A 57,554-nucleotide genomic window follows, 5' to 3' on the forward strand; every position below is an offset into this window, starting at 1 on the left:
GGCGGCACTGAAGTTCCTCAAGAAAGCAATGTGCAAGCACGGTCGCCCGGAGCTTATTGTCACGGATCGGTTGCGTTCATACGGCGCCGCGCTGAAGGAGCTTGGCAATGCAGATCGTCAAGAAGCTGGCCGCTGGCTAAATAATCGCGCTGAGAATTCGCACTTGCCGTTCCGAAGGCGGGAACGGGCGATGCTGCGCTTTCGACGGCTACGAAGTTTGCAGAAATTCGTAGCCATACATGCCTCAGTCTATAACCTATTCAACGTGGAACGCAGCCTTTCCTCCAGATCAAATTACAAGCTCAACCGCACCGCCGCTCTTGCTGAGTGGCGAGGACTTTTTGCGGGGTAAGCCTGTCGCTATTTGTGCAAACGGAGACTAGTTCGCATTGGTCTGACACCACCCGATGTAGTAGTGGCTCAGCGGTCCCTTGAAGGGGGGGAAGTTGCGGGTTTCGTCCCCGGTGCCGATCGGTTCGACCTTGACCACTTCTGCGCCGAGATCGGCAAGGACCATGCTCGCATAGGGGCCGGACAGGATTCGTGAGAAATCGAGCACTTTGATCCCGGCGAGCGGGCCGGTTCTGGTGGGGGTGGTGTTGGTCGTCATGTCTTTTCCTTCTTCGCAACAATTTTCATGACCGCGGTCGCGGTGGCGACGAGGCGGTCATCAGCGTGTATCTCGGCATCCATGAACAGCATGGAGCGTGTCCCGTGGCGCAGGGTCGTGCGCGCTTTGAGCAGATCGCCTGCGCGCGCGGGGGTCACGAAACGCGTATCCATTTGCAGGGTCACGGTCGGTTGGCGGTCGGCGGCGTTCCAGGCCTCGATGGCAATGGCTTGGTCGAGAAGGCTTGCCAAGACGCCACCATGCACCGTCCCGATCGCGTTGCAGTGGGAGGCGTCTGTCTGCAAACTGTAGAGCGTATGTCCATCGACGGCGTTGGTCCTTAGCACCGGGCCGATGCCATCCATGAAAGGGCCGGCCTTGAGGCGTTTCCAGTCGGGGAATGCGTTGCGGTCGGACACGCTTTAGCCTCCTATTTCTATTTGCATGGCTTCGATCTTGTCGCGCAGCTTCAACAAGGACTTGGCCAAGGCGCCCACCTGTTTGTCATCCATGCGCTCGGAAATGCCGATGGCAACGAGAGAGCGGATCATCTGGCCAGCGGCATTGAAGACGGGCACGGCGACGACCGTCACACCGGAGATATAGCTTCCCCTGTCGACCGCGTAGCCGCGCGCGCGGGTGGCCTCTACTTCTTCCAGCCATTCTTCGAAACTTGGCGGGTGGTCCCAGACGAGCTTGTCGAAACCGCTTTGCAACGCGTCGGCATCAGAAACGTTGAAGGCGGCAAAGAGACGCCCTGTGGCGCTGATGAGGATGGGGAAGCGGCTTCCGAGATCGACCTGAAGGCGGAAGGGCAGGGTCGATTGCGAAAGTGCGATGACCACCATCTGCGAGGGTTCGGCCAATTGCGTGGCAATGGATGTGACGCCGAATTTCTCGGACAGCGCAGAAAGCAGCGGCTGCACGAGGGTCGAGAAAGTGTTCTTCTGAAGCGCCGAGCGGGCGAGGGGAAGGATGCCGATTCCAATCGAATAGCGCTTGGTGTTCGAATCAAAATCGACGAGCCCTTCGTCTTGCAAGACGCGCAAGATGTGTAGGCAGGTGCTCGGGACGAGATCCAGCTCGCGTGCGATCGGATTGACGCCGACGGGTTCGTCGGAACGCGCCAAAAACCTAAGAATTGCAATGGCTCGCGTGACGGCTGGCACCTGTCGCTTGTTCGTGGAGTCTGAAGATTTCGTCGCCATTTTCTACCTCTGTAACGCTTGATTTCATTGTCTATATACAATAATATTATCGTATTGACAATAACATATCCTGATCCCTACCGTTGTCAACGAACACGGGCAGGCCGCAATGGCGTGCTTGCCGGACGACGAAAAGGGAGAGGATTGGCGATGCAACGCCTGACGGATTTCACATCCTACGCTGACGCTCAGACGCACTATTCGAAGGAGGCGCTTTGGGCGCTCTTCGACGGGGACCGCGAGACTTTCAACATTGCGCATGAGTGCGTGGACCGGCACGCGATGGGCGACCACACGGCGCTTCGGATCGCGCATGCGTCGGGACGTGATGAGGTTATTTCCTTTGCCGAGCTGGCGAGCCGCTCTTCGCAGGTTGCGCACTACCTCGTGTCGCAAGGCGTTCAGAAGGGCGACCGCGTCGCGGTCATGATCGAGCCATCGCTGCCGTTCTATTGCGTGATGTTCGGGGCGATGAAGGCCGGAGCCGTGGCCGTGCCGATGTTCACCTTGTTCGGCCCGGATGGCATTCGTCTGCGGGTCGAGGACTGTAAACCCAAGATCCTGTTCACCAATGCCGAGAAGGCGCCCGAGGCCAAAGCCGGTGGCGCCGAGAACGTTGTCGTGGCGGATGCGGAGTTCCTTGACGGGCTTGACGGGTTTCCCGGCAAATTCGACTGGTCCACATCTGCGAATGACCTTGCGGTGCTGCAATACACCTCTGGCACAACGCGTCTGCTACCGGCGGCTGTGAAGCACAATCATCGCTCAATCGTGACGCTGATGGTTGCGGCGCTATATGCGACGGGCATTCGCCCCGGAGACCGGTTCTTCTGTCCGTCCTCGCCGGCGTGGGGGCATGGGTTCTGGCATGGCACTTTGGCGCCGCTGGCGCTTGGGGTGTCGACCGGCACCTTCTCGGGCAAGTTCGATCCTGCGCGTCTTTTGCAGGCGCTCAGTGATTTCAAGATCAGCAACCTGACGGCGGCGGCAACACACTACCGGATGATGCGCAATTCCGGCCGCGCTGAGGAGTTCACCTATCATTTCGACAAACTGTCCTTCACCGGCGAGCCCATCGACAGCGAGACCGCCGCCTATGTCGAGCGCGTGTTCGGTACCAAGGTGCGGTCGATGTATGGCACGACCGAGATCGGCGTCATCATCGCCAACTATCCGGGGGCGGATGATCTTGAGGTGCGTGACGGGGCGATGGGCAAGGCCGTGCCCGGCGTCGAAGTCGAGGTGCAGCGCGAGGATGGCACAGCCTGTGCGCCCGACGAGACCGGAGAGCTTATGGTCAAGAAGGGGGGCGAATGGTTCCCGACCAAAGACCTCGGACGGGTCGATGAAGACGGCTATTTTTATCACGGTGGCCGCGCGGACGATGTCATCATCTCAGCAGGCTGGACCATTGGCGCGGTCGAGGTCGAAGATGCGCTCTTGAGCCATCCGGCCGTTGCCGAGTGTGGTGTGATCGGGGCGCCGGACGAGCTGCGCGGGCAGGTCGTCAAGGCCTACATCATCCTGAAATCGGAAGAGGTCGAGGGGCTCAAGGAGAGCATTCAGGACCATGTCCGCTCCAAGCTCGCGCGCCACGAATATCCCCGCCAGATCGCATTCGTCACCGAACTGCCAAAGACACCGGCAGGCAAGGTGAACCGAAAAATCCTGAGAGATCAGCAAGCCAAACACCTGGAGCTCGCGGGCTAAGGCCGCGCTCCGAACTTATTCTAGGAGGAAAGACAAGATGAATGAAATGACACGGAAATTCCCGAAGATTACCGAGGAAGGCCTCGACGATCTTCGCAAGCGCATTGGCGTGAAAGTCGAGAAGACGGTCGAGCCGTGGTGCTATGAGGCGACACGCGACAATATCCGCCACTACGCACACGGTATCGGCGACGACAATCCGCTCTGGTGTGATCCCGAGTATGCCAAGACCACGAAATACGGCGACGTGATCGCGCTGCCGAGTTTCCTCTTTGCGACGAACCGCATCATTTCGGGCTATGTCGGCGGTCTGCCCGGCGTGCACGCCATGTGGTCGGGTGCGAATTGGAACTGGCACAAGACCATCACGCGCAACATGGAATTCCGCACCGAAGCCGTTCTGAAAGATCTGGTTGAGCATGAGACACGGTTCGCAGGCAAAGCGGTTCAGCAGATTTACCACGTCGATTTCTATGACGCGGCGACGGGCGATCTTGTCGCCGATGCCGATAGCTGGTGCTTCCGCACCGACCGTGACGCGGCGCGCGAGAACGGCACCAAATACACCGAGGCCAAGGAAAAGGGCCGCCGTGTCTGGACCGAAGAGGAACTGCAGGAATACTACAAGTATTACGAGCAGGAAGAGGTTCGTGGCGCCGAGACCCGCTATTGGGATGACGTGGCCGAGGGCACAGAGCTTCCGACCATGGTCAAAGGACCGATGACGGCAACGGGCTTTATCGCCTATGCGCAAGGCTGGGGCGGTCTCTATATCCGCGCCAACAAGCTCGCATGGCAGCTTCAGCAGAAACACCCAAGCGCTGGCCCGAAGAACCGCTACGGTATCCCGGATTGCCCGGAACGTGTTCACTGGGAAGAAGAGTTCGCTCTCGAAGTCGGCGCGCCCGGCGCGTATGACTACGGTCCCGAGCGGACGTCCTGGCTCACGCATCAGGTCACCAACTGGATGGGCGATGATGGGTTCCTGCGTCAGGCGAAATGCCAAGTGCGCCGGCACAACCCGGAAGGGGACATCATCCTGATCCACGGCACCGTCACGCGGAAGTTCGAAGAGAACGGTCGCTATCTGCTTGAGATTCAGCAGCGTGCTGAACAGCAGGACGGTGAGATGTCGGCAATCGGTTCTGCAATCGTCGAGTTGCCCAAGCGTTGAGCCTCGGGCGCTCGCGTCGACCAGAAGGGAGGCTGGTTTGACTATGTTCGAACGCATACTGAAAAAAACAGAGGACACCCTGCATCTTACCGGGTGCCTCGGACTGGTCACCGTTGCGGCCCTGATCAACGCGGATATCTTGCTGCGCCTGATTGCGAACCGCCCGGTCCAGATTCAGTTCGAGCTGACCGAACTGTACCTGATGCCTGCCTTGGCGACCCTGTCGTTGTCGCGGGTGTTCAGGGATGGCGGTCATCTCGCGCTGGACTTCGGCCCCGAGACCCTGCCGGGTTTCTGGGGAACGCTTCTGGTCAAGACGCGGCTCATTCTGCCGGCCGCGTTCTTTGCCGGGATCACCTTCATGTCTGCGAAATTTGCCTGGGGTGCCTTTGCGCATCACGAGGTTGAGTATGGCGTGATCGACTGGCCGCTCGGGTGGGCCTATGCCGTCGTGCCTCTTGGGTGCGGTGTGCTTGTCCTGCGGCTGATCCACGATGTGTTCCGGACTCCGGAACCGGATCTGACCCGCTAATCCATAAATGGGAGGAAACGAAATGAAGACTTTGAAGAAGATCAGTGCTGTCTCTGCGATCATCGCTCTGGGCATGACCGCATCGGCAAGTTTCGCCGAGACCCTGCGTCTCGGGGATTTCCAATCCACAAGCCACATCGTGTCGATCGAAGGCACGTCGCGTTGGATGGCCGCGGTCGAAGAGGCGACGAATGGGGCGTTATCGTTCCAGCATTTTCCGTCGCAGCAAGCCGCGAAATCGAAAGCCCAGCTTGACGCCGTGAACAACGGTATTCTCGATGCGGCGCTTCTCGGCACGCTTTACCACGCGGAGTCCCTGCCGCTGAATTCGGTCGTCGGCCTGCCGGGGTTCTATAGCTCGGCGCAACAAGGCACAGAAGCGCTTCAGGCGATGCTTCAGGAGGGGCCGTTGCGTGAAGAACTCCTGGCCGCCGGCGTGACACCAATTTTCGGTTTCGTTCTGCCGCCTTATCAGGTGCTTGCCAAGAAACGTCTCGGCATGCCCGGAGATTGGGAAGCGCTCGATATTCGCACGTCCGGGTCCACCCAGGCGATGACCGCGCGCTCGATGGGCGCGGTGGGGATCTCGATCCCGGGACCGGAAGTCTATACCGCCGTGGAGCGTGGCCGCCTTGACGCCGTGCTTTTCCCGCTCGCCTCGGTGCCGGGCTACAAACTCAACGAGGTGGTGAGCCATATCTCGACCAACGGTTCGTTCGGAGGCTACAGCTTCGTGATGGTCGTGCGCAGCGATTTGTTCAATGGTCTTGCTGCGGACGTGCAGGCCAAGATGCTCGAGATTGGTGCCGAAACGGCCCTGCATGTCGCCAAAGCCCAGGATGACTCGGTTCAAGGGCTTGTGACGCAATGGCAGGGCGAAGGTATCGACACCTACCAGTTCACCGATGATGAACTGGCGGCGCTGACCGACAGCATGAAACTTGTTGGTCAGGACTGGCTCGAACGGATCGATGCCGAAGGCGCGGGAGCGGTGCTCGAAAGCTATCGCAACCTGACCTCGAAGTAATCCGCCAACGACCGAAGCAAACCGGGTGGCGCCTTCTGGGGTCGCCCGGTTCCTCAAGACAGAGCCACGACAATGCTGACTTTTCTCGCCCTTCTTTGCCTGCTTGCCCTCTTCATGGTCTTCCGGATGCCGATTGCGTTTGCCATGGGGCTTGTGGGGTTCTTCGGACTAGCCCTGCAACTTGGCTTGCAGCCCGCGTTCGCTGTTCTGGAGCGTGTCTTCTTTGACAGTGCGTCTTCGTTCATTCTCGTGGCTATTCCGCTCTTTATCCTGATGGCAGAGCTTCTGACCTCGGGGGATGTAACACGGCGGGCGATCTATGCGTGCCAATGCTGGATCGGGCATGTCAAAGGCGGGTTGGCGATGGCGACGGTCGCGGCCTCGGTGATCCTTGCCGCGCTTGTCGGGAGCTCGACGGCATCGACGGCGGCCATGTCGGCCTCGGCCTTTCCGGAAATGCGCAATCACAACTATGCAGATCGCCTTGCCGCGGCTGTTGTCAGCGTCGGCGGTACGCTCGCTGTTGTCGTGCCGCCCTCTATCGTGCTCGTCGTCTATGGTGTGCTCACGGAAACCTCGATTGGCCAGCTCTTCATCGCCGGTATCGTGCCGGGCCTTCTGACCGCGGCAGGCTTGGCCTTTGTGATCAAGGTTATCGCGATCCGCACGGATCAGGCCCCGAAGGGCGATCCGTTTGAGCTTGGCAAGGCTGCGAAGGCGAGCCGTCACGTGATCCCGATGGGTCTTCTGCTGATCGGGGTGATCGGAGCCATCTACGGCGGGCTTGCCTCACCGTCAGAGGCGGCGGCGCTCGGGGTGATGGGGTCGCTCATCATCGTGCTGCTTCAGCGCACGATCACATTCACCAGTTTCAACAAGTCCGTCTCGGGCGCGATCCGGGCCACCGTCATGATCGTGACCATTGTGACCTGTTCGGCGATCTTCGCCAACTACCTCGCCTTCACCCGGATCACCCACGCGCTTCTTGAATTCGCATCGACCACGGACATGCCTCGCGAGGTGATCCTTGCTCTGATGGTTCTCATTCTGCTGGTGATGGGGATGTTCATGGACCAGCTTGCGATCCTATCCTTGGCGATGCCGCTCGCCTTCCCGACAGCGATGGCGCTTGGATATGATCCGGTTTGGTTCGGTATTGTGGTCACCAAGACCGTAGAAATCGGCCTTTTGACGCCGCCACTTGGTCTGAACGCCTATGTCGCCTCAGCACAGACCGGTGTGCCTCTGGGGACGATCTTCAGAGGCGTCATCCCGTTCCTCCTGATGGAGATCGTGGTGTTGATCGTCCTGCTCTGTTTTCCCGACATCACGCTTTGGTTGCCGTCACTGATGCTCAAGTGATCCCGGAGGGCGCGGACCTGTTCGCGTCCTTCCTCCGAGCTTTGCAAGGCGTCTAGAACGCGCCGCGATTTTGTCATCGAGCTTTCTTTTTCGACACAAGGTCTCTGGCGTGACCCTTGCGCGACGGGGAGTTTGTGTGCCTGCCGGGCCGGTATTGTGGCCATATCGCCGCATGTGGCGGCGCGATGCGCTCTAGTGATTGGGGTCGTCGATCAGTTGGCTTGGTTTTGCCAGGCGGCGCAGATCTGTGTCGTTCTTGATCGTGACGTGCTGGCCGTCGATCTTCACGCCGTATTGCTGCAACGATTTGATGGCGCGGCTCAGGTTCTCGGGGGTCATGCCGAGATATGAGGCGAGGCGGCGTTTTTCGATCGGCAGATCGAACTCGTTCGAAACACCAGATTTGCTTTGCTGATGAATGAGATAGTTGGCGAAACGTTCCAAAGAGGTTCGGAGCTTCAGGTTCTTGGAGTGCTTGACCACGTGCCGGTAGCACTGGGCCAGTTCCGTCACCACATTGCGCGCGAATACCGGGTCGGCATCGAACACCTCGCGCACATCCGAAGACGGCAGTAGGATAAGGCGCGATTTTTCTAGTGTGCGGGCCGACATCAGATAGGGTGCATCCTTGATCGTCGCGGCGAGGATGAAGGTTGAGACGGGGCGCACGGTCGCCATCGTCGTCTCGCGCCCGTTCCACCCGGCAAAGAGCTCGACACTGCCTTCCAGGACGACGTGCAGAAAGTCGCTCGGTTCGCCTTCTGTAATCAACTCGATCGTGGGGGGGAAATTCTGCACATAGGCTCCACGCATGAGCGCATCGAACTGCGCTTCCTGCATATCTGCGAACAGGTCGAGCTTTCGCAGTTCGTCCGATTCGTTCTGACTTGTTCTTAGTGGCATGAAGTACTCCTAAGCTCTCGCCGTCGCGATTCACTTGATAAAAGTCAATTGGAAGGATGGTGTTTTGCAACCCGGCGCTTGAGGGTTTTCTGCGTGCACCTTGCCCGTTTTCGACGGTGGACTTGTTTCGCCAAGGCTACCCTAAAAACTTGATCTGTATCAACAGCCCGCGTTCCCGCGCATGTTTTTCCAGTCCGTGAACCGCGGGCCAAACCCCGTTGGCCATCGGTGAGACCGGAGGGACAAATGGAACTGCAGAATAAAGCCACAGCGTTGTGGCAGAACTTTTTCAACGTGAAAATGGTTCAAATCCGGACATTCCACATGACGTGGTTTGCCTTTTTTTCATGCTTCTTTGCATGGTTCGGGATCGCGCCGCTTATGGCAGTGGTGCGCGATGAACTGCAACTGACCAAGGACCAGATCGGTTGGGCGATCATCGGGTCCGTGTCGATTACGATTTTTGCGCGGTTGTTCATCGGCTGGCTTTGTGACCGGATCGGTCCGCGCAAGACCTATACTTGGCTTCTTGTGCTTGGGGCGTTCCCGGTCATGGGAATCGGCCTGAGCTGGAACTTCGAGTCATTCCTGCTTTTCCGCGTGGCGATCGGTGCGATTGGCGCTTCGTTCGTGATCACGCAGTACCATACCACAGTGATGTTCGCGCCCAACGTTGTTGGCCAGGCCAACGCGACCTCGGCAGGTTGGGGCAACCTTGGCGGGGGTGTGACGCAGTTTGTCATGCCGCTTCTGTTCTCGGTGCTGGTGGTCGGCTTTGGTTTCTCCGAAGCGATTGGCTGGCGTCTTGCGATGGTCATCGTCGGTGTCATCATCTTCCTGATCGGCATCGCCTACTACTTCCTCACGCAGGATGCGCCGGACGGCAATTTTGACGACCTGCGTGCCAAGGGTCTGATGGAAGAGAAGAAGCATGTGACCGGGAACTATACCCGGGCGCTTCGTGACCCGCGTGTTTGGATCCTGTTCGTGATCTACGGCTGCTGCTTCGGTATCGAACTGACGGTCAACAACGTGGCGGCGCTCTACTTCGCAGATTATTTCGACCTCAGCCTCGTCGCGGCAGGGTTTGTTGCGGCGTCGTTCGGGCTCATGAACATTTTCGCCCGCACCATGGGCGGTCTCTTCGGCGACAACTTTGGCGCGCTCTGGGGCCTCAAGGGACGGAGCTTCTGGCTCTTCATCTGTCTGTTGTTCGAAGGCATCGCACTGATGATCTTCAGCCAGATGCACGTTCTCTTCCTGGCGCTGCCGTCGCTCATCGTGTTCTCGCTCTTCACCCAGATGGCCGAAGGCGCCACCTATTCCGTCGTGCCTTTCATCAACAAGAAGGCGCTCGGCGCTGTGGCTGGTGTCGTGGGCGCAGGCGGTAACGCCGGTGCGGTCCTTGCAGGCTTCCTGTTCAAGAACACCATCGACTGGTCCGAAGCCTTCCTGATCCTCGGCATCGTCGTCTCCTGTGCATCATTCCTTGCCTTCTTCGTCCGCTTCTCGACGCGGCAAGAGGATGAACAACGCGCAGCCTTTGCAGCGGCCAACATCGAGACGCTCCGTGCACGCGCAGAGAAAGCGAATGCGGCGCTCGAGGAAGGACTCGATGCGATTGCGCGCAATGGACAGGACTTCGACGCGGCCAAGGCCTGAGACACGTCAAAGCACACCCAGGCGGGCCGCAACATGGCCCGCTGACCAACACTCCCAAATTTACGGAGGGAACCGTGGGACAAGACCTAAGAAACTACACGCCCGATGATGAGGCCTTTTGGGCCTCGACGGGCAAGAGCATTGCCAACCGCAACCTTTGGATTTCGATCCCGTCGCTTCTCTGCGGCTTTGCGGTCTGGCTCTACTGGGGCATCATCACTGTTCAGATGGTGAACCTCGATTTCGGCTTTGCCAAATCCGACCTGTTCACGCTCGGCGCAATTGCCGGTCTGACGGGGGCGACCCTGCGCATCCCGTCGACCTTCTTCATCCGCATTGCGGGGGGACGAAATACAATTGTCTTTACAACAGCGTTGCTGATGATCCCCGCAGTGGGGGCCGGCTTTGCGCTGCAAGATCCGGACACGCCTCTGTGGTACTTCCAGCTTCTCGCCTTCCTGTCGGGTATTGGCGGCGGCAACTTCAGCTCGTCGATGTCCAATATCAGCTTCTTCTTCCCGAAGAAGATTCAGGGCTATGCGCTCGGGATGAATGCGGGCCTTGGCAACTTCGGTGTGACCACGATGCAGATCCTTGTGCCGCTGGCCATGACAATGGGCATCTTTGGTGGTGAGAGCCGCACTCTTGTGAATACCTCGGGCACCCTGATCGGCAAGATCCCCGCCGGCACCGAGACCTATATTCAGAACGCGGGCCTGATCTGGCTTGTCTTCCTGATCCCGCTGGCGGTGATCGGCTGGATGGGTATGAACAACATCCGTGACGAACATGTCAGCCCCGACATTCCGGGTCCGTTTGGCGCCTTTGCGACGATCACCGGCATGCTGGCGATCGGGTTCGTGACAGCGGCCTTTGGTGCGTGGTTGATGCTGCCGGGCGTTGCGGGTGGTCTGCCGACCTCTGGCCTCGGTATCTCGAAATGGATCGTGCTTCCGATCGTGATCGCTCTTACGGTTCTTGGCCTCAAGATGATCCCCGGCGCCGTGGGGCAGAACCTGTCGCGCCAGTACAAGATCTTTGGCAACAAGCACACCTGGGCGATGACGGTCATCTACACCATGACCTTTGGTAGCTTCATCGGGTACTCGGCGGCGCTCGCGCTGACCATCAAGGTGGTCTTCGGCTTCAGCCACATCGAGGTGGATGGCCTGTTGACCCATGACACGGTCAACCCGAATGGCCCGTCGGCGCTTATGTTCGCCTGGATGGGGCCGTTCATCGGCGCGCTGATCCGTCCGATCGGTGGGATGTGGGCAGACCGTGCAGGCGGTGCAAAGGTGACGCAGATCATCTCGATCGTGATGGTCGCGAGCGCGCTTGGTGTCGCCTACTTCATCCAGCAGGCCTATGCGTCGGCCACCCCGGAACAGTACTTCTACCCGTTCCTTGGCCTCTTCCTGATCCTGTTCGCCGCCACCGGCATCGGCAATGGCTCGACCTTCCGCACTATCGCGGTTGCGTTCAACAAGGAGCAGGCGGGACCGACCCTTGGCTGGACGGCAGCAGTCGCGGCCTATGGCGCCTTCATCATCCCCAAAGTGTTCGGGGAACAGCTGAAGGCCGGGCACCCGGAATATGCGCTCTATGGCTTTGCGATCTTCTATGCGGTCTGCATCGCCATCAACTGGTGGTTCTACCTGCGCCCCGGCGCCTACATCAAGAACCCCTGATCACCACAAAATCCAGCAGAGCCCCGGCCGCGTGACGGCCGGGGACGCAAGACAACCCCAAGGAGACATCAGATGAGCCACCTGCTCGACAGACTGAACTTCCTGCAGTCCAAGGAGTTGGAGACCTTCTCCAACGGTCATGGGCAAGTGACCCGCGAGAACCGTGACTGGGAAGATACTTATCGCAATCGTTGGCGCCACGACAAAGTGGTACGGTCCACACACGGCGTGAACTGCACCGGGTCCTGTTCCTGGAAGATCTATGTCAAATCCGGCATCGTGACCTGGGAAACCCAGCAGACAGACTATCCGCGGACGCGGGCCGGCCTGCCGAACCACGAACCGCGCGGCTGTGCACGCGGTGCGAGCTATTCCTGGTATCTCTATTCCGCGAACCGGGTGAAGAACCCGTTGATCCGCGGCCGCCTGATGAAAATCTGGCGCAAGATGCGTGAGAGCTATGGCCCGATCGAGGCCTGGACCAAGATTCAGCAAGACCCGATCCTACGTGCCTCTTACACCGAGAATCGTGGCAAGGGCGGCTTTGTGCGCGCCACTTGGGATGAAGCGACCGAGATTGTCGCCGCCGCCAACGCCTATACCGCCAAGACTTATGGCCCCGACCGGGTCTTCGGGTTCTCGCCGATCCCTGCGATGTCGATGGTGTCTTATGCGGCGGGCAGCCGCTATCTGAGCCTGCTTGGCGGGGTCTGCCTGTCCTTCTACGACTGGTATTGTGACTTGCCGCCAGCCAGCCCGATGACCTGGGGCGAACAGACTGACGTGCCGGAATCGGCCGACTGGTACAATGCAGGCTACCTGCTGCTCTGGGGCTCGAACGTGCCGCAGACACGGACACCGGATGCGCATTTCTACACCGAGGCGCGCTACCGTGGCACCAAGTCCGCCGTCATCAGCCCGGACTATTCGGAAGCGGCGAAATTCGGCGATGTCTGGCTCAACGTGAAACAGGGGACGGATGCCGCCCTCGCGATGGCCTTTGGGCACGTGATCCTGCGTGAATTCCACCTTGATCACCAGACCGAGTATTTCGAGGAGTACTGCCGCAAGTATTCGGACTTCCCGATGCTGGTGAAGCTCGAGAAGAAAGACGGTCGGCTTGTGCCGGGCCGCTTCCTGCGCGCCGATGATCTCGACGGCAAGCTTGGCGAAGAGAACAACCCCGAATGGAAGACCGTTGCGATTGACGAGGCGTCGAGCGGGCTTGTCTCGCCCAATGGGTCCATTGGTTACCGCTGGGGTGAAGAGGGCGAATGGAACCTCGAAGAGAAAGCCAACGGTGCCGAGACGCGGCTCAAGATGTCGCTTATCATGGAAGAAGACCATGATGACGTGCGCGGTGTCGATTTCCCCTATTTCGGCGGCGCGGCGACTGAACCGTTTGCAACGGGTGCCGATCACCCGGATGTCATGACCCGCAACATCCCGGTGAAGACCGTTGCCACGGCCGAAGGCGAAACCCTTGTGGCGACCGTGTTCGACCTGTTCTGTGCCAACTATGGTCTTGATCGAGGCCTTGGTGGCGAGTGGGTGACCAACGACTATGACAACGACATGCCGGGCACACCGGCGTGGGCCGAGAAGATCACCGGCGTCAGCCGCGACAAGATCATCCATGTGGCACGGGAATTCGCGCAGACCGCCGAGAAGACCAACGGCAAGTCGATGATCATTATCGGCGCGGCGATGAACCACTGGTACCACATGGACATGAACTACCGCGGCGTCATCAACATGCTGGTGATGTGCGGCTGTGTGGGGCAGTCCGGCGGTGGCTGGGCGCACTATGTGGGGCAGGAGAAGCTGCGCCCGCAGACAGGCTGGCTGCCGCTGGCGTTTGGTCTCGACTGGGGCCGTCCGCCGCGCCACATGAATGGCACCTCGGCGTGGTATGCGCATACCGACCAATGGCGCTATGAGACGCTGACGGCCAATGAGATCATCAGCCCGACCGCACCGGAAGGCGACTGGAACGTGTCGATGATTGACTACAACATTCGCGCCGAGCGGATGGGGTGGTTGCCGTCTGCACCGCAACTGCGCACCAACCCGCTCGAGGTTGCCAAGGCCGCCAAGGCCGCTGGTCAGGAGATCCCGCAATATGTTGCGGAGCAGCTGAAATCCGGCGCGTTGGAGATGTCTTGCGAAGACCCGGATGCGCCGGAGAACTGGCCGCGCAACCTCTTTGTGTGGCGTTCGAACCTGCTTGGCTCTTCGGGCAAGGGGCATGAGTATTTCCTCAAGCACCTCCTAGGTACCGACCACGGCGTCATGGGCAAGGACCTTGGCCAGGAAGGCGCGCAACTGCCGACCGAAGCCAAATGGCACGAGGACGGCCCGCAAGGGAAGCTCGACCTGCTTGTCACCATCGACTTCCGCATGTCGACCACCGCGGTCTATGCCGACGTGGTTCTTCCGACGGCGTCCTGGTACGAGAAAAACGACCTGAACACCTCGGACATGCACCCGTTCATCCACCCGCTTCAGGCAGCCGTGGACCCAGCCTACGAGTCCAAGTCGGATTGGGAAATCTTCAAGGCGATCGCCAAGAAGTTCCAGGAAATCACGCCCGGCTATCTCGAGCAGGAGACGGATATCGTTGCCTTGCCGATCCTGCACGACACGCCTGCGGAAATCGCGCAGGATCAGGTGCGGGATTGGAAGAAGGGCGAGTGCGATCTTATCCCTGGCAAGACGGCGCCAAACTATATCCCTGTGGAACGAGACTATACGGCGATCCACGACCGCTTTACCGCGCTTGGTCCGCTCATGGACAAGATCGGCAACGGCGGTAAGGGGATCTCGTGGAACACCGAGCATGAGGTGCAGCACCTGCGCGACCTCAATGGTGTGCACGATGAGGGCTCTGCCAAGGGCTGTGCCAAGATCGTGACCGATATCGACGCGACCGAGGTCATCCTGATGCTTGCGCCCGAAACCAACGGCGAAGTTGCGGTCAAGGCTTGGGATGCTCTGTCCAAGTTCACCGGCCTTGATCACAAACACCTTGCCCTGCCCAAGGAAGACGAGAAGATCCGTTTCCGGGATATCGCGGCGCAACCGCGCAAGATCATTTCGTCGCCGACATGGTCCGGTCTCGAGAGTGAGAACGTCTGCTACAACGCAGGCTATACCAACGTGCACGAGCTGATCCCGTGGCGTACCCTGACAGGCCGTCAGCAGCTCTATCAGGATCACCTCTGGATGCGTGCCTTTGGTGAAGGGTTCGTGGGGTATCGCCCGCCGGTCGATCTCAAGACGATCACCAAGGACGTGCATGATGATGGGGATTGCCTTGTGCTGAACTTCATCACGCCGCACCAGAAGTGGGGCATCCACTCGACCTACTCTGACAACCTCTTGATGCTCACGCTCAACCGTGGTGGGCCGGTTGTCTGGCTCTCTGAGAACGACGCAAAGCGCGCCGGGATCGAAGACAACGATTGGGTCGAAGCGTATAACGTGAACGGTGCACTGACCGCCCGTGCGGTTGTCAGTCAGCGTATGAAAGACGGCACCGTCTTCATGTATCACGCACAGGAGAAGATCGTGAACACGCCCGGTTCCGAGAAGACCGGTCTGCGTGGCGGTATCCACAACTCGGTGACCCGCGCCACGCTCAAACCCACCCACATGATCGGCGGCTATGCCCATCAAGCCTATGGTTTCAACTACTACGGAACCGTGGGGGCGAACCGGGATGAATTCGTCGTCGTCAGGAAAATGAAGAAGGTCGACTGGCTCGATCGTGAAGCCACTCCGAAGGAGGCAGCGGAATGAGAGTACGTGCACAAATCGGCATGGTGCTGAACCTCGATAAATGCATCGGGTGCCACACCTGTTCTGTGACCTGCAAGAACGTTTGGACCACACGTGACGGTGTTGAATATGCATGGTTCAACAACGTCGAGTCCAAACCGGGCACGGGCTATCCCACAGATTGGGAGAACCAGGCGCGCTGGAAGGGCGGATGGACCCGCACTAAGTCTGGCAAGCTTCAGCCCAAGCAGGGCAGCAAATGGCGGATCGCGGCGAATATCTTCGCCAACCCCGACCTGCCCGAGATCGACGACTACTATGAGCCGTTCGATTTCGACCACGATCACCTGAAGAGCGCACCGGAAATGGAGGCGTTCCCAACGGCGCGCCCCTATTCCAAGATCACCGGTGAGCGGATCGAGAAGATCGAGAAGGGGCCAAACTGGGAAGAGATCCTCGGCGGCGAGTTCTCGAAGCGCGGTCAGGACTATAACTTCGAAGGCATCCAGAAGGAGATATACGGGGAATACGAGAACACCTTCATGATGTATCTCCCCCGCCTTTGCGAGCACTGCCTGAACCCGGCCTGCGCCGCATCCTGCCCTTCGGGCGCGATCTACAAGCGCGAGGAAGACGGGATCGTCCTGATCGACCAGGAGAAGTGTCGTGGCTGGCGAATGTGCGTCTCAGGCTGTCCCTACAAGAAGGTCTACTACAACTGGTCGACCGGGAAGTCGGAGAAATGCACGCTCTGCTATCCGCGGATCGAAAGCGGCAACCCGACCGTCTGTTCGGAGACCTGTGTTGGGCGTATCCGCTACCTTGGCGTGATGCTCTATGATGCCGACAAGATTGAGGAGGCTGCCAACGCGCCGCAAGAGCAAGAGCTCTATGATGCGCAGCTTGGGGTGTTCCTTGATCCGAGCGATCCAGAGGTGATTGCCGCAGCCCGTGCTGACGGTATTCCCGAGGATTGGATCAAGTCGGCGCAGGAAAGCCCGATCTGGAAAATGGCGATGGATTGGAAGGTCGCCTTCCCGCTGCACCCGGAATACCGGACGCTGCCGATGGTGTGGTATATCCCGCCGCTCTCGCCGATCCAGAACGCGGCCGAGGCAGGGAAAATCGGCTCGGACGGCGACATGCCGAACGTGCATGATCTGCGCATACCTGTGCGTTACCTCGCCAACATGCTCACGGCGGGGGACGAGGCACCTGTTGTCACGGCGCTCGAGCGGATGTTGGCGATGCGTTCGTATATGCGGTCGAAGACCGTTGAAGGCGTAATCGACGAGGCGATTGCCGAGCGCGTTGGTCTTTCAGGCAAGATGATTGAGGACATGTACAAAATCATGGCCCTTGCCGACTACGAGGACCGGTTTGTCATCCCGACAACGCATCGCGAACAAGTCGAGGAAGCTTATGACATCAAAGGCGGTTGCGGCTTTACCGATGGTAACGGCTGCTCGACCGGGATTTCGAAAGGATCGCTGTTTGGTGGTTCCAAACGACCGCTGAAAATGCCCGAGGAGGTACGTTGATATGGACCGAACTCTCAAAGCCCTTTCGCTCTTGTTGAGTTATCCGACGCGGGAATTGCAGGCCGCGATGCCGGAAATCGGAGGCGTTCTCGCCTCTGATACCCGCCTTACGGCGGCGGCGCGGCGTGCGTTGCGTCCGCTGGTCGAGGATCTTGCGACGACCGACATCTATGCGCTTGAAGAGCAGTTTGTAGCGCTCTTTGATCGGTCGCGCACGCTCTCGCTCAACCTGTTCGAACATGTCCACGGTGAAAGTCGGGATCGCGGAGGCGCCATGGTGTCCCTCGTCGAGACCTATCGTGCTGGCGGGTTCGATCCCGCGACAACCGAATTGCCGGATCACCTTCCGGTCTTGTTGGAATTCCTGGCGACGCGTCCCTTTGTCGAAACACAGGAAACCTTGGCAGACGCAGCCCATATCTTTGCGGCTCTGAGCGCCCGGCTTGCCCGGCGTGAGAGCCCGTATGGTGCTGTGTTTGCCGCTCTTTTGCAGTTGTCCGGTGCGGAGGCAGACAGCGAGGCGGTTGCCGAACTTCTCGACCAACCGGAAGTCGATCCGGACGATCTCGAAGAACTCGACAAGGTTTGGGAAGAAAGCGAGGTCACTTTTGGTCCCGATCCCAACGCGGGCTGTCCGCAGGTGCGCGATATGCTCGCGCAGATGGATACGCCGATCAATCCCGCCCCGGCCGGCACGCCGGCTGAATGATGGAGGCAATGATGAACCAGTTTTTCTTTGGCACTTTCCCCTATATCGCGCTGGCGATCGGGATCATCGGGTCCATCGCGCGCTATGAGCGCGATCCTTTCACATGGAAGACCTCGTCGTCCCAGCTTTTGCGGCGCAAGCAACTCGTGATGGGATCGATCCTGTTTCACGTCGGTGTGCTTGTGATTTTCGCGGGCCATTTCGTCGGCTTGCTGACCCCGATCTGGGTCTTTGATGCGATCGGCATCAGCCACGGCGCGAAGCAGACGCTGGCGGTTGTGGCTGGTGGTATTGCCGGGATCATGGCTCTGGTGGGGGGCGGTATGCTCTTCCATCGCCGCTGGACCGATCCGCGTATTCGCAAGACATCAAGCTTTGCCGATATCGCCATCCTTGCGATGTTGTTGATGCAGCTGGTGCTTGGGCTGTTCACGATCCTTGTTTCGCTCGAGCACCTTGATGGGCATGAGATGGTCAAGTTCATGTCGTGGGCGCAAGGTATCTTCACCCTGGATGGTGCGGCAGCCAGCTATATCGCGGATGTGGCGCTGGTGTTCAAACTGCACATCATCCTTGGCCTCACGATCATCCTTGTCTTCCCGTTCACCCGGCTTGTGCACATGCTCTCGGTTCCAGTGCGGTATTTCTATCGCCCCGGCTACCAGATCGTGCGCTCGCGCCGTCAGACGCCGCTTCCCGAGCGTCGGGGGACCAAGGCTGCGTCGTCGCACACCACACCGGCCGAATGATCGGCTGCCGGACCTTGGAGTGAAAGCCATGCAAATGAAGGCTCTATTCCCCGATGTCGTGGTCAACGGCACAAACATTGCCTCGGCGGATATCGCCGCCGAGGCCCAGAACCATGAGGCGCCGCGCGGCAAGCCGGGGATCGCGTGGCGCAAGGCGGCACATGCCTTGGTGGTGCGCCAGCTTCTCTTGCAGGAGGCGGCACGCCGCGGTATCGACGCCGATCCGCAGGAACTCGAGCCCGGACGGTTTGAAACCGAGGGCGAGGCCCTTGTGCGTGGTGTTCTTGAGGATGCGATCCAAACCGCGCCTCCGTCAGATGAGGAGACCCGCACCCTCTGGCAAGCCGATCCAGACAAATACCGGGCGCCACCGCTTTGGAGCGTGTCGCATATCCTCGTCGCCTGCGATCACGCGGATGACGCCGAGCTGGAGCGGGCGAAGACCCGTGCGCAGTCGTTGGCAGAACGGGTCTCTGCCAAACCGGAGAGCTTTGGACGGATTGCGCGCGCCGAAAGCGATTGCCCCTCCAAGAGCCGTGACGGCCTGTTGGGGCAAATCGGGCCGGGCGACACCGTGCCAGAGTTCGAGGCCGTGTTGCGCCACCTGGGCGAGGGGGAGGTGACCCCTCAACCGATTCAGACCCGCCATGGATGGCATGTCATACGGCTAGATGCGAAGGCGGAGGGCGCTGTTCTTCCCTTTGAGATTGTCGCGCCGAAACTGCGTGCGGCAATGGAGAAACGTGCTTGGGGGCAGGCTGTGCGCGACTTCGTGCAGGGCCTTGCAGCAAGCGCAGAGATTGTTGGCGTCGACCTGAGTCAGCCTCTGTAGGTGCGAGCCATGGCACGCGTGCAAAAGGATAAGCCGATGACGATACATACTCTTCATGCAGAAAGCTGTGGCTGCGAGCGTGCGGATGTGGCACCGGGGCTATTGGCTCTGGACGATGCGCTTGGTCTTTGCCTCGGGCAGGTCAGAGCGCTCGCGGAGACAGAGACTGTCCCGCTTGCCGAGGCCGTCGGTCGCGGTCTGGCGGAACCGGTGCGCTCGCGCTCCAACACGCCGCCCTTTACCAATAGCGCCGTCGACGGCTTTGCGATTGCCTCAGCCGATCTGCAAGGCTCTGGTCCTTGGATTATGCCTATCTCGGCGCGTATTGCGGCGGGCGATGGTTTGGTGTCGCTCGAAACCGGGACGGCGGCCCGGATCTTTACGGGGGCGCCGGTACCAACCGGGGCGGATGCCGTGATCATGCAGGAAGACACGGAGATCGCAGACGGCCGTGTTGTCCTGCGCCGATCCGCAGGCAAGGGCGATAATATTCGTCTGCGCGGCGAGGATATGGCGCAGGGGGATCTTGTCCTACCTGCCGGCAAGCGCATCAGCCGCCGTGATGTCGGGTTGCTGGCGGCGGCCGGTGCGCACGAGGTTGTGGTGCATCGTCCGGTGCGCGTTGCGCTAGTGGTGACGGGGTCCGAGGTCGTGGACCCAGGGCAGCGGCTTGCACCGGGGCAGATCAACGATGTGAACGGGCCAATGCTGCAAGCGGTGATGGCGGATCCGATGGTTGAAGTCGTCGTCCGCGTCAGCCTGCCGGATACGCTTCAGGATCTTGGCGCTGCAATGGCCGCGCTGGCGCAGAGTGCGGATCTCGTCGTCACGACTGGGGGGGTCTCGGTCGGCGAGGAGGACTATCTACATCGCGCCTTTGAGATCGCAGATGGGACGCCTTGGTTTGCCGGGGTGGCGATGAAGCCGGGCAAACCGATTTCCTTCGGTCAGTTTGAAGCAGGGGCGTATTGGCTCGGCTTGCCGGGCAATCCGACGGCTGCCTATGTCGGCTGGCATGTCTTTGGCCGAACGGTGATCTCTGCGTTGCAGGACCGGGCCTGTGGTCCGCGCAAGACGATCGTCTCCTCGACCGTCGATCTGCACCACAAACCGGGCCGCTGCGAATTCAGGCCTGCGCAGCTAGACGGGGTGGACGCAGAAGGGCGCATCCTCGCGACGCCGGTGCAGACAACCCAATCGGGGCGCGTCCTGCCGCTGGCACAGGCAGATGGGGTCATGCTCATCCCCGCCGATGCAGACCACATGCCGAAAGGCGCCCTTTTCGAATTCCTCCCCTTCGACGATCAATGAAAGCCAGAGAGACCATGAAACCGATTTCAACTGTGATGATGGCCGGTCGCGGCGATGTGGATTTCCTGCTGGAGACCTTCGCCACCCAAATGATTGCCCGCGGCTATCGCGTGCGAGGAATTGTGCAGGTCAATACCGAGCGTCGACCGGATCACGCCTGCGACATGGATGTCAAAGTCCTGCCGGACGGCGCGGTCTATCGGATCTCCCAGAGCCTTGGGGCCGGAGCGCGCGGCTGCAGGCTCGACCCAGAAGCGCTTGAGATGTCCGTTGTCGAGGTGGAGGCATCCCTGCGCGACGGGGCCGACCTCGTAATCCTCAACAAGTTCGGCAAGCAAGAGGCCGAAGGCCGAGGGTTCCGCGACGTGCTTGCGAGCGCTGTGGCCGAGGGAATTCCGGTTCTGGTCGGATTGAATGCCTTGAACAAAGACGCCTTCGACGATTTCGCCGCGGGACTGGCGGCAGAGTGCGCCCCGACCCTTGAGGCACTCACGCATTGGGCCGAGAATGCGATCAGAGACCGTTTGCGCGACGCCGCCTGACGCGTCCATCTTTGGTTTCGCTTCGCAAGCCGCACGCGCGTCGGTGTTGCTCTTGTCGATTCCTCCGAGACATCTGCCAAATCCTCCGTGTCTGCATATCCTTGGGTGATTTGCGGGGTTGATGCTGTTAGCGTCAATCAGGAGGAGACGTGAATGTCGCTTGAGGAACTTGAAGCACTGGCCGCACGCTATGTGTCCAAGAACGCGGGGCAAAGGCAGGCGCTTTTGCCTAATCTACATGTATTTCAGAGAGACGAGACCAGCGCGTTCGAGGCCAGCATCTATGACCCGGTGATCTGCCTGATCTTACGCGGGAGCAAAGAAACGCATATCGGGGCGCAATCCGTGGTCTTGCAGCGTGGCGATGCGCTATTGGTGAGCCACGATCTTCCGGTGATGTCGCGCATCACCCAGACGCCCTATTGTGCGCTGATCCTATCGATTGATATTGGGATCGTCCGGAGCTTTTATGTGCAGGTTGGAGAGGTCGCGCATGAGACGCAAGCAGCGCGGTCGCTCTCGGCCTCTGTGGCGCAGGGCGCTTTGCTTGAGGCGCTGGGCCGGTATTTGCGATTGATGGAGGATCCGCTCGAGGCGCAGGTGCTTGGTCCTTTGATCCTGCGCGAGCTTCACTATCGGCTGTTGATCTCTCCCATTGGGGGAATGCTACGCAATCTCCTTGCGGTGGATAGCCATGCCAGCCGGGTCGCCAAGGCGATCACGCGGATCCGGCGCGATTTTCGCGAGCCTTTGGTCGTGGCCGACTTGGCGCAGGTCGCCGGCATGAGCCAATCTTCGTTCCATGAACATTTCAAGGCGGTGACAGGCACGACGCCGCTGCAATATCAGAAGGATCTTCGTCTGATCGAAGCGCAATCGCTTTTGCGGGAAGGGCAAAGATCCGTCGCCACGACGAGCTTTGAGGTCGGCTATGAGAGCCCGACGCACTTTAGCCGCGACTATTCCCGCAAGTTCGGCTGTTCTCCGAAACACCACCTCGCGCAGGTCTCCCTGTCGCCCGGTGGTCTTATCTGAAAAAGGGCGCGCAATGACTGCCGAGTTTATGTTCATCACTTTTACGATTTTCTTTGCGGGGATGATCGCCGTGCCCCTCGCGTCACGTTTCGGCCTTGGCTCTGTGCTTGGCTACCTGATCGCGGGTATCGCCATTGGCCCGGTGCTGCAATGGGCCGGGGTCGATGTCATCGCCCTGCAGCACTTTACCGAATTCGGTGTCGTCATGATGCTGTTCCTGATCGGTTTGGAGATGCAGCCCAAGGTGCTTTGGGCGATGCGGGCACGGATCTTCGTTATGGGCGGTTTGCAGGTCACGATCACCACGCTTGCGGTCATGGGGGTTGCGATGTTGTTCGGGCTGGGTTGGACCATCGCGCTTGCCATCGGTCTTATCTTTGCCCTGTCCTCGACGGCGATTGTCACGCAAACCCTCAATGAGAAAGGCCTCATGCGCAGTGATGGCGGGCAAGCGAGCTTTTCCGTGCTCCTGTTTCAGGATATCGCTGTCATCCCGATGCTGGCGCTGATCCCGCTTTTGGCGCTGCCGGAACTGAGCGCGGCTTTGCATCATGGTGATGATCATGGCGCGGGTCACGGGGAAAGCGCGCTCAACCTCAACATGGTCGAGGGGTTGCCGGGGTGGCAGACCGCGCTTGTCACTTTGGCCGCGGTTGGCCTTGTCATCTTTGCCGGGCGCTACCTCACCGGACCAATCTTCCGCTATGTGGGCCGCGCACGCCTGCGCGAGCTGTTCGTTAGCACGGCGTTGATGATGGTGATCGCCATTGCCCTGCTGATGACGATGGTTGGGCTTTCTCCGGCGCTTGGCACTTTCCTTGCGGGCGTCGTCATGGCCAATAGCGAATACCGGCACGAGTTGGAGAGCGATATCGCGCCCTTCAAGGGGATCTTCCTTGGCGTGTTCTTCATCACGGTGGGGGCCAGCATCGACTTTGCGCTCCTTGGCGAGAACCTCGCACTGATCGTCGGGCTGACCGTTGGTCTGATCCTGCTGAAATGCGCGGTCATGCTGGCCCTGGGACGGACGTTCCGGCTTGCCGGCGGTGACAAGTGGCTCTTTGCGCTTGGTCTCGCGCAGGCGGGGGAGTTCGGGTTTGTCCTTGTCTCGTTCACTGTGGCCAATGCGGTCGTGCCGCCCGCTGTGGCGGACCTTCTTCTGCTTGTGGTGGCCTTGTCGATGCTGCTCACCCCGGCGCTCTTTATTCTCTATGACCGGATCATTGCGCCGCGCTATTCGCGCCAGCAAGAGCGCGCGGCGGACGAGATCGCGCCGAACTCCAAGATCATCATCGCCGGGCATGGTCGGTTCGGCGGCATCGTGAACCGCGCGCTTCAGGCCGCCGACTACCAAACCACGGTGGTCGACTATAGCAGCGAGCAACTGGCCATGCTGCGCCGCTTTGGCCTCAGCGCTTATTTCGGAGATGCGACGCGCCCGGACCTGCTGCACGCGGCGGGGATCGAGGAGGCGGATGTCTTCGTGATCGCCATCGACAACAAGGAGGCGGCGACGGAGCTTGCCCGTTACATGGCTGAGCATCACCCTTCCGTGCATGTGGTGGCGCGGGCGATCGACAGGTGGCATGTCTATGATCTCTGGCGCGCCGGATGCCGCGATATCATCCGCGAGACCTATGACAGTTCAATCCGCGCCGCCCGCTCCGTGTTCGAGGTGATCGGTCATTCGCGCGATGAGGCCGAGCGTCTTATCGGGATGTTTGAAGAGTTTGACCGCAAGACGATGGTCGAGACCGCACAGGCCTTTCTCGACAGCGATGATCCGCATAGCGAGAACAGCGCCTATTCGGTTCTCATTCGTGAGAATCTTGAAACGTGGGAAGCAGAACTTAAGGAGAGCATGAAAAAGGCACGTCAGAAGGCAGAGTGAAGGACACGGCGCCCTTGTGATGGAAAGCCCCTGCGCGATCATGCTAGCGTCTGCCATGGGAAGCAAAGCGCCTGTGAGCCGACGCCATAGGTGGGGCGCAGCAATCGAGGGACAAGGATGGACAAGCTCTCCGTCATGCAAGCTTTTCGCCGCATCGTCGAGCGCGGCAGCTTTGCCCGCGCGGCAGAGGATCTTGGTGTGTCTCCCGCTCTCCTGAGCCGCGAGGTCAAGCTTTTGGAGGACAGCCTCGGCACGGTGCTGCTGACGCGCACGACGCGGTCCATGTCGCTCACCGATGCGGGGCGTCTCTACTACGAAGAGACCTTGGGCATCCTCGAGGCTGTCGGGCAGGTCGAGAACCGTATCCGCGAAGGCGCGGGGGCGGTGCGCGGCCATCTCCGGGTCAACGCGTCGAGTTCTTTCGGACAGACGGTCATTGCGCCGAACCTACCGGGCTTTCTCGAGGCCTACCCGGATTTGCGTCTGACACTGTCGATGGATGACCGGGTGGTTGATATGGTGGAAGGGGGCTTTGATGTGTCGATCCGTATCCGCGCGGCGATGCCGGATTCTGCGCTTGTCGCGCGCAAGATCGGCACCATTCGACAACGAATTTTTGCCGCGCCTCGCTATCTTGAACAGGCAGGTACGCCGCAACGGCCCGAAGAGATCATCAGCCACAAGGTGATCGGTTTCATGCTTGCCGATCATCTCACGCATTGGCGGCTCACCGGGCCGGAGGGGGCGGTGACGCTCGATCTCGACCCGCCAGTGCGCGTTGGCAATAGCCTCGTGTTGCGTGATCTTCTCATCGCGGGGCAGGGGATTGGCACCTTGCCCGATTTTGTTTCAAGAGAGCCAGAGGCGCGGGGCGACCTCGTCCCGGTGCTGCCGGACTATGAACTGCCTTCTCCCGAGATTTTCGCGGTGACGGCCTCGCGGCTTGGCGTTGATGCCAAGGTGTCGGCCTTTATCGAACATCTGCGCGCGGCGCTGCGCGACTGAGATTATTCAGCCTGAGTAAAGAATGAAGTGAACCCGGCCCGGTTATTCCGCGCCTCTGTTTCCCCCATCCTCTTTGGCAATGACACACCTAGCCAATGAGGTTCAAAATGGCTCGTATTCTTGTTCTTTACTATTCCAGCTATGGCCATGTGCGTGCCATGGCCGAGGCCGAAGCCGAAGGCGCGCGTAGTGTGGACGGCACTCATGTCGATCTGCGCCGCGTGCCGGAGACTGTCCCTGAAGACATCCAGGCAAAGGCCGGGTTCGTCGCGGACGACACGCCCGTGGCCTCTGTGACCGACCTTGAAGCCTATGACGCGATCATCTTCGGCACACCGACCCTATTCGGGATGATGGCGGGGCAGATGAAATCCTTTCTCGATCAGGCCGGTGGCCTCTGGGCGCGCAATGCGCTCGTCGGAAAGGTCGCCGCGGTCTTTGCCTCGACCGGCTCGCAGCATGGCGGCCACGAGGCGACGCTTTTGTCGACGCAAATCCCGCTCCAGCATTTCGGAATGCTGATCGCCGGGATGCCCTACAGCTATGCCGGGCAAACCACGGCCGAGGAAATCGTCGGCGGCGCGCCTTACGGGGCGGGGACGATTGCCGGAGCCGATGGCTCGCGGCGCCCGACCGAGAAAGACCTCGATGGCGCCCGTTTCCAAGGGGCGCATGTGGCGCGGATCGCTGTGCGACTTGCCGGTGCTGATCTGCAAGAGGAGGCCGCGTGATGGCGTCTCTGACCGTTGATTTCTTCCATGATGTGGTGTGCTGCTGGTGCTTCAACATCTCCTCGCGGATGCGTCGTCTCGCGTCCGAGTTCGATCTCGACATCCGGCATAAGACCTTTGTGCTGCAAGCCAGCCGCACTGAGATGGCCTCGCGCTGGGGCACGCCAGAGCAGGCGCGCGAGACAATCCTTGGCCATTGGGCAGTGTGTCGGCAAGCCAGCGACCACCCCGAGCTTGTGAATATTGATGCTATGCGCAACGCACCATTCGATTACCCGCACGGGATGATCGCGGCGGTGGGTTGTAAGGCGGCCGAACGGATCGGCGGGCAAGCGGCGCATTGGGATATGTTCGACCATCTGCAAAAAGCGCATCTCTCTGAGGCGCGCAACATTGCCGATCCGAAAGTCGTATTGGATGCGGCGCGCGCGCTCGGCTTCGAGGCGGCTCCGTTCGAGGCAGCTTTCCTTGACCCAGGCACGGCCGAAGCGGTCGAAGTGGATCGTCAAAGCGCTCGCAGGCTTCAGGTCAGCGCCGTTCCGACGCTCATCATCCGCGAGACCGGTGCGCGGCTCGTCAATGGGCCGCGTGATGATCTTGCGGCACAGCTTCGCGCCGCTCTGCGGCTCGTAGCGTGAGGGGGCGGAGCCATGAAAGCATTCCTTGCCCGCCTGTTTCGCCGCACGCGCTTGCCCCGGCATGTGCGCTGCGATCTGCCGCCGCACCTGCGCCGTGACATGGGGCTTGATCCCTGTCCGCCGCGCCCCCGGCTTCGATTTCATACGCTTTGGTGATCCGCCAGAAAGGAGGTTTGCTATGACCCGTTCAACAGACATAGTCCTGACCGCACTCGCCCCGGCGATTTGGGGCAGCACCTATCTTGTCACGACCGAGGCGCTGCCCGCAGGCTATCCGATTACCTTGGCGGCCTTGCGGGCCTTGCCTGCGGGCCTGCTTCTGCTCGCGCTGACCCGTTGCTTGCCGCCGCGCGTGTGGCTGGGGCGGGTGTTCTTGCTCGGAAGTTTTAATTTCGCCCTGTTCTGGGTCTTGCTCTTCGTGGCGGCCTATCGCTTGCCGGGGGGCGTCGCGGCGACTCTTGGCGCGCTACAGGCTATGATCGTGTTGTTCATGGCGCGGGGTTGGCTCGGCACGCCGATCCGGGCCGGAGCCATGGCCGCCGCCGCGAGCGGCGTGGTGGGCGTTGCGCTTTTGCTCATCAGCCCCGAGGCGCAATTCGACCCGATCGGCATCGCCGCCGGGCTTGGCGGAGCCGCATCGATGGCGGCGGGCACCGTGCTAAGCCGGAAATGGCAACCCCCGGTGTCGGCGCTAAGCTTCACGGCATGGCAGTTGACGGCGGGAGGATTGATATTGTTGCCTGTCGCCTTGATCTTCGAGCCGCCGTTGCCACCGCTGAGCATGACCAACCTCGCGGGGCTTGCGTGGCTTGGCCTGATCGGAGCCGCGGCGACCTATGCGCTTTGGTTCCGAGGTGTGGCGCGGATCGAGCCGGGGGCTGTGTCGATGCTCGGCATGATGAGCCCGGTGACCGCGGTGGTGCTGGGCTGGGTCTGGCTTGGTCAGTCGCTTTCCTGGGTGCAACTATTGGGCGCGGTGATCGTGCTTGGCTCGGTCTGGGTCGGGCAGCGCGCCAATCGTCCGCGCCTGGACCCGATCCCGGCCGCCGCACTGAGCCGGGTGTAGACCGCGCTCTCAGCTAGAGCGGCGCCAAACAAAGAAAGCCCCCGCAACCGACCGGCTGCGGGGGCTCTTTGTGTCATGTGCCGCTCAATCAGGCGAGATCGTAACGATCCGCGTTCATGACCTTAGTCCATGCGGCGACAAAGTCCGTGACGAACTTCTCTTTGTTGTCGTCTTGGGCATAGACCTCGGCATAGGCGCGCAGGATCGAGTTCGAACCGAACACGAGGTCCACACGGGTTGCTGTCCACTTCACCGCGTCGCTTTTGCGGTCACGGATTTCGTAGGTGCCGCCCTCAACCGGGACCCATTTGTTGGCCATGTCGGTCAGGTTGACGAAGAAGTCCGTGGTGAGCGCACCAACGGTGTCGGTGAAGACGCCGTGCGCCGTGCCGCCGTGGTTGGTGCCGAGGACGCGCATGCCGCCGATCAGGCAGGTCATTTCCGGCGCGGTTAGACCCATGAGCTGTGTGCGGTCAAGCATGAGCTCTTCGGGGCTGACGACATAGTCCTTCTTGACCCAGTTGCGATAGCCATCGGCCAGCGGCTCGAGAACGTCGAAGGAGTCCGCGTCGGTCATCTCGTCGGTGGCATCGCCACGGCCCGGTGCGAAGGGCACGGCGACGTCGAAACCGGCGGCCTTGATCGCCTGCTCGAGACCGACATTGCCGGCAAGAACGATCACGTCGGCCACGCTTGCGCCGTGTTTCTCGGCAATCGGCTCGAGCGCCGCAAGCACCTTGGCAAGGCGCTTCGGCTCGTTGCCGTCCCAGTCCTTCTGCGGTGCGAGACGGATGCGGGCCCCGTTGGCACCGCCGCGGTAATCCGACTGGCGGAAGGTGCGGGCGCTGTCCCAGGCCGTTGCAATCATATCGGCGGCGTCGAGACCTGCGGCCGCAATATCGGCCTTCACGGCATCGACGTCATAGCCGGTGTTGCCTGCCGGAACCGGGTCTTGCCAGACCAGCTCTTCCTTGGGCGCATCGGGGCCGTGGTAGCGCACGTTCGGACCCATGTCGCGGTGGGTCAGCTTGAACCAAGCACGCGCGAACACATCGTCGAAATAGGCCGGATCCGCGATGAACTTCTCACAGATCTCGCGATAGATCGGATCGACCTTCATCGCCATGTCGGCATCGGTCATCATCGGCATCACGCGCTTGGACGAGTCGGTCGAGTCGACCGGCATGTCTTCTTCCTTGATGTCGATCGGACGCCACTGGTTCGCGCCTGCGGGCGACTTGGTCAGTTCCCAGTCATAGCCGAACAGCAGGTCGAAATAGCCCATATCCCACTTGGTCGGGTTGGTGGTCCATGCGCCTTCGATGCCCGAGGTCACGGCGTTGGTGGCCTTGCCGCCCATGTTCGGGTTGATCCAACCAAAGCCCTGGTTCTCGATTGCCGCCGCTTCGGGCTCTTCCCCAAGCAGGGCTGCGTCGCCGTTGCCGTGTGCCTTGCCGACAGTGTGGCCCCCGGCGGTCAGCGCCGCGGTTTCCTCGTCGTTCATCGCCATGCGGGCAAAGGTCTCGCGGACCTGTGCGCCGGTCTTGAGCGGGTCGGGGTTGCCGTTGACGCCTTCGGGGTTCACGTAGATGAGGCCCATCTGCACAGCCGCGAGCGGGTTTTCCATCGTGTCAGGCTTGCCAACATCGGAATACCGCTCGTCGGAGGGGGCGAGCCATTCTTTCTCGGCGCCCCAGTAGGTGTCTTTCTCCGGGTGCCAAATGTCTTCGCGACCAAAGGCAAAACCAAAGGTCTTGAGGCCCATGGATTCATAAGCCATCGTTCCTGCGAGCAGGATCAGGTCGGCCCAAGACACCGCGTTGCCGTATTTCTTCTTCAGCGGCCAGAGCAGGCGACGCGCTTTGTCGAGGTTGCCGTTATCAGGCCAGCTGTTGAGGGGGGCGAAACGGATGTTGCCCGCACCACCACCGCCGCGCCCGTCCGCAAGGCGATAAGAGCCTGCCGAGTGCCATGCGAGACGGATCATCAAGCCGCCATAGTGACCCCAGTCTGCCGGCCACCAGTCCTGGCTCTCGGTCATCAGGGCCTTCATGTCTTCTTTGAGGGCCTCGATATCGAGCGATTTGACCGCTTCCTGATAGTCAAAGTCTCCGCCCATCGGGTTCGACTTGCTGTCATGCTGGTGCAGGATGTCGAGGTTGAGGGCATTCGGCCACCATTCCATGACATCACCGCTGCTTGCGGTATTGCCGCCATGCATCACCGGGCATTTGCCTGCCATGCCTACGTCATTTCCGTCCATTTTCGCTCTCCCTAGATAGCTAACAAGGTTGTTCCTGTGCGGTGCGCGCCATGCCAAGGGCACAGCACGAATTAGGGGTTTTCTGCCGTGAATCACCCCCCCGCGTCGATGAGGACCATAACAAGGGTCAATCATTGTGAAAATTTGCATTTTGTAATCGAAGTGATATGAAATTCTTATGACCAATATTTCCATGAAACAGCTTCGTTACTTCGATGCGTTGGCCCGGCATAATCATTTCGGCCGGGCTGCCGAGGCTTGCGCGATCTCGCAGCCTGCGCTTTCCGTGCAGATCAAGGAGCTTGAAGAGGTCTTGGGCGCGTCGCTTGTTGAACGGGGGCCACGGCAGGTCCGACTGACAAGTCTTGGCGAGGAGTTTGCCGAGAGGGCCCATGCGATCCTGCGCTCGGTAGATGACCTTGGCGATTTGGCGCGCGCGTCGCGGGGGCGGATGTCGGGGCAGCTGCGCATCGGGTTTATCCCGACCGTGGCGCCTTATGTCTTGCCTGCGTTCGCGGCCGAGCTTGCCCTGCGCTTTCCCGATGTCGCCCTGCGTCCCCGCGAGGCGATCACCGAGAAGTTGCTTCAGGAATTGCGCGAAGGCCGGCTCGATGCGGCCATTGTCGCGCTGCCCGTCTCTGAGGCCACGCTCGAAGAAATGCCGCTTTTTGACGAGGAGTTCGTGCTTGTGCGGGGCAAAGACGAAATCGACGAGCCGGTGCCCGACCCCAAGACACTGCGTGAAATGCGGCTTCTGTTGCTTGAAGAAGGGCATTGTTTTCGCGATCAGGCACTCTCTTTCTGCAACCTGACCTCACCTTTGCCGCGTGATCTCATGGAGGGCAGTTCGCTCTCGACGCTGGTGCGTATGGTGGGGGCCGGGATCGGCGTGACGCTCATCCCCGAGATGGCAGTGCCTTTCGAGACCCGCACCGCGCCTGTCTCTGTGGCCCATCTGCCGAGCCCCCGCCCGACGCGGACCATTGGCCTGATTTGGCGCAAGACCAATCCGCTCGCAGATCAATTCCGCCTGCTCTCTGATATTCTACGCGAGACCGCAACACGGCAAATGTCGGAATGATGCCACCGTTTGGTCGGATAAATGCCGGTCTGGACATGCAAATTCGGCGCGAGTGGTCGTTGGGCACTGGTCGCCCAATGAAATAATTTGTACGAAGCCCGTGGGGGCAAAATTAACGGGGACGTGGAATGATTGGCCGAATAGCCGCCCTTTTCCTTTTGATGACAGCAACGGCAACCCAAACGATGGCGCAGGACGCGCCGTCAAAGGGGCGAAGCGCGCTTGGCTACGGGCTCTTGTTTGTGAATGACCTTCTCGGGGATGGCCGAGACCGTTGGCGCACCGGCTCTGTCATGAGCAGCCGTGTCTACGGCCCTGCATGGACCGGTGCATTGCCGGGGCGTGCGGGGGAGGTGCTTGAATTGCGGTTCCTCGGAGAAGTGATGGCGCCGGACAACCTGGTGACACCTGCCCCAGGGGACCGGCCCTTTGCGGGGTCTCTGTCGCTTGGGCTACATACCCATTTCGCGACCGCCCGTGGCACCGAGGTGAGCCTTGGCGGCGACGTGGTGGCCATCGGACCGCAGACCTCGCTCGACAACTTGCAGACCACGTTGCACGACGTGTTTGGCATGAATGCGGCCTCGGCGGCGACGCTCAATGCCCAGATCGGGGACAAGATCCGCCCCACGGCCACGCTTGAGATGGCGCGCGATGTGGCGCTTGCGGAACAGACACAATTCCGGCCTTTCATGGAGCTGCGCGGCGGCGTCGAAACCTATGCGCGGGTTGGCTTTGATGTGACCATCGGGCGCGCGGGGCAGGGCGAATTGCTGACCCGTGATCCGGTGACTGGTCATCGTATGCGCGTCGTGCGTCAGCACACGCCGGGCCTGTCGTGGATTGTCGGCGCCGATGTGGCCAAGGTTTGGGACAGTGTGTATCTCCCCGAAGATCGCGGCTATGCCCTGACGAATACCCGCACCCGTGCGCGGCTTGGCCTGCATTGGCAGGGCGAGAAAAGCATGGTGTTCTACGGCATGACATATCTTGGCGAAGAGTTCGTCGGACAAGGTAGCGGCCAGTTTGTCGGCGCGCTGCAGTTCAGTCTGAAATTTTGACGCAGCTGTCTCTATCTGGCCAAAAAAATCTTCCCTTCGCGAATCGCCTCTGGTAACCTTTTGCCATAAAAACAAAAAAGGCAGGTTATCAGGCAATGAAGACGGGCTTTCGTGGCACGTTCGTCATCTCCTGGTCGCAAACAACGATAGACGGTGTTGGGGCTGCACCGGTGCAGGCGCTCGAAACGGGCGCGGTATGGTCCTGGCATGGGGAGCCCGTCCGCGTGGACGGCCCGACCGAGCTATTGCGTCTGGACCAGGCGGAAGGTGAGGCGAACATCCGCAAACGTGCGGCGCGTATTGTACGCCGCCTTGTGGGCGCAGCAGTCGAGAATACTTCGAGACTTGAAGATATAGATGTGGAAGACCCGCTCCTCGAGGGCGGTTTTGTCGTGACCAATGGCGCGCAGAGCTACACTGTGACGGTGATCGAGGTTGAGGGGCGGCCGCCGCTCTTGATGTTCCTTGATGAACTGCCGCCGCGGGGGGCAGAGCTTTGGGTGGTGCATCATGCGTTGGACGCGCGTGATCCCAATCCGATGGGGCCAGCGACGGGGGGCGTGATCTGTTTCACGCCGGGCACCATGATCCAAACCCCGACGGGCGCCAGGCGGGTTGAAGACCTGCGCGAGGGCGACAGGGTCCAGACCAAGGACAATGGCGCCGAAGAGGTGTGTTGGATCGGCAGTCGCCGCATGTCCGGCGCGCGTTTGTTCGCGATGCCGCAACTGCGTCCGATCCGCATCCGCGCCGGAGCGCTTGGCATTGAACGGCCGGACATGGAACTGGTCGTGTCGCCAGAGCATCGCATGCTGGTGCAGGGCGGAGCGGCAAAAGCCCTGTTCAACACACCGGAAGTCCTTGTTTCTGCACGGGATTTGATCAATGGATCATCCGTCGCTATCGATAGCCAGATGCGCGAAGTGACCTATATTCACTTGCTTCTGCCGCGCCATCAGATCCTCTGGGCCAACGGTGTCGAAACCGAAAGCTACCACCCGGCCAATGCCGCGCTGTCGACGCTCGAGAAGAACGACCGCAAGCGTCTGTTGCAGATGCTGCCGGAGCTTGAGGACGACCTCAACAGCTACGGGCCTTACGCGCGGCGCAATCTGAGCCGGAGCGAAGCCGCGATACTCCAGCACGAAGCCGCCTGACCCGGGCAGCTTTGGGCCTCGTCGAAACCCCGCTCGTAAGGGCGGGGTTTTGTTCTTTGTGGGGGCAAAAACCGGGGTCTGTATCGCGTCGGTATCACGTCGGTATTGCGTCGGTGCGATCCGGACTGACCCCCCACCAACGCAGGGTATTCGCAAGATGAGCGCGTATCTCGACCTCTGCCTTCTCGGCGTCGCCCGCTTCGAGTGCGGCGATGATCGCGAGGTGTTCGTCCATCGCTGAGGCGATCCGCACCGGCAGGAAGGGGCGCGTGTTCTGGATGATGGCGATGCGGTTGCGGTTCTCGTCATAGAGCCGCCGCGCCAAGGTCGAGCCAAGCCCAAGGGACAGGGCATCGTGCAGCGACAGGTCCGTCGCGATGGCGCGCTGCGACAAGTCATCAGCCATGTTGCCCTCCGCCTCGTCTCGCAGGCGTTCATGTGCGTCGCGCAGCGCGGCGAGGGGGATATCGGCACGCCGCACGATGAGGCGCTTGGCGCCTTCCACGTCAAAGATGGCGCGCAGGTCTAGGCATTCGCGGGTCATGTCGGGGCCGGCATCCATCACTTGCACACCGCGTTTGGGCAGCACGGTGACAAGGCCGCTCGCCTCGGCGCGTTTGACGGCCTCGCGCACCGCCGCAAGCGGCAGGCCAAGCCGTTCAACCAACATCGGCATCGACAAAAAGGTGCCGCTTGGCAGCGTGCCGTCGCGGAATCGCGCGATCAGCGCCTCATGCGCCTCTTCGGTCATCAGGCGCGTTCCGGTCTTGCCCGGCGTGTTGGGTGTTGCGGCGTTGCCTGCCATGTCGCGATTTCCCCCCTTGCGTGCCAGATCTTTGTGCCCGGCGTCGATTATTCGGCATTCCGGAAAAGTTCTATAGGCTTTTCCTGATACCTCCTCTCTAAAATAGCAACTAACATGTTAGCTGCAATGCCTGAGTTCAGGCCAAGAACGGATCGGCCCATGGCGGGCCGTCTGACAACGAGGGGACACACAAATGCAATCGAACACCGTTCAACACGGCGCGGGGCAAGAGGCGGACGATACGCTTCACCCGGTGACGCCGGAAGAAAAGACATGGGGCTGGTTCGCGATCTTCAATGTCTGGGCCAATGATATCCAATCGCTCTTTGGCTATTCGCTCGTCGCGTCGCTTTTCATTTCCTATGGCGTCAGCGGCTGGACCGCCTTTGCGGCGCTGATCGTGGCGGGGCTATTCGTGATGTTCCTTGTGAACCTCTCCGGCGCGGCCGGGGAGCGGTATGGCATTCCCTATCCCGTTCTGGCACGCGCCAGCATGGGCACAGCAGGGGCCAAGCTTCCGGCGGTGTTGCGCGCGACGGTTGCCGTCTTCTGGTACGGGGTCCAGGTCTATTTCGCTTCCACGGCGCTGGCGCTCCTGATCCGCTCGGTCACAGGGATCAGCGGCGGCACCGAAGTCCTTGGGCTGACGGGTGTCGACTGGGTATCGTTCGTGATCGTCTGGGCCTTCCATATCTGGATTTTCTGGCGCGGTATGGAATGGGTCGAGACCTTCCTCAATATCGCTGGTCCCTTTGTCTATCTCGTGATGATCGGCCTTGTTGTTGTGCTTTGGATCAAGGCCGATGGGCAGCTTCTGTCACAGGCGCAGACAATCTTCGTCAATCCGGACGCCACATGGGGCACCGAGTTCAACGGCTTTATCGCGATTATCGGCACGATGGTGGCCTATTTTGCGGCGGTGATGATCAACTTCAGCGACTTCTCGCGTTATGCGCGGGACAAGCAGGCCATGACGCGCGGCAACCTTGCGGGGCTTCCGTTCAACATGATCCTGTTCTCGGCGCTGGCGCTTCTGACAACGGCGGGTGCGGCTGTCGTCTACGGCGAGGCGATCATCAACCCGACCGAGATCGTCGGACGCACCGATAGCGTGCTTCTGGCCGTGATTGCCGCGATTACCTTTTTCGCGGCGACCGTGGGGATCAACCTTGTGGCCAACTTCATCCCGGCGGTGAACGGTATTGCCAACCTCGCGCCGACGAAGATCAGTTTCCGCATGGCGGGGCTTATCACATCGGGCTTTGCACTGGTGATTGGTGGCCTCTGGACCGCGTTCATCAGCGAGTTTGGCATCGGCGGGTTCGTCAATACCCTTGGCGCGACGCTGGCGCCGCTCTATGGGATCATGATCGTGGACTACTACCTCTTGCGCAAACAAGAGCTGAATCGCGATGACCTCTACAACATGGAAGGCGGGGCCTATCACTATAGTGGTGGCTGGCATGGCAATGCGCTTCTGGCCTTTGCCATCGCGGCGGTGTTCTCGGTGGCGACGGTCTGGGTTCCGGTGCTGAGTCAGCTTGCAGGCTATGCCTGGGTCATCGGTGCGGCGCTTGGCGGGGCGATCTACTATCTGCGCTGCCGCGCGTCCTGAGGTCGAACACCTCTTGAACAAGGCGGCCCGTCCCGGCATTCGGGGCGGGCCGTTCGCATTTCTTGCCAACCTCGCTTGACTCCCCCGTCAAACCCTTTATACGCGCGGCTTCATTGGTGTTGGTGGCCCCCGCAAGGGGAACCCTGTCACGTCGGTCAAACCCGGCGAGAGGACAACGCCCTTCGAAAACCTGAACGAAGGAGATCAGCCGTGACCAAACGCACGACTGCCAAGTACAAAATCGACCGCCGGATGGGCGAAAACATCTGGGGTCGCGCAAAATCCCCGGTCAACCGCCGCGAATACGGCCCCGGCCAGCACGGCCAGCGCCGCAAGGGCAAGCTTTCGGACTTCGGTCTGCAGCTGCGCGCCAAGCAGAAGCTCAAGGGCTACTACGGCGACCTGACCGAAAAGCAATTCCGTCGCATCTTCGGCGAAGCCGAGCGTGTCAAAGGCGACACCGGTGAAAACCTCATCGGTCTGCTCGAGCGCCGCCTCGACGCCGTTGTCTACCGCGCCAAGTTCGTGCCGACCGTCTTTGCGGCGCGTCAGTTCGTGAACCACGGCCACGTGCTCGTGAACGGCAAGAAGGTCAACATCCCCTCCTACCGCGTGAAGGAAGGCGACGTGATCGAAGTTCGCGACAAGTCCAAGCAGATGGCAGCCGTTCTCGAAGCGACCCAGCTTCCCGAGCGCGACGTGCCGGACTATGTCGAAGCCGACCACTCCAAACTGACCGCAACCTTCGTGCGCACCCCGGGCCTCTCGGATGTGCCGTACCCGGTCATGATGGAACCGAACCTCGTGGTCGAATACTACGCGAACAACTAAGACTGTTCGCCACAGACCTGTTTTTGGAAAACCCGCTGCCGTGTGCAGCGGGTTTTTCTTTGCGCGGGTGCGGCATTCAGGCCATTGCCTATGCCCGTCCGAAATCCTATGCGCTTTGACGTCGGAACAAGGGCAGGGATCATGGGCAATTCAGTCGAACGTGGATTTGAGAAGACGTTGTTTGCGTCGCGTTGGCTCATGGCGCCGATGTATTTTGGCCTCGTGATCGCGCTGGCGATGCTGGTCTTTGTGTTTGGCCACGAGCTTTTGGCCTATCTGCCGCAAGCACCAAAGATGGGCGCGGACAAGGTGATCCTCGTGGTGTTGACGCTGATCGACCTGACGCTGGCGGGCAATCTGCTCTTGATCGTCCTGTTCTCGGGCTACGAGAGTTTTGTATCGCGTATGGACGTGGCCGAGGCGGATGAGCGGCTTGGCTGGATGGGGACGGTGGATTTCTCCGGCCTGAAAATGAAGCTCATCGCGTCGATCGTGGCGATCTCGGCCATTCACCTGCTGAAGCGGTTCATGGAGATCGGCAAGGGCGGCAAGGATTTTGCCAGTGAAGAACTTCTCTGGATGGTGGCGATCCACATGGTCTTTGTCCTGTCGGGGGTTCTGATGGCGGCGATGGATTGGATGACGGCACAGGCGAAGAAGAAATAGCGCCGAAAGCGTTTCGACTTAGGCGTGAGGCACGAAGACAAGCCACAAAGGCGTGGCCGCAATCACGCACATATCTCAAAGTCGCGATTAGAACCTTTCCAACCTCTCATGGCACGGCTAAGAAACGGGTCGAAGAGTGGAGGGCACGCATATGTCACGTATTGAGCCGAAGCCGGGGATCATGGATATCGATCTCTATGTCGGTGGCACGTCCAAGATCGAGGGCGTGAGCGACGTGGTGAAACTGTCGTCGAACGAGAACCCGTTCGGCTGTTCTGACGCTGTGAAAAAGGCGTTTAGCAAGGCAGGGCATGGGCTGCATCGGTATCCGTCGACGGACCATGCCGAGCTGCGCGCGGCGATTGCCGATGTGCATGCGCTCGACGCTGAACGGATCATCTGTGGTGTGGGGTCAGACGAGGTCTTGCAGTTCGTGACGCAGGCCTATGCGGGCGTCGGCGACGAGGTGATCTATACTGAGCACGGGTTTTCGATGTATCCGATCCTCGCCAAGATGGTCGGCGCGACCGGTGTCGTGGTGCCTGAACGGGACCGCAGGGTTGATGTGGATGCGATCCTCAAGGCCTGCACCAAGAAAACCAAGATCGTCTTTATCGCCAACCCCGGCAACCCGACTGGCACCATGCTTGGCCCGAAGGAGGTTGCGCGGCTGGCCGATGGCCTTCCTGAAGGGGCGATCCTTGTGCATGACGGAGCCTATACCGAGTACGTTGGTGGGGCCGATGGCGGCGCGGCGCTTGTCGATGCGCGCCAGAACGTTCTCATGACGCGCACCTTCTCGAAGATCTATGGCCTTGGTGGGCTTCGGATCGGCTGGGGGTATGGGACGAAAGAGATCATCGACGTGCTCAACCGTGTGCGTCAGCCGTTCAACCTCTCGACGGTGCAACTCGAGGTCGCAGAGGCGGCGGTTCGGGATCAGGCCTGGGTGCAGAAATGCCGCGATGACAACACGCGTCTGCGGGCTTGGCTCTCCGATGCGCTGGCCGATAGTGGCGTTGCTTCTGACGAGTCCTGTGCAAACTTTATCCTGGCCCGTTTCGACAGCCAGGAAGAGGCCGAGACCTGTGATGACTACCTCAAGACCCAAGGCCTGATCGTGCGCAGGGTGGCGGGCTATGGCCTGCCCAACTGCCTACGGATCACCGTCGGGGACGAACCCTCTTGTCGGCGTGTCGCGCATGCAATTGGCCAGTTCAAGGCAGGCGCCACATGAGCGCCCCGGTCTATGAACGTGTCGCCCTGATCGGGCTTGGCCTGATCGCGTCGTCGATGTTCTGGGCGATCAAGCGTGGCGGGCTAGCGGGCGAGGTCACGGGCTATGCACGTTCAGAGGCCACACGCGACACCGCGCGCCGGATCGGTCTTTGTGACCGGGTCTGCGATAGCGCGGCGGAGGCGGCGGAAGGGGCCGATCTCGTGGTGCTTTGTGTGCCGGTTGGGGCGATGGGCTCTGTCGCGGAAGAGATCGCGGCGGTCCTGAAGCCGGGCGCGACAGTCTCGGACGTGGGATCGGTGAAACGCTCGGTGATCAATGCGGTCGCGCCGCACCTGCCTGACACCGTACATTTCGTCCCGGCCCACCCGCTTGCAGGGACCGAACATTCCGGCCCGGAATCGGGCTTTGCCGAACTTTACGACAACCGTTGGTGCATCCTTGTGCCCGCGGATGAGACGACAGACCCCGAGGCGGTCGCCCGGCTGCGCGCCCTGTGGGAAGGCATGGGCGCCAATGTCGACGAGATGGACGCCGATCACCATGATCTTGTCCTTGCCGTGACCAGCCATGCACCACACCTCATCGCCTATACGATGGTTGGCGTTGCGGATCACTTGCGCCGGGTGACGGAAAGCGAAGTCATCAAGTATTCCGCCGCCGGTTTCCGGGATTTTACCCGGATTGCCGCCTCGGACCCGACCATGTGGCGTGACGTGTTCCTCAACAACAAGGAAGCGACGCTCGATATCCTCGGCCGCTTCACCGAAGAGCTTTTCGTGCTGCAACGGGCCATTCGCATGGGCGATGGCGATCACTTGCATGAGTATTTCTCTCGCACCCGTGCGATCCGGCGCGGTATCATCGAGGCGGGACAAGATACGGAAGCGCCAGATTTCGGACGCGCCGCGAAGAAGCCATGACGGGCCGGGCGGGGGGTATCGCGCTCGTGCTGGCGCTCTTGATCGCCGAGGTGGCGGTCGCGCAGGCTCCGAACCGCTCGCCCCGCCCGGTGCTTCGCGAAGACACCTATCCCATTGCCCTGCCAAGCCACGCGCCGCGCCAGTCGCTACGTCCGGTGTTGCGCACGCATAATGTGGCGCGCAATGCCGCCGTGTCTGTCCGCCCTGCCGTTGTCCGGCCCACCCCCAAGGGAGCGGTGCCGCAAAGCGCGGTCGGCAAGGTGTGTCGCGATCGTGATCTGCAGGGGATCGTCGTTGGCCATGTGCCGGGCAAGATCTCGGGTTGTGGCATCGCCAAAGACGCGGTCAAGATCTACTCGGTCTCGGGCATCGCCTTTAGCCAACCCGCCGTGATGCGATGCGACACGGCGCGGGCGATCAAGTCCTGGCTCGAGGGCGGCATGGCACGATCTGTCGGGCGCTATGGCGGGGGCGTGGAAAAGGTCAAGGTCGCCGCCGGGTATTCCTGCCGCACGCGCAACCATAAGAAAGGCGCGAAGATCTCCGAGCACGGCAAAGGCAATGCGATTGATTTCTCGGCCTTCTACCTTGCCAATGGCGATGAGATCTCGGTGCTGCGCGATTGGGGCAAGGGCAAGAAGGGGCGCATCCTGAGGGATATGCACCGCAGTGCCTGCGGCCCCTTTGGCACCGTTCTTGGACCGGAGTCAGACCGTTATCACAAGGACCATTTCCATTTCGACATCGCCCGCTATCGCAGCGGGCCATATTGCCGCTAGGGTCGTTTAGCGCAGGATGAGCCGCGGGGCAGGGCCGATGGGCACCGGGCCGATCCGCGTCAGGCCGCCGCGAAAGTTGAGCGGGATGTCGAGGGTCTTGGGGTTGCCTGCCATGGCCGAGAGCAACTGCAACCCTTGTTCGATCCCGTCAATCAGAGCAGCCGGCAATTCCTCGCCCTGCCGCGCCAGCGCGATGATCTCGCGCCAGTTGGTGGCGCGCAGCGTGATCTCGCCCTGCGGATAGCCGGACGGGTCGATATCGACCTGGCCCGCCGCATGGAGGTCGAGGCGGCCCCAGGTGAGCTGCGCCATATGCAGGTCGAGCGCGGTTGGCTGTGGGCGCGAGTCTTCAAGCGCTGTGATGTCCCAGGGGCGGGCAAACGTGGCGCTCAGATCGGCCTCGACGGTCTTGAGTGTGCGGGGCAGGGCGGCACCGCTGCGCGCGGCGATCTCGGCGGGCGGGGCAAAGCCCGTCGCGGACAGCGCCATGCGATAGGTCGCTTCGCTTTCGGGGTCTTTGTGCATGGCAAGGCGTAGCGTCTCTGCCGAAAGAGACCACCCCGCCTCAGAGACAAGCGCCAGCGCATCCACCGCGAGGTTGGACCGCTCGAGAGGGAGCGAAGGCGCTCCCGCAACGATGAGTGACGCCTTCATGTCCTCGCTCTTGACCGTCACCCGTTGGTCGGGGAAGGCAAGAACCTGTTCATGCGGCCAGATCGCGATCAGGTGGTTGGGGCGGTAGCTCAGAGCGAAAAGCTGAAAGAACGGGGCTTCCCATGCAACGCCGGTGCCTGGATCGGCAAGCGCCACGTCGGAGAATGTCGCGTCAAAGCGGTTGGGAAAGCCGCGCACGGCAATGTCCGATGTTTCGGCGAGCCACCCTTCGGCCTGCCGCGCCGCGAACCAATCCTCAAAGCCTGATTTGGCGCGTGTGGCTCCGACGAACCAATAGGCGCTCCACCCGAGGGTGAGAACAATGATCACGATCAGCAGACGTTTCATGAGAGAGCCCTTTCGCCGGTCCTTGGTTTGGTGTTTAACCGCCCCGCAACATAAGGACCAGAGGCATGACGATGTGGGTTTTCGGATATGGTTCCCTACTGTGGAACCCCGGTTTCGAAGTGCAGGAACAGGCGGTCGGCACGCTTTGGGGCTGGCACCGGAGTTTCTGTATGCGCTCGATCCACCATCGCGGCACGGTCGAGGCACCGGGGCTTGTACTGGCACTTGATGCCGAGGACGGCGCGCATTGTCAGGGTGTCGCGCTGGCCGTGGCCGAGGGGCAGGAGGCGCAGACGCTCGCATACCTTCGCGAGCGGGAACTCGTCTCGTCGGCCTATTTCGAAACCAATCTCGAGGTCGAACTACGCGATGGGCGACGCATCGAGGCGGTGACCTACGTGATCGACCCCGACCACGTGCAATATTGCCATCTCGACTTGGAGGAACAGGCCCAGATCATCGCCCGCGCTGTGGGCGGGCGGGGGCCGAATACCGACTACCTGCACAACACGGCATCGCACCTGACGGAACTTGGCATCGAAGATGGCGATCTCGACTGGCTTTCGGCGCGTGTCCGGGCACTGACGGGGACGTGACGCGGCACGACCGCCCGGCCCGGTGATAAAACCTTGGCACCTGCCCTGCGAGCCAGTAGGGTGAGCGCAGAAAAACAACGTGCCGGGGGCTGTCCAGATGGACCAGCAGGACCGCGAAGTCGAGCTGCATTTCTCTCATCCTGTCCGCCAGATCATCCTGATGTTGATCGTGCTCGGACTTGTCGGGCTATTGGCCTATGTCGCCTTTCCGAAGGTGCAGCCGGTCTTTATCGCCAACCCCTATCTCAACGGGTTCATCTTCCTTGTCTTCGTGATCGGGGTTCTCGCCTGTTTTGGGCAGGTCTTTTCGCTCATCAATTCGGTGCGCTGGATCGAGAGGTTCGCGACTGGAAGCGAAGGCGGGGAGCCATCAAGCGCGCCCTCGCTCCTTGCGCCCTTGGCGACACTTCTCAAGTCACGCAGCACCTATAGCCAGATCAGCGCCACCTCGACGCGCTCGATCCTCGACTCTGTGGCGACACGGATCGACGAAGGGCGCGAGATCACGCGCTACCTCGTCAATATGCTCATCTTCCTTGGCCTTCTGGGGACGTTCTATGGCCTTGCCACGACGGTTCCGGCGGTGGTCGACACGATCCGCAGCCTTGCACCACAAGAGGGCGAAGGCGGGGTCGAGGTCTTCTCGCGGCTGATGACCGGACTTGAGAGCCAGCTTGGCGGTATGGGCGTGGCTTTTGCCTCGTCGTTGCTTGGTCTGGCGGGCTCGCTCATTGTCGGCCTTTTGGAACTGTTTGCCGGGCATGGGCAGAACCGTTTTTACCGCGAGCTTGAAGAATGGCTCTCGTCGATCACACGCCTTGGCTATAGCTCGGGAGATGGCGAAGGGGAGGGCGGCATCGACGAGGCGGCGATGGCCCTTGTCCTCGACCAGATGGGCGAGCAGATGGACAGCCTGCGCACGCTCTTTACCGAGGCCGGGGAACGGCAGGCCGCGGTTGATGACAAGCTTGGCCAGCTTGCCGAGAGCATGACACGGATGACCGAGCGGATGGAGGCCAACGCGCCGACGACGCAGGCGCTTTTGCGGGTGGCCGAAGGTCAGGAACATCTTATCGCGACGCTCGAGGCGCGGGCAGAGACGGACGCGGACGGTGGCATCGACGCCGAGAGCCGGATGCGCCTGCGCTCGATCGACGTTCAGATGCTGCGTATTCTTGAAGAGATTTCCGCCGGGCGACAGGAAAGCATGATTGAGTTGCGCACCGATCTTGCCGCGCTGGGCCGCGTTCTCAAGCAGGGTCAGCAGGCCGCCAATGCAGGCGGCGGCGCGCGTCGGGGCAAGCGCAAGCCAGCGCAGGATGATCCATCGCAGGGGCAGGAGGGCTAAGCTATGGCCCTGTCCCGCCGTACCGGACAACGTTTCCAAGCGTCGATCTGGCCCGGTTTCGTGGATGCGATGACCGGGCTTCTGCTTGTGCTGATGTTCGTGCTGACCATTTTCATGGTGGTGCAATTCGTTCTGCGCGAGACGATTTCCGGACAAGAGACAGAGCTTGATGAGCTCTCTGCCGAGGTTGCCGCGCTGGCGCAGGCGCTGGGCCTTGAGCAACAGGCCAATGCGGCCCTTGAACAGCAGGTTGGCGGACTTCGGGCGACGTTGAACGATGCGCAGGACGAAGTGGCCCGACAAACCGCGCTGATTGCCTCGCTGTCGTCCGATCTTGCGGCGCGGGAAGACGCCCTCGCCGCAGCACAGACCCAGATCACAAGCTTTGAGGCACAGGTCGCGGCGCTTCTTTCGGAGCGGGATACGGCGCTTGCGCAGGTGGACGCGCTCGAGGGGGAAAAGGCCGAACTTCTAAGCGAGCAAGAGGCGCTTAACCTTGCGCTTGCCACGGCGCGCGACGAGATCGATTCACAGGCCGAGGCGGCCCGTTTGGCGGCGGCCCGGCGCGAGGCGCTCGAAGCGATGATTGCCGATTTGAACGCCGAGGCCGAGGCGAGCGCCGAGGACCGCGCCGCGCTTCTTGCCCGTGCCGAAAGCCTCGAAGCGGAATTGGATGAGCAGGAGAAACAGCGCCTCGTTGAAGCGGCGGCGAGCGAAGCCTTGCGCAAGCGCCTTGAAGAGGCGGATGCGGAACTGACAGCGATGACCCTTGCGCTTGAGGCACAGCGCAAGAAGGCCGAAGAAACGCTGACCCTTCTGGCGGCGGCGGAGAAGGCGCGCGACGACCTCGATCTGCGGCTCGCGGCGGCGCTTCTCGAAGAGGAAACCACCGAGGAGGCGCTGGCCAAGGCGCAGGCCGCGTTGGCCGCGGCAGAAGCGGACCGCGCCGCGCAAGGCGAAGAGATGAGCGCTGCGATTGCCGCACGCGAGGCCGACCTCGAGGATTTGCGCGCCCGTCTGGCCGAGGCGGTCGCGGCGAAGCTTGCCACCGACGAAGACCTCGCCGCACGCCGCACCGAGGCCGAGGCGCTGGCCGCCGACAAGGCCGAGATCGAGGCTCAGCTTGCCGCCGCATTGGCCGCCAAAGTCGCGGCAGAACAGAACGCCGAGACCCAACTCAGCGAAGCCGAGCAACGTGCCGCGCTTCTCAAGGCGGCGAATGCGGAACTTGCCGATGTCGAGGCGCGCTCTGCCGAGAGCCAGCGCGAAGTGGCGCTCTTGAACCAACAGGTTGCCGCCCTGCGCCAGCAATTGGGGTCGCTTCAGGCGTTGCTTGACGATGCCAAGGAACGCGATGCGGCGGCGCAGGTCCGGCTTCAGAGTCTTGGCACTGACCTCAACGCGGCGCTGGCCCGTGCCGCGGCCGAGGAGCGTCGGCGGCGGCAACTCGAAGAGGCCGAGCGCAAGCGGCTTGAGGAAGAGGCCAAGAACCTTGAGCAATATCGTTCGGAGTTCTTTGGCCGCCTGCGCGAGGTGCTTGCAGGGCAAGAGGGCGTGCGGATCGTCGGCGACCGGTTCGTGTTTTCCTCCGAGGTGCTTTTCCCGCCGGGCGGGGCCGAGCTTTCGACAGCGGGCGAGCGCGAGATTGCAAAGATCGCGGGGATCCTGCGCAGTGTCGCGGACGATATTCCCGATACGATCGACTGGGTGATCCGGGTCGATGGGCATACCGACAACGTGCCGATCATCAACGGCGCAGAGTTTGCAGATAACTGGGAGCTGAGTCAGGCGCGGGCGCTGTCGGTGGTGCGTTATATGGTGAATTTCCTTGGCATCCCGCCGAACCGTCTTTCGGCGAACGGCTTTGGCGAGTACCAACCGCTCGACCCCCGCGACACGCGCGAGGCGCGGGCCAAGAACCGCCGGATTGAGTTGAAGATCACCGAGAAATAGGGCGGCCTAGTCGGTCAGTGTTGTTTCGGTCGTGAGGCGGCCAAGTTCGCGCCCGTCGCGGATCAGGGTGACTGTGCCGATATAGCGGCCCGGAACGGTGTTGCCCGCGTGCAGTCTGCGCCCGGCGGCGCGCATGGCTTGGGCCTGCGTCTTGTCGATGGTCGCATCGTGTTCGGAAAAGAGGCCATTGGGGCCTTCAATCTTGAAATGCATCGTGTCGCCGGGACGGGTGCCAAAGAGATGCCCCCAAAGCACCAGCCCGCCTTGTGCCGCAGAGATGCGGGGGGCGTGGGCCTTGCCCCATTTGACGTGATCGTAGCTTGGAACACCAAAGCTGAACCCGGCGTTGATAAGGCCGCCTGCGCGATAGGGGGTGTTCTTTTGCCAGAGGGTATCATCGCCTTGCGTGCCACAGGTGAGGCGGTCGTCGGTATTGAACGGATCGACCAGCGTACCGTTATGGCGCACGGAGATGTGCAGATGTGGGAAAGCGGTGCGCCCGGACATGCCGATCTGTCCAATGACGGCGCCGGTGTCGATCTTCTCACCTCGCTGTACCGCGATAGAGCCCATTTGCATGTGGCAATATTGGGTGACCCAGCCATCGCCATGATCGATCACGACGCCATTGCCACAGTCCTGTCCCTCGGGAAAATCCATTTCGGCACCAAGAAAGTGGTCTGGCACACCATCGCGCGTGGCGGTGACCACGCCAGGGGCCGCGGCGAGAGCGTTCACACCGGACAGGGCCTCAAGATGGGTGGCAAGGGCCACATCGGTGCCTTTGTGACCGTCATAGGTCAGGTGGCCGCAGGTGAAATCCTGTGCACCGGGGCCGGGGTCCGCATCGACATAGTTCTGAATAAAACAGGTCTCTCCAAGCGCGCAATCGACGGGCAGCGCGAGGGTGATCCCTTCGGAAAAAGCAGGGGCCGCCGCAAGCGCGGCGGCCGTTGCTAAGGCGAGCCGGTGCATTACTCTGCGGTGAGAAGCGGCGGCTTGGACCCTGTCAGGCGTGGGTTGTCGGGGCCGTCGAAGGTCAGCTTCAGCTCGCCATTCTTGACCGTGACCTTGACCACACCGCCCTTGGCGAGCTTGCCAAACAGCAGCTCTTCCGCGAGGGGCTTTTTGATATGCTCCTGAATCACGCGACCAAGCGGGCGAGCGCCCATCTTGTCGTCATAGCCCTTGTCGGCGAGCCATTCGGCCGCTTTCGGGGTCAGTTCGATGGTCACGTTGCGATCCATGAGCTGCGCCTCAAGTTGCAGCACGAACTTCTCGACCACCTGCAGGATGGTGTCCTTGGGCAGCGGTGCGAAGGAAATCACCGCGTCGAGACGGTTGCGGAATTCCGGCGTGAAGGTGCGCTCGATGGCGGCGGTATCCTCGCCCTCGCGACGGTCGCGGCCAAATCCGATGGCGGATTTTGCCAATTCGGCAGCGCCGGCGTTCGAGGTCATGATGAGGATCACGTTGCGGAAATCCACGGTGCGCCCGTTGTGATCGGTGAGCGAGCCGTGGTCCATCACCTGCAGCAGGATGTTATAGACATCCGGGTGCGCCTTTTCGATCTCGTCGAGAAGGAGGACACAATGCGGGTGCTGATCGACGCCATCCGTCAGCTGGCCGCCCTGATCAAAACCGACATAGCCCGGAGGCGCGCCGATCAGGCGGGAAACGGCGTGTTTCTCCATGTATTCGGACATGTCGAAGCGCAGCAATTCGACCCCAAGCGTCGAGGCGAGTTGCTTGGCGACCTCGGTTTTGCCGACACCGGTCGGCCCGGCAAAGAGATAGTTGCCGATGGGTTTTTCCGGTTCGCGCAGGCCCGCACGGGCCAGCTTGATCGCCGACGACAGCGCCTCAATGGCGTTGTCCTGACCAAAGACCACGCGTTTGAGGGTCTTCTCCATATCCTTGAGAACCTCGGCATCATCCTTGGAGACGTTCTTGGGCGGGATGCGGGCGATCTTGGCGACCACGGCCTCGATCTCCTTGACGCCGATGGTCTTGCGCCGCTTGGAGGCGGCCACGAGATGCTGCGCGGCGCCCGCTTCGTCGATCACGTCGATCGCCTTGTCGGGCAGTTTGCGGTCATTCATATAGCGCGCCGAAAGCTCAACCGCCGTCTTGATCGCATCATTGGTGAATTTCACGCTGTGATGGTCTTCGAAATAGGGCTTGAGCCCTTTCAGGATCTTGATCGTGTCGGGCACCGAAGGCTCGACCACGTCGATCTTCTGGAACCGGCGGGAAAGGGCGCGGTCCTTTTCGAAGTGTTGGCGGAATTCCTTGTAGGTGGTCGATCCCATGGTGCGCAGCTTGCCGCCCTGAAGCGCGGGCTTCAGGAGGTTGGAGGCATCCATGGCGCCGCCCGAGGTTGCGCCGGCACCGATCACGGTATGGATTTCGTCGATGAAAAGAACCGCGTCTGGATGATCCTCAAGCTCGGTTACCACGGCCTTGAGGCGTTCCTCAAAGTCACCGCGATACCGTGTGCCCGCGAGAAGCGCGCCCATGTCGAGCGAATAGATCGTCGTATTGGCCAGAACCTCGGGGGTGTCGCCCTTGACAATCTGATGCGCGAGGCCCTCGGCGATGGCGGTCTTGCCAACACCCGGATCGCCGACGAGGAGCGGGTTGTTCTTACGGCGGCGGCAGAGCACCTGAATACAGCGCTCGACCTCGGAATCGCGCCCGATCAGCGGGTCGATATCCCCGGCGCGCGCCTTGGCGTTAAGATCGACACAGTATTTCGCAAGCGCGCTTTCCTTATTGTCGCCCTCGGGGGTGGCATCCACGGTACTTTCGTCACCGAGATCTGCGCCACTTACCGGGCGGGCCTCGCCAAAGGCGGGGTCTTTGGCGACCCCATGCGCGATATAGTTCACGGCGTCATAGCGGGTCATGTCCTGCTCTTGCAGGAAGAAGGCCGCGTTGCTTTCGCGTTCGGCAAAGATCGCGACGAGGACATTGGCCCCCGTGACCTCGGTCCGGCCTGAAGATTGCACATGGATCGCGGCGCGCTGGATCACGCGCTGGAAGGCGGCGGTCGGGACCGCTTCGGAGCCTTCGATATCTGTCACCAAGGTGGAAAGGTCTTCGTCGATATATTCCACGAGGCTGCCACGCAGCTCTTCGAGGTCGACGCCGCAGGCCTGAAGGACGCGCAGGGCGTCGGGTTCTTCAAGCAGGGCAAGAAGAAGGTGCTCCAGGGTGGCGAATTCGTGCTTGCGCGCGTTGGCCTGGGCCAGCGCCGCGTGGATTGCCTGTTCGAGCGTGTTCGAGAATGAAGGCACTGCTCTTGTCCTCCTTCGGGTTCTGGGTCGTTCGGGCGTCGTGTCCGTTCGACCATGGCCTCATGTTCTTAAAGTTTGGTCTATCTTGCCCGGTCTTCAAGGACTTTCTGCATTTTCCCGGTCACATTTCCTTTGGCGGGCCGGTTTCGGGGGAGGCATTGGGCAGTGAAACCCGCCCTAGAACGCGTCCTTCAGGCGGCGGATTTCGGTGAAAACCTCTGTGTCTGTCGCATCTTGCATGCCAAGTTGGGCGCGAATGGCCGGGTCGGCGGCACGCAGGAACGGGTTTGTAGCCATTTCTTCGGAGAGAATCGACGGAACGGTCGGGCGGTTCTCCTTGCGCGCCTTGGCAATCGCCTCGCCGCGCGCCTTGAGCGCGGGATTGTCGGGATCGACGGTCAGGGCAAAGCGCAGGTTGGTTTCGGTATATTCATGCCCCGAGCAGACCATGGTCTCGCCCGGAAGTGCCGCGAGCTTGCCGAGGCTCTGCCACATCTGGGCGGGCGTGCCTTCGAAGAGGCGCCCACAACCAAGCGCCATCAGGCTATCGGCAGTAAAGACGACGCCGGTCGCGGGAAAGTGAAAGGCGACATGGCCGACCGTGTGGCCCGACACATCGAGAACCGTCATCTCCTCGCCGCAGACCGTGACCGTATCCCCCTCGGACACTGCGAGGTCGAGCGCAGGCAGGCGGTGTGCGTCGGCCTTGGCGCCGATGACCCGCGCCTTGTGCACCTCGAGAATGGCAGCAAGCCCGTCGACGTGATCCCAGTGGTGATGCGTCAACAGCACCGTATCGAGCGTCCAGCCGAGTTGGTTGAGGGCGCTTAGGATGGGGCCGGATTCGGGCGCATCGACAAGCGCAGTCTCACCGCTGTCCGTATTGTGAACGAGGAATGCGTAGTTGTCGGCAAGGCAGGGGATCGTCACTGTCTCGAGGGGCATGGATTTTCGCCTTTACGTTGCTATGGTGCCCCCAGACTTGCCGATCATATGGACAGTTGCAATGCATCTCGACGTGCAGGACCTCAGGAACTTCTATTACCGCAGCACCCTTGGGCGCGCGGCACAGAAAGCGGTGCGCGACGAGATGCGCGAACTTTGGCCCGAGGCAAAGGGGATGACGGTTGCGGGATACGGCTTTGCCGTGCCGCTCTTGCGGCCCTACCTCGCGGATGCGCGTCGGGTGATCGGCTTGATGCCCGCGCCACAGGGGGTCATGCCGTGGCCTGCCGGGCTCGCCAATGTCTCGGTGCTCTGCGAGGAAACGCTCTGGCCGATTGAGACGGGGCGGGTTGACCGGCTTGTGGTGATGCACGGGCTCGAGACCTGCGAGCGGCCTGCGGACCTTCTCGATGAGGCCTATCGCGTGCTTGGTCCCGGTGGGCGGGCGCTTTTCGTGGTGCCGAACCGCGCTGGCCTCTGGTCGCGCAGTGATGCCACGCCGTTTGGCTATGGCCGACCCTATTCCATCGGTCAGCTCGAATCCCAGCTGCGCGCCGCGGGGTTCATGCCCGAACGCAACCGCGCCACGCTTTATCAACCGCCGTCGCACAAACGCTTCTGGCGCAAGACGGGGGCGCTTTGGGAAGGTATCGGCCGCACCATTGCGCCGGTTCTGGCGGGGGGCGTGTTGATGATCGAGGCGTCCAAGCGCGTGCACGCACCGCGCGGGCCGGGGGTTCATGTCAAAGTCCCCAAACCGCTTGGCGTGCTGAGCCCGAAACCGGGGACAGCGCCCGTCTGAGCCTTCCCTTCGGGTCAGGGCGGGGCCGGGTGCCGTCCCGCGCGGCCTGTTCTTTGCCTATTTTCTCCTGTTGTCGCTAACATTTTCCGCCTTGTCGCCTTTGGGAATCGCGAAAATCCACGGATTCCCGGAATTTTTTTTGACGCAGGGTCGCGAGCAAAGGGTCGCACTTGGCAAAACGCCTTGAAAATATGGGGTTTTCGCGAAAACCGTAAATCGGCAAACAATGTTGCTAGGTGGGCAAGGCTCTGCTACATCGTCGCTGGATTTTACTGCCCCGATCCAACGGGGTTATGAAACGCCCCCGAGTGCAGCATACAATTGTATGCCGAAATTCGGGGCCAGAACGCGGAAGGGTGGACGTGTCCGAACCAGCTTCGATCTCCTCCGGCATCGCCGAACGCTATGCCACCGCGGTCTTCGAGATCGCGAAAGAGAACAAGACGCTTTCCAAACTGGAAGGTGGCCTTGACGACCTGAGCAGCGCACTGGACGACAGTGCAGAACTGCGCGACCTGATTTCCTCGCCGCTCTACAGCCGCGACGACCAGGCCAAGGCCATTGCCGAAATCGCCAAGAAAATGGGTCTTCAGCCGGTGCTGAAGAACGTGCTGGCCCTGATGGCCGAAAAGCGCCGCCTGTTTGTCCTGCCCCAGCTGATCTCGCGCCTGCGCGAACTCATCGCTGAGGACAAGGGCGAGGTGACTGCAGACGTGGTGACCGCCAAGCCGCTCACCAAGGCGCAGAGCGAAAAACTTGCCAAGACTCTTGCCGCGCGTGTCGGCAAGGACGTCAAGATCAATGCGGCCGTTGACAAGTCTCTTGTCGGCGGTCTTGTCGTTAAAGTGGGCTCCAAGATGATCGATACCTCGATCGCCTCCAAGCTCGCCTCCCTCCAGAATGCAATGAAAGAGGTCGGATAAATGGGTATCCAAGCAGCAGAGATTTCTGCGATCCTGAAGGACCAGATCAAGAACTTCGGCAAGGAAGCCGAAGTGGCCGAGGTCGGCCGCGTGCTCTCCGTCGGTGACGGTATTGCGCGTGTCTACGGCCTGGACAACGTTCAAGCCGGTGAGATGGTGGAATTTCCGGGCGGTATCCGGGGTATGGCCCTCAACCTTGAAAGCGACAACGTTGGTGTCGTGATCTTCGGTTCGGACCGTGACATCAAAGAAGGTGACACCGTCAAGCGCACCAACTCGATCGTGGACGTGCCTGCTGGTCCCGAACTTCTCGGCCGCGTGGTCGATGGTCTCGGCAACCCGCTCGACGGCAAGGGCCCGATCAAAGCGACCCAGCGCAACGTCGCAGACGTTAAAGCGCCGGGCATCATCCCGCGTAAATCGGTTCACGAACCGATGGCAACCGGCCTCAAGTCGGTCGACGCGATGATCCCGATCGGTCGTGGCCAGCGTGAGCTTATCATTGGCGACCGTCAGACCGGTAAGACCGCCGTGGCTCTCGACGCCATCCTGAACCAGAAATCCTACAACGACGCCGCCGGCGACGACGAGAGCAAGAAGCTCTACTGCGTCTACGTGGCTGTTGGCCAGAAGCGCTCGACCGTTGCGCAGCTGGTGAAGAAGCTGGAAGAAACCGGCGCCATCGAATACTCGATCGTCGTCGCGGCCACCGCGTCCGACCCGGCACCGATGCAGTTCCTTGCCCCCTACGCCGCAACCGCGATGGCGGAATACTTCCGCGACAACGGCAAGCACGCGCTCATCATCTATGATGACCTGTCGAAACAGGCTGTGGCCTATCGTCAGATGTCGCTGCTGCTCCGCCGCCCGCCGGGACGTGAAGCCTATCCGGGCGACGTTTTCTATCTCCACTCCCGCCTGCTCGAGCGTTCGGCCAAGCTGAACGAAGACTTCGGCGCTGGCTCGCTGACGGCTCTGCCGGTCATCGAAACCCAGGGTGGTGACGTTTCGGCGTTTATTCCGACCAACGTGATCTCGATCACCGACGGCCAGATCTTCCTCGAAACCGAACTCTTCTACCAAGGCATCCGCCCGGCCGTGAACACCGGTCTGTCGGTGTCGCGCGTGGGTTCGTCGGCTCAGACCAAGGCGATGTCCTCGGTGGCTGGTCCGGTGAAACTGTCGCTCGCTCAGTATCGCGAGATGGCGGCCTTCGCTCAGTTCGGTTCCGACCTCGACGCCGCGACCCAGCAGCTGCTGAACCGTGGTGCACGTCTGACCGAGCTGATGAAACAGGCTCAGTATTCGCCGCTGACCAACGCGGAAATCGTCTGCGTCATCTTCGCCGGTGTGAACGGCTTCCTCGACAAGGTCGACGTCAAGGACGTGGGTCGTTTCGAGCAGGGCCTCCTGCAACACCTGCGCGGCAAACATGCCGACCTTCTCCAGTGGATCACCGACGAAGATCCCAAGATCAAAGGTGATGCCGCTGATCGCGTCAAAGCCGCGCTGGACGAATACGCAGCTGACTTCGCTTAAGGGGTTCGGACAATGCCTAGTCTGAAGGACCTAAAAAACCGGATCGAGAGTGTGAAAAACACTCGGAAGATCACCAAAGCCATGCAGATGGTTGCCGCGGCGAAACTTCGCCGCGCGCAGGATGCTGCCGAGGCGTCGCGCCCCTATACCGAGCGGTTCAATGCCGTTCTCGGTGGGCTCGCGGCGTCGGTCGGCGGCTCCGACTCTGCGCCCAAGCTTCTGTCGGGGACCGGCAGCGATCAGACCCACCTTCTCGTGGTGATGACCGCTGAACGCGGCCTCTGCGGTGGCTTTAACGCGAACATCGCCAAGCTGGCGCGCGCGAAAGCTGCGGAACTTTCCGCTGAGGGCAAGACCGTCAAGGTCCTGACCGTCGGCAAGAAAGGCCGCGACGCGCTCAAGCGTGAGCTGGGTGACCAGTTCGTTGGCCATGTGGACCTGACCGAAGTGAAACGTGTCGGCTATGACGACGCGCAAGGTATTGCGCGCGACATCCTCGGCCGGTTCGACAACGGTGAGTTCGACGTTGCGACGATCTTCTATGCACAGTTCGTCAACGTCGTGACCCAGGTTCCAACCGCACAGCAGATCATCCCGGCCTCCTTTGAGGGTGCCGAGGCCGATGGTGCGTCGACCCTGTACGACTACGAGCCCAGCGAAGAGGCAATCCTTGCCGACCTGCTGCCGCGCGGCGTCGCGACACAGATCTTCGCAGCACTGCTGGAAAACGGCGCTTCGGAGCAGGGCGCGCGGATGTCCGCAATGGACAACGCGACCCGCAACGCAGGCGATATGATCGACAAGCTGACCATCGAGTATAACCGCTCGCGTCAGGCTGTGATTACCAACGAGCTTATTGAAATCATCTCGGGCGCTGAAGCGCTCTAAGACCGGAGACGAAACATGGCAAACGCAAAAGGCAAGGTGACCCAGATCATCGGCGCCGTTGTGGACGTGCAGTTCGAGGATGCCCTCCCGGAAATCCTGAACGCACTGAACACCGAAAACAATGGTAAGAAACTGGTTCTGGAAGTGTCCCAGCACCTCGGCGAAAACACCGTTCGCTGCATCGCGATGGACGCGACCGAAGGTCTCGTCCGTGGCGCGGCAGTCGAGGACACCGGCGCACCGATCTCGGTGCCGGTTGGTAACGCGACCCTCGGTCGTATCCTCAACGTCGTTGGCGAGCCCGTCGACGAAAAAGGCCCGGTGAACGCGAAAGAAACACGCGCCATTCACCAGCCGGCCCCGGAATTCGACGAACAGGCGACCGAGACCGAGATCCTCGTGACCGGCATCAAGGTTATCGACCTTCTCGCACCTTATTCCAAAGGTGGTAAGATCGGCCTCTTCGGCGGCGCCGGCGTGGGTAAAACCGTTCTCATCATGGAACTCATCAACAACATCGCAAAAGTGCACTCGGGTTTCTCGGTGTTCGCAGGTGTGGGTGAGCGGACCCGTGAAGGTAACGACCTCTACTGGGAAATGATCGAATCTGACGTGATCAAGCCCGACAACCTCGAAGAATCGCAGGTTGCTCTGGTCTACGGTCAGATGAACGAGCCTCCGGGGGCACGTGCACGCGTCGCTCTGACCGGTCTGACCCTCGCAGAACAGTTCCGTGACCAGTCCGGGACCGACGTTCTGTTCTTCGTCGACAACATCTTCCGCTTCACGCAGGCCGGTTCCGAGGTGTCCGCACTTCTCGGCCGTATCCCCTCTGCTGTGGGTTACCAGCCGACGCTGGCCACCGACATGGGCGCGATGCAGGAACGCATTACCTCGACCAAAGCAGGCTCGATCACCTCGATCCAGGCCGTGTACGTTCCCGCGGACGACCTTACCGACCCCGCACCGGCCACGACCTTCGCCCACCTCGACGCAACGACGGTTCTCAACCGTGCGATCTCCGAGCTTGGTATCTACCCGGCCGTTGACCCGCTCGACTCGTCCTCGCGTATTCTCGACCCGCAGATCGTGGGCGAGGAGCACTATCAGGTGGCCCGCGACGTTCAGAACATCCTTCAGCGCTACAAGTCGCTTCAGGACATCATCGCCATTCTCGGCATGGACGAACTCTCGGAAGAAGACAAACTTACCGTGGCCCGTGCCCGTAAGATCCAGCGTTTCCTCTCGCAGCCGTTCGACGTTGCGAAAGTGTTCACTGGCTCGGACGGTGTGCAGGTTCCGATCGAAGACACCATCTCTTCGTTCAAAGCGGTTGTCGCTGGTGAATACGACCACCTGCCGGAAGGTGCCTTCTACATGGTGGGCGGCATCGAGGAAGTGATCGCCAAAGCCGAGAAGATGGCTGCTGAAGCGGCCTAAGGAGGCCCGAAATGGCAAACACGATGCAATTTGACCTGGTCAGCCCTGAGCGGAGCCTCGCTTCGCTTCAGGTGACCGCCGTGCAAATCCCCGGCGCAGATGGCGACATGACCGCCATGCCGGGGCATGCGGCGACGCTGACCTCGCTGCGCCCCGGCGTGGTGAAGGTTCAATCGTCTGACGGCGAAAAAGACTTTGTCGTCACCCGCGGTTTCGCCGAGATTTCGGCGGATTCGATTTCGGTGATCGCCGAGCACGCCCATGTGGGTGCCGACGTGACCAAGGCCGATCTTGAGGATGTTCTCTCTGCAGCCCGCGCCGCAGCCGAGAACGCCGATGCGGAAGACAAGGACGCGGCGGAGAAATTCGTCGCCGACATGGTTCACCTGCTCGACTCCATGGATTGATCCAACGGACCGACAGGACCGGAACAAGGCCCCTTCCCGCGCGGAAGGGGCCTTTTCTTATTCAACGACGGTGTTGGCGGCCTGATCTGACGTCAATCGGCCTATTTCCAATTGCCAAGGCCCTGTGAATTCCGTTAGGTCAATGTGACTACTGGAAGATGAAATGAAGCGACTAAGAAATCATCTTATCGGGGTGGCGCAAGGTGACGTGCCCCTCTTTTCGGATTTTGAAGACGGCGGTGACATGTGGACTGGCACCGGCCCCCGCGAGCGCCGCAAGACCGTAACTTTCTCTGAACCGTTCCGCCAACCGCCCTCCGTACAGGTCGGCCTTTCGCTTTCGGATATGGATAGCGCGCATAATACCCGCGCCGAGGTCAAGGCAGAGCATATCAGCGCAACCGGATTTGACCTTGTGTTTCGCACATGGGGCGACACGCGGATCGCGCGGGTTCGGATGAGTTGGTTCGCGATTGGTGAATTGCACCACGCCGATGATTGGCAGATCGAATAGGACAAAAAAGGGCGCCACAACGGGCGCCCTTGTCATTCTTGGCTCTGGCCACGCTTAGCGCGTCTTGAACAGACCTTCGTAGGCGGGTTCAAGCGTCTCGGTCTCAAACAGCGACGAGACACTGGTGCCGTTCCAGATATTGAGGATCGCTTGCGCAAAAAGCGGCGCGGTCGGCAGGATGCGGATATTCTCGGCGGATTTCACGGCCTCGGTGGGTTCGATCGAATCCGTGATAACCAGCGATTTCATCACCGAATTGGTGATCCGCTCAACCGCCGGGCCGGACATGACGCCGTGGGTGATGTAGGAATGGACCTCGGTCGCACCATGCTCGAGCAGCACTTCTGCTGCCTTGCAGAGGGTGCCCGCCGTGTCGCACATGTCGTCCACAATCAGGCATTTCTTGCCTTCAACGTTGCCGATCACCGTCATCTCGGCGACTTCGCCGGGCTTTTCGCGGCGCTTGTCCACGATCGAGAGCGGGGCGTTGATCCGCTTGGCAAGCTCGCGGGCACGGGCCACGCCGCCGACATCGGGCGACACCACCATCACATCGTTGAGCGCATCGCCGGGGAACTGTGCCATGATGTCGAGCGCGAAGATCGGCGAGGCATAGAGGTTGTCCACGGGAATATCAAAGAAGCCCTGAATCTGGGCCGCGTGCAGGTCCATCGTCAGAACCCGTTCGATGCCTGCCTCGACGAGCATGTTGGCGACGAGCTTGGCCGAAATCGGTGTCCGGGCCTTGGCGCGGCGATCTTGGCGGGCATAGCCGAAATAGGGGATCACGGCGGTGATGCGCTTGGCCGAGGACCGGCGCAGCGCGTCGGCCATGATCAGAAGCTCCATCAGGTTGTCATTGGCCGGGCGCGATGTCGATTGGACGATGAACATGTCCTCGCCGCGCACGTTCTCGAACACTTCGACAAAGATTTCCTGATCGTTGAACCGTTCGACGCGGGCATCGACAAGGCCGAGGGTCTTGCCGCGATGCATGGACATGCGGCGGCAGATCGCGTTGGCGAGCGGCTTATTCGACGTGCCTGTGATGAGCTTGGGTTCGAGAATGTGTGCCATATATGTGGTCCCCAGGGCGTATTGTCGCCGCGTCGCATTCCCTGCGGTGACAGATTCGTGACATTGCACACCGCTTAACATGGGCATACCCTCTGGCAAAGACATGCCGCGCGCGCGAAGGGAACAAATGACACATATAGACTACTATTTTTCGACGATTTCGCCCTATGCCTACCTTGCGGGCGACCGTCTCGAGGCGATCGCCGCACGTCACGGCGCCGAGATCACCTACAAGCCTCTGGATGTGATCGCGCTTTTTGCGCGGACCGGCGGCACCGCCCCAGCCGATAGACATCCCGCGCGCATGGACTATCGCGCGCAGGACCTCCTGCGTCAGGCCAAGGTGGCCGACCTGCCGTTCAATCTCAAACCCGCGCATTGGCCGACCAATGCCGCGCCCTCGTCCTACGCGATCATCGCGGCGCAGAAGGCAGGCGGCGATACCGGCGCGCTTGTGCAGGCGCTCTTGCGGGCCTGCTGGGCCGATGAGAAGGACATTGCCGAAGACAGTGTGATCCAGGCCTGTCTCGAGGAGACAGGGTTCGACCCGAGCCTCGCTGACAGTGGCTTGCTGCTTGGCGCGGAAACCTATCCCCGCAATCTTGAGGAGGCGGTCGAGGCCGGTGCGTTTGGCTCGCCTTTCTATATCACGGACGATGGCGCGCGCTTCTTCGGGCAGGATCGCCTTGCCCAT

The 57,554-nt window shown here is 61.0% G+C and carries 52 protein-coding genes and 1 pseudogene (2 of these 53 cut by a window edge); 42 read left to right on the plus strand and 11 right to left on the minus strand.

Features of this window, described 5'->3' with window-relative positions; translation table 11 throughout:
- Positions 1–352, plus strand: the final stretch of a protein-coding gene (locus R1W01_RS13500; RefSeq protein WP_317275272.1) for an IS6 family transposase. 353 nt of this gene lie to the left of the window's left edge; 352 of the gene's 705 nt are visible here — the last part of the coding sequence; its start codon lies beyond the left edge, outside the window; its stop codon occupies positions 350–352.
- 54 nt (positions 353–406) lie between these two features.
- Here the strand turns inward: R1W01_RS13500 and R1W01_RS13505 are convergent.
- The 3 genes and pseudogenes from R1W01_RS13505 to R1W01_RS13515 all read right to left on the minus strand — a co-directional run.
- A pseudogene (locus tag R1W01_RS13505) lies at positions 407–610 on the minus strand (CoA transferase); the annotation flags it as partial.
- Positions 607–1,029, minus strand: coding sequence for a PaaI family thioesterase (locus R1W01_RS13510; RefSeq protein ID WP_317275273.1), 423 nt, complete (start codon positions 1,027–1,029; stop codon positions 607–609). The gene R1W01_RS13510 and the pseudogene R1W01_RS13505, both read right to left, overlap by 4 nt.
- A gap of 3 nt (positions 1,030–1,032) precedes the next feature.
- The gene (locus tag R1W01_RS13515; RefSeq protein ID WP_317275274.1) at positions 1,033–1,818 is read right to left on the minus strand and encodes an IclR family transcriptional regulator; all 786 of its coding nucleotides are present in this window, start codon (positions 1,816–1,818) and stop codon (positions 1,033–1,035) included.
- Positions 1,819–1,968: 150 nt separating this feature from the next.
- On the opposite strand from R1W01_RS13515, the gene R1W01_RS13520 reads away from it, so the two are divergent.
- The 5 genes from R1W01_RS13520 to R1W01_RS13540 all read left to right on the plus strand — a co-directional run bounded on the left by R1W01_RS13520 (position 1,969) and on the right by R1W01_RS13540 (position 7,623).
- Entirely contained in the window at positions 1,969–3,528 is a 1,560-nt protein-coding gene (locus R1W01_RS13520; RefSeq protein WP_317275275.1) for an acyl-CoA synthetase, read from the plus strand.
- A 37-nt stretch (positions 3,529–3,565) separates the two neighbouring features.
- Positions 3,566–4,702, plus strand: coding sequence for a MaoC family dehydratase N-terminal domain-containing protein (locus tag R1W01_RS13525; protein WP_317275276.1), 1,137 nt, complete (start codon positions 3,566–3,568; stop codon positions 4,700–4,702).
- Between the two features lie 43 nt (positions 4,703–4,745).
- Positions 4,746–5,234, plus strand: a complete 489-nt coding sequence (locus R1W01_RS13530) for a TRAP transporter small permease (protein ID WP_317275277.1) — start codon at positions 4,746–4,748, stop codon at positions 5,232–5,234.
- 22 nt (positions 5,235–5,256) lie between these two features.
- Positions 5,257–6,261, plus strand: a complete 1,005-nt coding sequence (gene dctP, locus R1W01_RS13535) for a TRAP transporter substrate-binding protein DctP (protein WP_317275278.1) — start codon at positions 5,257–5,259, stop codon at positions 6,259–6,261.
- Positions 6,262–6,333: 72 nt separating this feature from the next.
- Positions 6,334–7,623 carry a TRAP transporter large permease gene (locus R1W01_RS13540; RefSeq protein ID WP_317275279.1) on the plus strand — a complete coding sequence of 430 codons (1,290 nt, stop codon included), beginning with the start codon at positions 6,334–6,336 and terminating at the stop codon, positions 7,621–7,623.
- Between the two features lie 192 nt (positions 7,624–7,815).
- Here R1W01_RS13540 and R1W01_RS13545 read toward each other — a convergent pair whose 3' ends face one another.
- Complete coding sequence (locus R1W01_RS13545; protein WP_317275280.1) at positions 7,816–8,526, minus strand: cyclic nucleotide-binding domain-containing protein; 711 nt, start codon at positions 8,524–8,526, stop codon at positions 7,816–7,818.
- 324 nt (positions 8,527–8,850) lie between these two features.
- Between R1W01_RS13545 and R1W01_RS13550 the strand changes: the two genes are divergently transcribed.
- The 16 genes from R1W01_RS13550 (at position 8,851) to R1W01_RS13625 (ending at position 27,709) form a co-directional block, all read left to right on the plus strand.
- A complete protein-coding gene (locus tag R1W01_RS13550; protein ID WP_317275281.1) occupies positions 8,851–10,188 on the plus strand; it encodes an MFS transporter in 1,338 nt (445 codons plus the stop codon).
- A 74-nt stretch (positions 10,189–10,262) separates the two neighbouring features.
- Positions 10,263–11,879 (plus strand): antiporter, encoded by a 1,617-nt coding sequence (locus R1W01_RS13555; RefSeq protein ID WP_297755836.1) that lies wholly within the window; start codon positions 10,263–10,265, stop codon positions 11,877–11,879.
- 72 nt (positions 11,880–11,951) lie between these two features.
- Positions 11,952–15,680 (plus strand): nitrate reductase subunit alpha, encoded by a 3,729-nt coding sequence (locus R1W01_RS13560; protein ID WP_297755838.1) that lies wholly within the window; start codon positions 11,952–11,954, stop codon positions 15,678–15,680.
- Entirely contained in the window at positions 15,677–17,200 is a 1,524-nt protein-coding gene (gene narH, locus R1W01_RS13565; RefSeq protein WP_297755840.1) for a nitrate reductase subunit beta, read from the plus strand. The genes R1W01_RS13560 and narH overlap by 4 nt, the downstream gene beginning before the upstream one ends.
- 1 nt (position 17,201) lies before the next feature.
- The gene (narJ, locus tag R1W01_RS13570; protein WP_297755842.1) at positions 17,202–17,909 is read left to right on the plus strand and encodes a nitrate reductase molybdenum cofactor assembly chaperone; all 708 of its coding nucleotides are present in this window, start codon (positions 17,202–17,204) and stop codon (positions 17,907–17,909) included.
- 11 nt (positions 17,910–17,920) lie between these two features.
- Positions 17,921–18,658, plus strand: a complete 738-nt coding sequence (narI, locus tag R1W01_RS13575; protein ID WP_297755844.1) for a respiratory nitrate reductase subunit gamma — start codon at positions 17,921–17,923, stop codon at positions 18,656–18,658.
- 28 nt (positions 18,659–18,686) lie between these two features.
- Positions 18,687–19,490, plus strand: coding sequence for a peptidylprolyl isomerase (locus R1W01_RS13580; RefSeq protein ID WP_317275282.1), 804 nt, complete (start codon positions 18,687–18,689; stop codon positions 19,488–19,490).
- 36 nt (positions 19,491–19,526) lie between these two features.
- The gene (gene glp, locus R1W01_RS13585; RefSeq protein ID WP_297755846.1) at positions 19,527–20,801 is read left to right on the plus strand and encodes a gephyrin-like molybdotransferase Glp; all 1,275 of its coding nucleotides are present in this window, start codon (positions 19,527–19,529) and stop codon (positions 20,799–20,801) included.
- Positions 20,802–20,815: 14 nt separating this feature from the next.
- Positions 20,816–21,343 (plus strand): DUF2478 domain-containing protein, encoded by a 528-nt coding sequence (locus tag R1W01_RS13590; RefSeq protein WP_297755848.1) that lies wholly within the window; start codon positions 20,816–20,818, stop codon positions 21,341–21,343.
- Positions 21,344–21,496: 153 nt separating this feature from the next.
- A complete protein-coding gene (locus R1W01_RS13595; protein ID WP_297755850.1) occupies positions 21,497–22,378 on the plus strand; it encodes an AraC family transcriptional regulator in 882 nt (293 codons plus the stop codon).
- Between the two features lie 13 nt (positions 22,379–22,391).
- The gene (locus R1W01_RS13600) at positions 22,392–24,269 is read left to right on the plus strand and encodes a cation:proton antiporter (RefSeq protein ID WP_297755852.1); all 1,878 of its coding nucleotides are present in this window, start codon (positions 22,392–22,394) and stop codon (positions 24,267–24,269) included.
- Positions 24,270–24,386: 117 nt separating this feature from the next.
- Positions 24,387–25,274, plus strand: a complete 888-nt coding sequence (locus tag R1W01_RS13605) for a LysR family transcriptional regulator (protein WP_297755854.1) — start codon at positions 24,387–24,389, stop codon at positions 25,272–25,274.
- Between the two features lie 107 nt (positions 25,275–25,381).
- The gene (gene wrbA / locus R1W01_RS13610) at positions 25,382–26,005 is read left to right on the plus strand and encodes an NAD(P)H:quinone oxidoreductase (protein ID WP_297755856.1); all 624 of its coding nucleotides are present in this window, start codon (positions 25,382–25,384) and stop codon (positions 26,003–26,005) included.
- Positions 26,005–26,643, plus strand: coding sequence for a DsbA family protein (locus R1W01_RS13615; protein WP_297755858.1), 639 nt, complete (start codon positions 26,005–26,007; stop codon positions 26,641–26,643). The genes wrbA and R1W01_RS13615 overlap by 1 nt, the downstream gene beginning before the upstream one ends.
- Positions 26,644–26,655: 12 nt before the next feature.
- The gene (locus R1W01_RS13620; RefSeq protein ID WP_297755860.1) at positions 26,656–26,799 is read left to right on the plus strand and encodes a hypothetical protein; all 144 of its coding nucleotides are present in this window, start codon (positions 26,656–26,658) and stop codon (positions 26,797–26,799) included.
- A gap of 22 nt (positions 26,800–26,821) precedes the next feature.
- Positions 26,822–27,709: an EamA family transporter gene (locus R1W01_RS13625; RefSeq protein ID WP_297755862.1), complete on the plus strand. Its 888-nt coding sequence runs from the start codon at positions 26,822–26,824 to the stop codon at positions 27,707–27,709.
- A gap of 88 nt (positions 27,710–27,797) precedes the next feature.
- On the opposite strand, the gene katG is transcribed toward R1W01_RS13625, so the two are convergent.
- On the minus strand, positions 27,798–29,972 hold the full coding sequence (katG, locus tag R1W01_RS13630; protein ID WP_297755864.1) for a catalase/peroxidase HPI: 2,175 nt from the start codon (positions 29,970–29,972) through the stop codon (positions 27,798–27,800).
- 178 nt (positions 29,973–30,150) lie between these two features.
- Here katG and R1W01_RS13635 point away from each other — a divergent pair, with 178 nt between their 5' ends.
- From R1W01_RS13635 to R1W01_RS13645, 3 genes are all read left to right on the plus strand, one after another.
- A complete protein-coding gene (locus tag R1W01_RS13635; RefSeq protein WP_297755866.1) occupies positions 30,151–31,053 on the plus strand; it encodes a LysR substrate-binding domain-containing protein in 903 nt (300 codons plus the stop codon).
- A gap of 128 nt (positions 31,054–31,181) precedes the next feature.
- Positions 31,182–32,114, plus strand: coding sequence for a lipid A-modifier LpxR family protein (locus R1W01_RS13640; protein WP_317275283.1), 933 nt, complete (start codon positions 31,182–31,184; stop codon positions 32,112–32,114).
- A gap of 95 nt (positions 32,115–32,209) precedes the next feature.
- On the plus strand, positions 32,210–33,271 hold the full coding sequence (locus R1W01_RS13645) for a Hint domain-containing protein (protein ID WP_243613991.1): 1,062 nt from the start codon (positions 32,210–32,212) through the stop codon (positions 33,269–33,271).
- Between the two features lie 94 nt (positions 33,272–33,365).
- Here R1W01_RS13645 and R1W01_RS13650 read toward each other — a convergent pair whose 3' ends face one another.
- Positions 33,366–34,076 carry a GntR family transcriptional regulator gene (locus tag R1W01_RS13650; RefSeq protein WP_297755873.1) on the minus strand — a complete coding sequence of 237 codons (711 nt, stop codon included), beginning with the start codon at positions 34,074–34,076 and terminating at the stop codon, positions 33,366–33,368.
- Positions 34,077–34,269: 193 nt separating this feature from the next.
- Here R1W01_RS13650 and R1W01_RS13655 point away from each other — a divergent pair, with 193 nt between their 5' ends.
- The 6 genes from R1W01_RS13655 (at position 34,270) to R1W01_RS13680 (ending at position 40,127) form a co-directional block, all read left to right on the plus strand.
- Positions 34,270–35,691 (plus strand): NCS1 family nucleobase:cation symporter-1, encoded by a 1,422-nt coding sequence (locus R1W01_RS13655; protein ID WP_243613989.1) that lies wholly within the window; start codon positions 34,270–34,272, stop codon positions 35,689–35,691.
- A gap of 210 nt (positions 35,692–35,901) precedes the next feature.
- The gene (gene rpsD, locus R1W01_RS13660) at positions 35,902–36,522 is read left to right on the plus strand and encodes a 30S ribosomal protein S4 (protein WP_243613988.1); all 621 of its coding nucleotides are present in this window, start codon (positions 35,902–35,904) and stop codon (positions 36,520–36,522) included.
- 141 nt (positions 36,523–36,663) lie between these two features.
- Complete coding sequence (locus R1W01_RS13665) at positions 36,664–37,188, plus strand: TIGR00645 family protein (protein ID WP_297755876.1); 525 nt, start codon at positions 36,664–36,666, stop codon at positions 37,186–37,188.
- A 151-nt stretch (positions 37,189–37,339) separates the two neighbouring features.
- A complete protein-coding gene (gene hisC / locus R1W01_RS13670) occupies positions 37,340–38,425 on the plus strand; it encodes a histidinol-phosphate transaminase (protein ID WP_297755878.1) in 1,086 nt (361 codons plus the stop codon).
- Positions 38,422–39,348 (plus strand): prephenate/arogenate dehydrogenase family protein, encoded by a 927-nt coding sequence (locus R1W01_RS13675; protein ID WP_297755880.1) that lies wholly within the window; start codon positions 38,422–38,424, stop codon positions 39,346–39,348. Before hisC ends, R1W01_RS13675 begins: the two co-directional genes overlap by 4 nt.
- Positions 39,345–40,127, plus strand: a complete 783-nt coding sequence (locus tag R1W01_RS13680; protein WP_243613984.1) for an extensin family protein — start codon at positions 39,345–39,347, stop codon at positions 40,125–40,127. The genes R1W01_RS13675 and R1W01_RS13680 overlap by 4 nt, the downstream gene beginning before the upstream one ends.
- A gap of 6 nt (positions 40,128–40,133) precedes the next feature.
- On the opposite strand, the gene R1W01_RS13685 is transcribed toward R1W01_RS13680, so the two are convergent.
- Positions 40,134–41,129 (minus strand): DUF2125 domain-containing protein, encoded by a 996-nt coding sequence (locus R1W01_RS13685; RefSeq protein WP_297755882.1) that lies wholly within the window; start codon positions 41,127–41,129, stop codon positions 40,134–40,136.
- 65 nt (positions 41,130–41,194) lie between these two features.
- On the opposite strand from R1W01_RS13685, the gene R1W01_RS13690 reads away from it, so the two are divergent.
- The 3 genes from R1W01_RS13690 to R1W01_RS13700 all read left to right on the plus strand — a co-directional run bounded on the left by R1W01_RS13690 (position 41,195) and on the right by R1W01_RS13700 (position 45,026).
- A complete protein-coding gene (locus tag R1W01_RS13690) occupies positions 41,195–41,725 on the plus strand; it encodes a gamma-glutamylcyclotransferase (RefSeq protein WP_297755884.1) in 531 nt (176 codons plus the stop codon).
- 97 nt (positions 41,726–41,822) lie between these two features.
- The gene (locus R1W01_RS13695) at positions 41,823–43,073 is read left to right on the plus strand and encodes a biopolymer transporter ExbB (RefSeq protein ID WP_243613981.1); all 1,251 of its coding nucleotides are present in this window, start codon (positions 41,823–41,825) and stop codon (positions 43,071–43,073) included.
- Between the two features lie 3 nt (positions 43,074–43,076).
- Positions 43,077–45,026 (plus strand): peptidoglycan -binding protein, encoded by a 1,950-nt coding sequence (locus R1W01_RS13700; protein WP_297755887.1) that lies wholly within the window; start codon positions 43,077–43,079, stop codon positions 45,024–45,026.
- A gap of 6 nt (positions 45,027–45,032) precedes the next feature.
- On the opposite strand, the gene R1W01_RS13705 is transcribed toward R1W01_RS13700, so the two are convergent.
- The 3 genes from R1W01_RS13705 to gloB all read right to left on the minus strand — a co-directional run bounded on the left by R1W01_RS13705 (position 45,033) and on the right by gloB (position 49,270).
- Positions 45,033–46,001 (minus strand): M23 family metallopeptidase, encoded by a 969-nt coding sequence (locus R1W01_RS13705; protein WP_297755889.1) that lies wholly within the window; start codon positions 45,999–46,001, stop codon positions 45,033–45,035.
- Positions 46,001–48,325, minus strand: coding sequence for an ATP-dependent Clp protease ATP-binding subunit ClpA (clpA, locus tag R1W01_RS13710; RefSeq protein ID WP_297755891.1), 2,325 nt, complete (start codon positions 48,323–48,325; stop codon positions 46,001–46,003). Before clpA ends, R1W01_RS13705 begins: the two co-directional genes overlap by 1 nt.
- A 177-nt stretch (positions 48,326–48,502) precedes the next feature.
- A complete protein-coding gene (gene gloB, locus R1W01_RS13715; protein ID WP_297755892.1) occupies positions 48,503–49,270 on the minus strand; it encodes a hydroxyacylglutathione hydrolase in 768 nt (255 codons plus the stop codon).
- 61 nt (positions 49,271–49,331) lie between these two features.
- On the opposite strand from gloB, the gene R1W01_RS13720 reads away from it, so the two are divergent.
- The 7 genes from R1W01_RS13720 (at position 49,332) to R1W01_RS13750 (ending at position 55,783) form a co-directional block, all read left to right on the plus strand.
- On the plus strand, positions 49,332–50,072 hold the full coding sequence (locus R1W01_RS13720; protein WP_297755893.1) for a class I SAM-dependent methyltransferase: 741 nt from the start codon (positions 49,332–49,334) through the stop codon (positions 50,070–50,072).
- A gap of 356 nt (positions 50,073–50,428) precedes the next feature.
- Positions 50,429–50,995, plus strand: a complete 567-nt coding sequence (locus R1W01_RS13725) for a F0F1 ATP synthase subunit delta (RefSeq protein WP_243613975.1) — start codon at positions 50,429–50,431, stop codon at positions 50,993–50,995.
- Complete coding sequence (gene atpA, locus R1W01_RS13730; protein ID WP_243613974.1) at positions 50,996–52,534, plus strand: F0F1 ATP synthase subunit alpha; 1,539 nt, start codon at positions 50,996–50,998, stop codon at positions 52,532–52,534.
- A gap of 12 nt (positions 52,535–52,546) precedes the next feature.
- Complete coding sequence (locus R1W01_RS13735; RefSeq protein ID WP_243613973.1) at positions 52,547–53,422, plus strand: F0F1 ATP synthase subunit gamma; 876 nt, start codon at positions 52,547–52,549, stop codon at positions 53,420–53,422.
- Positions 53,423–53,437: 15 nt separating this feature from the next.
- Entirely contained in the window at positions 53,438–54,862 is a 1,425-nt protein-coding gene (gene atpD / locus R1W01_RS13740; protein WP_243613972.1) for a F0F1 ATP synthase subunit beta, read from the plus strand.
- An 11-nt stretch (positions 54,863–54,873) separates the two neighbouring features.
- Complete coding sequence (locus R1W01_RS13745) at positions 54,874–55,269, plus strand: F0F1 ATP synthase subunit epsilon (protein ID WP_297755894.1); 396 nt, start codon at positions 54,874–54,876, stop codon at positions 55,267–55,269.
- Positions 55,270–55,432: 163 nt separating this feature from the next.
- Positions 55,433–55,783 (plus strand): H-type lectin domain-containing protein, encoded by a 351-nt coding sequence (locus R1W01_RS13750; RefSeq protein ID WP_243613970.1) that lies wholly within the window; start codon positions 55,433–55,435, stop codon positions 55,781–55,783.
- Positions 55,784–55,837: 54 nt separating this feature from the next.
- Here R1W01_RS13750 and R1W01_RS13755 read toward each other — a convergent pair whose 3' ends face one another.
- Positions 55,838–56,860: a ribose-phosphate pyrophosphokinase gene (locus R1W01_RS13755; RefSeq protein ID WP_243613969.1), complete on the minus strand. Its 1,023-nt coding sequence runs from the start codon at positions 56,858–56,860 to the stop codon at positions 55,838–55,840.
- Between the two features lie 127 nt (positions 56,861–56,987).
- On the opposite strand from R1W01_RS13755, the gene R1W01_RS13760 reads away from it, so the two are divergent.
- Positions 56,988–57,554: the 5' portion of a 2-hydroxychromene-2-carboxylate isomerase gene (locus R1W01_RS13760; RefSeq protein WP_297755895.1), read on the plus strand. It continues 30 nt past the right edge of the window; 567 of the gene's 597 nt are visible here — the first part of the coding sequence; it begins with the start codon at positions 56,988–56,990; its stop codon lies beyond the right edge, outside the window.

It is taken from the genome of Shimia sp. FJ5, assembly GCF_032918335.1.
In the GTDB taxonomy this organism is placed as follows: Bacteria; Pseudomonadota; Alphaproteobacteria; order Rhodobacterales; family Rhodobacteraceae; genus Shimia; species Shimia aestuarii_A.

Bases quoted from the DNA above. Each gene is read 5' to 3' on its own strand.
- R1W01_RS13515 (WP_317275274.1), bottom strand. From the start codon at position 1,818: ATGGCGACGAAATCTTCAGACTCCACGAACAAGCGACAGGTGCCAGCC.
- R1W01_RS13520 (WP_317275275.1), top strand. From the start codon at position 1,969: ATGCAACGCCTGACGGATTTCACATCCTACGCTGACGCTCAGACGCAC.
- R1W01_RS13525 (WP_317275276.1), top strand. From the start codon at position 3,566: ATGAATGAAATGACACGGAAATTCCCGAAGATTACCGAGGAAGGCCTC.
- R1W01_RS13530 (WP_317275277.1), top strand. From the start codon at position 4,746: ATGTTCGAACGCATACTGAAAAAAACAGAGGACACCCTGCATCTTACC.
- dctP (WP_317275278.1), top strand. From the start codon at position 5,257: ATGAAGACTTTGAAGAAGATCAGTGCTGTCTCTGCGATCATCGCTCTG.
- R1W01_RS13540 (WP_317275279.1), top strand. From the start codon at position 6,334: ATGCTGACTTTTCTCGCCCTTCTTTGCCTGCTTGCCCTCTTCATGGTC.
- R1W01_RS13545 (WP_317275280.1), bottom strand. From the start codon at position 8,526: ATGCCACTAAGAACAAGTCAGAACGAATCGGACGAACTGCGAAAGCTC.
- R1W01_RS13550 (WP_317275281.1), top strand. From the start codon at position 8,851: ATGACGTGGTTTGCCTTTTTTTCATGCTTCTTTGCATGGTTCGGGATC.
- R1W01_RS13560 (WP_297755838.1), top strand. From the start codon at position 11,952: ATGAGCCACCTGCTCGACAGACTGAACTTCCTGCAGTCCAAGGAGTTG.
- narH (WP_297755840.1), top strand. From the start codon at position 15,677: ATGAGAGTACGTGCACAAATCGGCATGGTGCTGAACCTCGATAAATGC.
- narJ (WP_297755842.1), top strand. From the start codon at position 17,202: ATGGACCGAACTCTCAAAGCCCTTTCGCTCTTGTTGAGTTATCCGACG.
- narI (WP_297755844.1), top strand. From the start codon at position 17,921: ATGAACCAGTTTTTCTTTGGCACTTTCCCCTATATCGCGCTGGCGATC.
- R1W01_RS13580 (WP_317275282.1), top strand. From the start codon at position 18,687: ATGCAAATGAAGGCTCTATTCCCCGATGTCGTGGTCAACGGCACAAAC.
- glp (WP_297755846.1), top strand. From the start codon at position 19,527: ATGACGATACATACTCTTCATGCAGAAAGCTGTGGCTGCGAGCGTGCG.
- R1W01_RS13590 (WP_297755848.1), top strand. From the start codon at position 20,816: ATGAAACCGATTTCAACTGTGATGATGGCCGGTCGCGGCGATGTGGAT.
- R1W01_RS13595 (WP_297755850.1), top strand. From the start codon at position 21,497: ATGTCGCTTGAGGAACTTGAAGCACTGGCCGCACGCTATGTGTCCAAG.
- R1W01_RS13600 (WP_297755852.1), top strand. From the start codon at position 22,392: ATGACTGCCGAGTTTATGTTCATCACTTTTACGATTTTCTTTGCGGGG.
- R1W01_RS13605 (WP_297755854.1), top strand. From the start codon at position 24,387: ATGGACAAGCTCTCCGTCATGCAAGCTTTTCGCCGCATCGTCGAGCGC.
- wrbA (WP_297755856.1), top strand. From the start codon at position 25,382: ATGGCTCGTATTCTTGTTCTTTACTATTCCAGCTATGGCCATGTGCGT.
- R1W01_RS13615 (WP_297755858.1), top strand. From the start codon at position 26,005: ATGGCGTCTCTGACCGTTGATTTCTTCCATGATGTGGTGTGCTGCTGG.
- R1W01_RS13620 (WP_297755860.1), top strand. From the start codon at position 26,656: ATGAAAGCATTCCTTGCCCGCCTGTTTCGCCGCACGCGCTTGCCCCGG.
- R1W01_RS13625 (WP_297755862.1), top strand. From the start codon at position 26,822: ATGACCCGTTCAACAGACATAGTCCTGACCGCACTCGCCCCGGCGATT.
- katG (WP_297755864.1), bottom strand. From the start codon at position 29,972: ATGGACGGAAATGACGTAGGCATGGCAGGCAAATGCCCGGTGATGCAT.
- R1W01_RS13635 (WP_297755866.1), top strand. From the start codon at position 30,151: ATGACCAATATTTCCATGAAACAGCTTCGTTACTTCGATGCGTTGGCC.
- R1W01_RS13640 (WP_317275283.1), top strand. From the start codon at position 31,182: ATGATTGGCCGAATAGCCGCCCTTTTCCTTTTGATGACAGCAACGGCA.
- R1W01_RS13645 (WP_243613991.1), top strand. From the start codon at position 32,210: ATGAAGACGGGCTTTCGTGGCACGTTCGTCATCTCCTGGTCGCAAACA.
- R1W01_RS13650 (WP_297755873.1), bottom strand. From the start codon at position 34,076: ATGGCAGGCAACGCCGCAACACCCAACACGCCGGGCAAGACCGGAACG.
- R1W01_RS13655 (WP_243613989.1), top strand. From the start codon at position 34,270: ATGCAATCGAACACCGTTCAACACGGCGCGGGGCAAGAGGCGGACGAT.
- R1W01_RS13665 (WP_297755876.1), top strand. From the start codon at position 36,664: ATGGGCAATTCAGTCGAACGTGGATTTGAGAAGACGTTGTTTGCGTCG.
- hisC (WP_297755878.1), top strand. From the start codon at position 37,340: ATGTCACGTATTGAGCCGAAGCCGGGGATCATGGATATCGATCTCTAT.
- R1W01_RS13675 (WP_297755880.1), top strand. From the start codon at position 38,422: ATGAGCGCCCCGGTCTATGAACGTGTCGCCCTGATCGGGCTTGGCCTG.
- R1W01_RS13680 (WP_243613984.1), top strand. From the start codon at position 39,345: ATGACGGGCCGGGCGGGGGGTATCGCGCTCGTGCTGGCGCTCTTGATC.
- R1W01_RS13685 (WP_297755882.1), bottom strand. From the start codon at position 41,129: ATGAAACGTCTGCTGATCGTGATCATTGTTCTCACCCTCGGGTGGAGC.
- R1W01_RS13690 (WP_297755884.1), top strand. From the start codon at position 41,195: ATGACGATGTGGGTTTTCGGATATGGTTCCCTACTGTGGAACCCCGGT.
- R1W01_RS13695 (WP_243613981.1), top strand. From the start codon at position 41,823: ATGGACCAGCAGGACCGCGAAGTCGAGCTGCATTTCTCTCATCCTGTC.
- R1W01_RS13700 (WP_297755887.1), top strand. From the start codon at position 43,077: ATGGCCCTGTCCCGCCGTACCGGACAACGTTTCCAAGCGTCGATCTGG.
- R1W01_RS13705 (WP_297755889.1), bottom strand. From the start codon at position 46,001: ATGCACCGGCTCGCCTTAGCAACGGCCGCCGCGCTTGCGGCGGCCCCT.
- gloB (WP_297755892.1), bottom strand. From the start codon at position 49,270: ATGCCCCTCGAGACAGTGACGATCCCCTGCCTTGCCGACAACTACGCA.
- R1W01_RS13720 (WP_297755893.1), top strand. From the start codon at position 49,332: ATGCATCTCGACGTGCAGGACCTCAGGAACTTCTATTACCGCAGCACC.
- atpA (WP_243613974.1), top strand. From the start codon at position 50,996: ATGGGTATCCAAGCAGCAGAGATTTCTGCGATCCTGAAGGACCAGATC.
- R1W01_RS13735 (WP_243613973.1), top strand. From the start codon at position 52,547: ATGCCTAGTCTGAAGGACCTAAAAAACCGGATCGAGAGTGTGAAAAAC.
- atpD (WP_243613972.1), top strand. From the start codon at position 53,438: ATGGCAAACGCAAAAGGCAAGGTGACCCAGATCATCGGCGCCGTTGTG.
- R1W01_RS13745 (WP_297755894.1), top strand. From the start codon at position 54,874: ATGGCAAACACGATGCAATTTGACCTGGTCAGCCCTGAGCGGAGCCTC.
- R1W01_RS13750 (WP_243613970.1), top strand. From the start codon at position 55,433: ATGAAGCGACTAAGAAATCATCTTATCGGGGTGGCGCAAGGTGACGTG.
- R1W01_RS13755 (WP_243613969.1), bottom strand. From the start codon at position 56,860: ATGGCACACATTCTCGAACCCAAGCTCATCACAGGCACGTCGAATAAG.